Source organism: Methylomonas fluvii, assembly GCF_014850975.1.
GTDB classification, from domain to species: Bacteria; Pseudomonadota; Gammaproteobacteria; order Methylococcales; family Methylomonadaceae; genus Methylomonas; species Methylomonas fluvii.
In genome coordinates, this window is sequence record NZ_JACXST010000001.1 from 1,095,761 (window position 1) to 1,153,431 (window position 57,671).

Genomic DNA, 57,671 nt, shown 5'->3' on the forward strand with positions numbered 1-57,671 from the left:
TCGCTTCCCAGCAACATTGAGCACATCGTTTGCACTTTATATCCGTGCGCATGTGCCAATCGAATAATCCATGAACTAAGAAGCTCATCCTCTTTCGGCTGCAAATGTACAGGCCATAACTGGCCACTTAGCCCTAGTAATGTGTCATAACAACTCGACACGCACGTCGCCTTTACGGGACACATAGGTACATTTTGAAATGACATCTATTGAAATGCGCTCTTCATGACTTTGGATAGCGTACCTGGCAGCACTTCGCAATATTTTGGCAACCTCACCGATAACACCTTCGCTGAGGCCATATAATTTACTGGCAATTTCACCCTTATAGATCTCGGATGGTTGCTTCAGGGGCAATAGATACTCAAAGTTGTAAAGCAATCGCCTAAAGTCTTCGCCTTGCTGCCATCTCGGCAAGGCTCGCATTGGAAATCGACTCTGCAACTGGGCGTCGCTACGTATGGCGTGCTCAGCCTCCAGCGTACCTGCGGCCACAATACAAATCTGCAGCTCATTGCTAATGAATTTCAGCATATTAAGTAAAAAACGCTGCTTTGTTGCGCTGCCGGCAAGCAGTGCATTCAACTCATCCACCATAAGTACTTTAGTCTGCAATCTCGGCAAGATGGCTAGCAGTTGTAATAATTTTCGATCGGCTGAGTCGTTTGTTCGAACTGTGGCCCCCAAAAGCATCAATAAATTGTTGAGAAATATGTGCTCGCTCGGCCCAGGCGGTGACTGAATATAGATTACAGGTGCAAAAACTGAATCCAGACCAGCCCGATCTTCAGCGGGATGTCTGTGCAAAAACTCCCTAAGAATTTCAGTTTTTCCGTTATCTGATCGCCCCACAATCAGTAGATTAGGCATCCTGTTCGTCTTGGGATGCTCCAAAAGGTCTTCCATCTCCGCCAATAATTCAGACGCTTTTTGATAGGGAATAAAAAACGGCTTATCAATATGCGCCAGTCGCTCCGCATCTGACAATTCGAGCAATTCCAGTGTTCGCTTGGATAATTGCCTAGCGATTTCGCTCATTCTGCCTCCCTGATACCCTCAAAGGGCGCGAAGAATTCAGAATTCGTTATGTTCTCTGGCTTATCCGTCACCGGCTTAAAATCCTTTTTCGTATTTTCTGCCGCCCCTTCAGAAGCCGAATTCCACTGCTTTTGTTTTTGTCGCTTAACTCTAGCAGCCTTCGTTTTGCGCGCTTCGTCTGCGACAAGTTCCCGCATACGGTCAATCGTCTTGAAGATTAACTCTTCATTAGTCGTCGCCATGGATTCTTTTTTAAGTTGGCGCTTGGACTCTTTAATTTCCCACAAGCTAACAGGTGGGCGAGAAAGATCTCTATAGGGTACTTCAATATATTTTTCAGATTTAGGATCAAACATCCATATTTTGCTTAGATTGCGCGGATCGTATCGACAAATGTATTTCGGCCTGTTTTTTCCTGCATTGGGATCATGATCGCCCGCGAAATATCTAAGTGCGTCACACCAATAATGTACGCCTTGGATTTGAATACCATATCGCTGAACCGTAGCCATGATGACCGGCATAAAATCCAGCCTCAATCGTTCCTCATCAGAAACACGCATAGGCACACCTGTACCAATTTCACTATCGGTACCATATACACCCCGCTCCCACTTGACGATCGGCGGCAAACCATCGTTACCTGCATGCGGAGATTGGTGATACACCCCTAAAATAAAAAGCGTAAACCATTTCTCAAGCGCATCAATAGTCATTACAGCCCGACCTTCCGCGTCGTACTCCAGTTTCTCTCGAACATTTGAGAATGTAGTGCCCGGCAGTTCGTTATGTACTTCATGCATAAAAGTGCGAAATGCTCGCTCCACGTGACCGCCATAGTGAGGCCGACCCTTGGGGCGCCGTTCAGCAATAATGCCGTACTGCTTGGTCGCTAGCCCAAGAAGGTTCCCTCGAAATTCTTTAGCATTGTCGGTATGAATGCGCGTCATCACTCCGCAGCATGGCCATGACATATCATCCAGCCCTAGCGATGCCAGGATCGACTCTTTTCCCAATATCGCGCGCGATATACATAATCCGGTTGCTAGCGCTCCTGGGTGGTCGAGAGACAAATAGTAGCCAACACACATTTTGCTGTAAACGTCTGTTGCAATGGTTAGAAATGGTCTATTAATCGGCATTCTATTTATGTCATCGACCAAAATGACATCCATCGGGGTATGATCAATTTGCACAACGGCTAAAGGGTACTCTGCGCCCGGAAATGAGCCCTGTATATGATCAAAGTGTTCCGCTGCCGCTTTTGCTCCTCGGCGTCTGCGCATGCGGTATTCTTCACTTATATCTAAAATTCGCGTTCGTACGGTTTGCGGGTCGGGTTCAGGCAAACCGCTTTGCTTGCATCTTTTTCGCGCCTCCTTGGCTACCTTAGTTGGCGTTCGACGCTGCGAATCCAAATAGAGATCTTCAATAACCTGTTTGATAATTTCTTCAACTTGAGGATCAAGTCGCTTAGAGCCCATATCTTTCCTCGTCTTCCTGATGAGAGAAGAAAGCAAACCTGATGACTCATAATCATCAATCCATCGATAAACGGTCGCGATATGTTTATCCATCTCATCAGCAACTTTCTTAACATCTGCCCGAGTACGGCCAGCCCCCATAACAAGCAGAGGCTGTATCGCAAGGTAAATCTCCAGCGCGCGTTCCCATTTATCCTGTGGGATAACGCTTAGATCTGGCAAAGGTTCCGAAGGCAGCACCAAATCTGGAGTGACATCGCTAGCTTTAACCGTTTTGGTTTTACCATCATGATTTTTAATGACTAGATGAGTCGCGCTGACTAAGTCGATAACTTGATAACGTGTCGATTCGTGATAAACAACTGAGCCCGGCAGAATGCGTGTTTTTGCCAACATAATCATTCATCACCCCATATTGTTGACTGCATCGATAAAGGGATAGTCAAATCACATTTAACCCACAGCCGAGAAATCATGCACCAGAGCGTCCATAGCGCTTCTCCTTTCAATTCTTTCGACGAGTAACTCACTTCAAGCAACTTGGAAACCGTTGTTTCTTCCAGCTCATTCAAAACCATTTTCAGCTTTTTATAATGATGCTCGTGGAAATCAGCGTAGCGATAAGACCACAGAAACTGAATATTTTTTAGATAATCGGTTCTGATTTCTCGTTCTGTCAGCACGCGAAACTCATAGCCTTGGCTTTTCGCATAGGCACGAGCTGCCTTAAACTTCGGTTTGAGTTGATCTTTTTGCTTAATCAAATCACCGCGATATTTAACTTCGCACAATAAAGGCCGACGAGGATTCCGTTGCTGGGTATTCTGACCGGCGTCAAATCGGTAGGTCACAAGCAAGTCAGGAGTGTAACTGCGCTGCTTGCCTTGATCATCTAGGTAGTCAATTTTGACCGGTTGACTTTGGTACCAATCAACCTCGCAATCCCAATGTACAAGCAATAGAAGATCGCGTTCGAGTGACGACTCAAACTCCTGTCCATTTACGGTTCCGGTGAGGCTCCTTACATTCGTAGGGATTCTTCGGACGCCTCCGGAAGACTTTTCGATTTTTAACCATGAATTCACGAGTCGCATTTTACACCCCTATAAACCAAAATAGTCGCAAAAAGCGATCTTGTTTACACGGCGGCAGCAATCCCAAACCTGGCGAAATATCCCTGTCGCACAACGGTGCGCTATTTTTAGACGAACTGCCTGAATTTGATCGAAAGGTCCTGGAAGTGTTGCGCGAACCTTTGGAAACCGGCCACATCACCATTTCCCGCGCCAACCGCCAGGCCGATTTTCCGGCCAGCTTTCAACTAATCGCGGCGATGAATCCCTGTCCCTGCGGCTACTTGGGCGATGCTTCCGGCCGTTGCCGCTGCACCTCCGAACAAGTCGCCCGCTATCGGGCCAGAGTTTCCGGGCCCTTATTGGACCGGATAGATATGCATATGGAAGTGCCGCGCGTCGCGCTGGAAGTATTGCGCAAGGGGGCGGCGGCGGGTGAAGAAACCAGCGAAACGATTCGGCAACGTGTCGTCGCAGCCCGAGAAATTGCTTACCGCCGCCAAGGCAAAGCCAATGCAGGACTAAGCGCCGCCGAGGTGAAGGTTATCTGCACCTTGTCCGAAGCCGGCCATCAGTTGCTGGAACAAGCGCTGGAAAAATTCGGCCTGTCGCACCGGGCTTATCACCGGATTTTGAAATTGGCGCGCACGATTGCCGATCTGGCGAATTCAAAAAATATTGAAATCGCTCACCTCAGCGAGGCCATAGGCTATCGCAAGCTGGATAGAACCCGATAAGCATGCAAATCCGGCAGCGTCATGCCGGGTTTTCGAAATAAACCGCCAACAAGCCCGAGGCATTCATTACATCCAACTCCGCTTCGATTTCATTTTGAAGCAACTCCAAATGATTCAACTTGATTTCGGTACGGGTGCGAGATGAATCCAATAACTCAATCAGACCGGTTTGCCCCAAACGATAGGCATCTTCGGCCATTTGCTTTAAAGTGGGTAAAGGCGCTACCACTTCTTTTTCGGCCTTTGCCAACGTCGCCCGACGTCTTGCCAGCACATCGACAGCCCTTTCCAGTTCTTGACGAGTGGCCGCCATCAGCAATTCACGTTTTAATTGGCTGGCATGCACTTCGGCAGCCGCACGGGCGATGCCGCCTTGGCCGCGATCAAAAATCGGCAGATCGACCGATACGCCTGCAAACGTGGTGTTGCCATAAGGTTTATCGGTGAAAGCCGTACCGAACATCAACGACGGCACCGGCCAGCGTTCCCGCTCAGCTTTTTCCAATCCAGAATCCGCGGCGATCATTTCCCGGCGCGCCGTTTCCAGATCGGGATTACGCTGCTCGGCTTGTTGCCATAACTTATCCACGTCCGCCGACACGCCAATCGGCTCCAGCGTACCACTGGCTTGCGGCTTCCAGTGCGGGAAACCCAGCAAACTCGCCAACTCGCCTAGGGTACTGCTCAGATTGGTTTGCGCATTTTCCAAACGGGTATTCAGGCTCTGCACTTCCTGAGTGATGCGCAGCACATCGTATTGACTGGCGGTGCCGGCGTTTTGCTTGCCGGAGATGATGGTTTGCAAGCGTTCCAACTCCAACCGGGCCTCATCCAGCACCGACACCCGCTGCTGATTGGCTAGTAATTGCGCAAACAGCCGCCAGGATTCACGAATCAATTGGTTGTAATCCACCTCAACGCGAGCCGCCGCGACATCGACTTGCCGTTCGGCGTTGTCTTTACGCGCGCCGCGCTGTCCGGCCAGCAGCATCGGTACTTCGACGGTGATGTTTTGCTGTGATGGACCGTCGAATTGGGTATTGCGGCGCCCGCCGGCCTGATCGAAGCGGCCGTAACTGATTTTAGGATTGGGCAATACATCGGCCGCGACCACCTCCGCTTCGGCAGCTTCGATTTGGTTACGGGCTAATGCATATCTAGGGCTTTTCTCGCGGACGATTTGCAGCAAATCCCGAATCGTCACCGTTTCCGGCAAGTCTTGGCTTGCTGGTTCAGGCTCGGCAACACAAATGGGGCTGGCTAATAAAGAAATCAGCAAAATCAGGCTGGCTTTCGGGTTCATACTTGGCTATCCAATAGTTCGTCAGCCTCTTCGGGCGTGAGGATTTGTTTGCTGGTCACGAAGGAATAAATCACCGGCAAGATAAACATTGCCACCAAAAAGGTGGTCAGCATCCCGCCGACAATCACCACCGCGAACGGCCGCTGGGTTTCGCTACCGATGCTGGTGGACAATGCCATCGGCAGCAAGCCCAGCAGTGCCAACAGCGAGGCCATCAATACCGGGCGCAAGCGTTGCGTTGCCCCCTCCGTGATTGCCGCCAATAACTCCATGCCGCCGCGGCGCATTTCCTCGGTCGCGCTCAGCACCAACAAACCCATCAGACAGACTTGGCCCAACAGCGCAATAAAGCCAATCGCCGCACTCACCGACAGCGGAATATGGGTCAGTAGCAACGCAAACACGCCGCCGGTCATCGCAAACGGCGTGGCAATCAAAATTGCTGCCGCGCTACGCCCCGATTGCAAGGCGCTGTATAACAAGCCCAGTACGATCAATACCGCAATCGGCACCACCACGCCCAAACGCGCCATCGCCCGCTGCTGATTTTCGAACTCGCCGCCCCAGTTCAGGAAATGATCTTCCGGTACTTTGATGTTGGCAGCGACCAGTTCCATGGTTTCATGCACCACCGAGCCCAAATCGCGGCCTTCCACGTTAAATTTCAAGGCCATGTAACGGCTATTGGCTTCGCGTTCGATGGAGGTGCGGCCTTGGGCAATATCGATAGTGGTCAAATCCCGTAAGGGAATATAGGCTCCGGAGGGATTGACGACATTCATATTGCCGATTTTTTCGATGTCACCGCGCTCGTTCTCCGGCAAAATCAAGCGTATCGGTACCGGCCGCTCGCCTTGCCACAATTCGGAAACTATCCGGCCGGCCATGCCGATTTCGATGGTATCTTGCACTCTATCCACGTCAAAGCTGTTGCGGGCCAAGGCGGAACGATCCAGTTTGATCTGTAATTGCGGCACCCGCGATTCGCGGTAAAGATCCAAATCAATCACGCCATCGACCTTGGCCAGCAGGAGTTTGATGTCTTCCAGCGTGGTACGCATTTTGTCCAGATCGGGGCCGTAGATTTTCAATACCACTTTGCCGCGTACCCCGCTCACCGCTTCCTCGACGTTGTCCTTGATCGGTTGCGAAAAATTGAAACGCACGCCCGGTATTTCTTCCAGCGAGGTCCGCATCGCATCGACCAACTTTTCTTTATGCCAGCCCTGCCGCCATTGCTCATGGTGTTTGAGATGCACGAAAGTTTCGCTCATGTTGACACCTTCGTTGTCGGTACCGTCCTCGGAACGGCCTTGCTGGCTCAAAATACCCAACACTTCCGGAAATTTCATCAAGCGTTGGCGCATGTCCAATAGAATTTCCTGACCTTTATCCAGCGAAATACTCGGCGGCATTTCAACGAACACATGAATGTCGCCTTCATCCAGTTCCGGTAGAAATTCGGTGCCCAGCCCGGCCCCGGCCAAGCCGCCGGCAAACAACAAAATGCCGGCAAAGCTTAAAGCCAGCGTTCGTTTACCCAGTACCTGCGCCAATAAACGGGAATACCCATCCCGCAAGCGTTCCAAAAACTTGGGCTCGGCTACCAAGGCATGTTGGGGTTGAATGAAGGTGGCGCATAAGGCCGGCACCAATAGCAGCGCAAAGATCAAGCCGCCAGATAACGCAAAACTATAGGTCATCGCCAGCGGCCGAAATATCCGGCCTTCCACGCGCTCCAGTGTAAACACCGGAATCAACGCAGCGATGATAATCAACATTGCAAAAAACGCTGGCTTGGCTACATCTACCGCTGCATCGGCAATCAGGTACAGCATTTCCCGCCGCGACTTTGGCTTGCGGTGTTGAGCCTGGTGCATGACATTTTCCATCAGCACTACCGCGCCATCGAGAATGATGCCGAAATCAATCGCACCCATCGAAATCAAATTGGCCGGCATGCCCAGCTGGTACAAACCTAAGAACGCCACCAGCAGGGACAACGGAATCACCGTCGCAACGATTAATGAGCCGCGAATGCTGCGCAGAAATAACCAGACCACGCCCACTACCAGAGCAAAGCCGTGCAGCAAGTTGTCGAACACGGTATGCAAGGTGCTGCTGACCAATTCGGATCGATCCAGAAACGGCATGATCTTCATGCCCGCAGGCAAAATCCCAGCATTTAATTCCGCGACTTTCTCGTGTAAGGCATCCAATACCCGCGACGGATTTTGGCCGCGCCGTAGCAGCACGATACCTTCCACCACGTCTTTGTGTTCGTCCAAACCCACCGTGCCGCGGCGTGGGGTATAGGATTGCACCAGGCGGCCGACATCGCCGACGGTGACCGGTGTGCCTTCATGGTTTTTCAAAACGATTTTTTTAATGTCGTCTGCCGTAACCAGATTGCCGACACCACGCACCACCATTTCCTGATCGCCGTAACTCAAGAAGCCGGCACCGACATTTTTGTTGGACTTTTCTACGGCCAAGCCGATGTCTTCCAGCGTCAAGCCTACCGACTCGACGCGAGTCGGATCGATTTGGATATGAAACTCTTTGTAGTAACCGCCGAAAGTCAGCACATCCGCAACCCCCGGCACCTGGCGCAATTTGCGCGATACGTTCCATTCCATTTCCGAACGCAGCTCGTAGAGCGAATGCCGGTCGCTGGTCAGGGTAAATTTGTAGATTTCGCCCAACGGCGTGTAGTCCGGCGCCAATACCGGCGTGACGCTGCTGGGTAATTCCGCGCCGGAGATACGCTGAGATATTTCGGTACGGGAATGAAAACTGTCGATGTGGTCTTCAAAGGTAATCGTCACCAGCGACAAGCCGAACAGGCTTTGGCTGCGCATCTGCAGCATATTCGGCGTGCCATTCAATACTCTTTCCAACGGCACTGTTACTTGCCGCTCGACTTCTTCCGGGGCATAGCCGGGCATCAAGGTAATGACGGTCACCTGGGTGTTGGTCACATCGGGATAGGCTTCGATCGGCGTTTCCATAAACGCATGGATGCCAAAAATAGCAATGATCACCGCCACGGTAATCACGACAAGACGACGGTGAACGCAATGTTCAATCAAGGGGCGCAGCATTAGTCCCCCCGATTACAGCAGCATGGATGCGGAGGAATCCAGGAGCAACGCCCCCGAAACCACCACTTTTTCGCCATCTTTAAGTCCATCCAGCACCGGTACCTGACCATCGCGTGCCTGTCCGATGAGTACCTGACGAGGTTCGAAGCGGCCATCGCCGGTTTCTACGTAGACCATGGTGTGTTTTTTGTCTCGAATCACCACCGCTGTGGTGGGTAAAAGGATACGATGCGGGCCGGCGGCCTCAATCAGGCCTTTGGCAAACATACCCGGTTTTAACACCAGATTGGGATTGTCGAATTCGATATACACCGCGCCCCGACGTAAATCGGATTGCATCGCCGCGCTGACCGCCACTACCCGGCCGGTCACCGGTTCGGACAAGGCGCTGATCTGCAATGTCGCTTTGGCACCTTTTTCGATCAGCGGCAAATCGTTATCGAATACGTCCGCGACGATCCACAAGGACTGCGGCTCGCCGATTTCGATGATGGTTTCGCCGGCTGCCAACGCCGAACCCACTGAGGACTTAATTTGCAAAACCACGCCATCTTCAGAGGCACGAAGTATCACGGCCTGATCTGTGCCATCCCCTATCATCCGCAAGGCTTGCTGGCTGCGCTGATGGTCGGCACGCGCTTCGCGCAATTGCACATCGGCTTCCGCGCGCTCCATTGCTAGGCCCACACCGCTTTTTTGCATGATGTCCTGGCGACGCATACGGTCTTCGGCACGTTGCAGCTCGGCTTTCGATTCTGCAACCTCGGCTCGCATCTTGGCGGCGTCAGCGCTTTCCAGAATGGCAATCGGTGTGCCTGCTTTGACGCGGTCACCGACCTGTACATTGATTTTTTTCAGCCGTCCGGCCACCACCGCGCTGACTGCGGATAGGGCTTTGGTTCTAAATTCGACATGCGACGGTGCTTGAACCATCGCCGAGAAATTTTGCGGCGTGACTGTAGCCACGCTGATATAAGGCCTTGATTCGGCAGGAATTGAAATCAACCCAACATGTTGGTCAGTGTCTGTTGCCTTAATTTCTTCAGCAGATGTGTTGGAGACTTTTTGATTTGCCGGGTGTTTGTCGGGTGGGGCTGAACAGCTGATTAAAGAGCTTGCTAGCAGTATCGAAACTATGAAATTGATGTGCATGAATTATTATTTTTATGTGGATGCCATTTTTACGGTGAAGGCGGGAAGTTGCACAATGTTCAAAAAGAACGATTCCCTTAACTATGTGCAGGCTGAACTATCGTCGACATAATATCGTATCAATATTACCGTGTCTTGTGCTCTTCATTTTTGTAAAACCGTTCTTTTTGCGCTTTGCCAAGAGGAGCGCGAATGTCACATCAATACTTGTTTGATCAGTTTTAGAACAATTAGTGTGGCGCTTTATACCGGAAAAAACTTTCCAAACTATTTTGTCGTCAGCGAGAAACATGCCATATATACGTCCTTGCACTCGCTCAGTAACAATAGACTAGGGGGGAGGACTAAGACCAATGACTTGGTTCAAAAAACCCGTTTAGCGGGCTATTTAAACCATAGATGTAACGGGTATAAAAAATGCCGGGCGGCGATTAATGGAATTGGCGCCACACTGAATTTGCAGTCATTGGGGCGAGAAACAGAGAAAATTCAGGCAATAAAAAAGGCGCATTGTCTAGACAATGCGCCTTGTCTCAAAGTAAAGCTAATGCTTACAGTTTGTCAGCATTTTTGCTTAGGTATTCAGCCACGCCCGCTGGGTTGGCATTCATACCAGCATCACCTTTGTTCCAACCGGCTGGGCAAACTTCGCCATGTTCTTCGTGGAATTGCAGTGCGTCGACCATGCGCAGCATTTCGTCAAAGTTGCGGCCCAGTGGCAAGTCGTTGACAACTTGGTGACGGACGACACCGGCTTTGTCGATCAAGAAACTACCGCGGAAAGCCACGCCACCAGCGGATTCAACGTCATAGTCTTTGCAGATGCTATGCGTCATGTCGGCTGCCAGTGTGTACCGGACGGGGCCGATGCCGCCTTGGTTGACGGGAGTGTTACGCCAAGCGTTATGGGTAAAGTGCGAGTCGATAGAAACACCAATCACTTCAACGCCGCGGCTTTTGAATTCGTCAATGCGATGATCCAAAGCAATCAATTCGCTTGGGCAAACAAAGGTAAAGTCTAAGGGATAAAAGAAAAGCACTGCATATTTGCCGCTAGTCGCACCTGAAAAACTGAATGAATCAACAATTTGACCATCGCCTAATACCGCAGGAACTGTAAAGTCAGGGGCTTGCTTACCTACTAAAACGCTCATCAATTTTCTCCAAAATTAGTTATAAAACAAAAGGTTAAGAGGATATTTACGCCTCTGCGAGAAGGCCGAGACTTATTCTACACCAGTTTAGTTGGTATTTGCCTAATAATCCCCGTAAATTCCGCTTGCAAGACGGTCGATTTCGCGCTAATTTGTAATCCATAGCTTACACAATTAACAGGCGGTCTGCGTGCTTCGCGCTGCTTAAATTCACTATGCAGACCTTTGGTGAATTTTTTAGGGTACGACAAATGGCAAAAGTAAAACACATTACAGAACCCGATACTTTCGGTTTTCAAGTTCGTATTGTTCGGCGCGGCAAGGAGAGCAGCCGTTATTTCTCTCACAAGCTCTGGGGCAGCAAAACCAAGTCGCTGAAAGCCGCGATTACCTGGCGCGATCAGATGCTGGTGGTATTGAAAGGCAGCAAGACCCGCTTCCTGAAACCACCCAAAAACAAAACCACTACCGGCGTAACCGGCGTGTCCAGAACCATCAAGTTTGATCACCGCAAAGACAAAAGCTATCTTTGCTACACGGTGTTTTGGGTAAAAGATGGAAAATCCCGGAATAAAACCTTCCAAGTGGGCAATGTAGACACGGTAACCGCCGACGACGAATTGCACGCGTTTCGCACTGCGCGCCTATTTCGGAGCTGTTACGAGCATGCCATCGACCACGATGCGCCGTTCGACGACAGCAAATTCGCCAACTGGAAAAAACTACGCTTATACGAAAACGAGATGCTGAACGCTGTCAACTGAGCGCACCAGCATGAGCTTAATCGATGCGCATCTCAATGCGCATCGACAGATCGACCGCAGCAATATTCTTCGTTAACGCGCCTATCGAGATAAAGTCCACCCCGGTTTCGGCCACGCTTCGGATATTATCCAAAGTAATATTTCCCGACGCTTCCAGCTCGAGTAGCCCCTGGTTTTGCTCTACCGCTGTACGCATATCGGCCAGCGAAAAATTATCCAGCATGATGCGATCCGGTTGCGCGGCAAGTGCCTGGGCAAACTCGTCAAGAGTTTCCACCTCCACTTCGACCGGCACATTTCCATAGTCTCTAGCCAGCTTGACCGCGTTGGCAATTGAGCCGGCCGCGATAATATGGTTTTCCTTGATCAAGATGGCGTCGAATAAACCGATGCGATGATTGAAACAACCACCACATTTAACTGCGTATTTTTGCGCCAAACGTAAACCGGGCAGGGTTTTACGGGTATCCAACACCTTGCAGCCGGTACCCGCCACGGCATCCGCATAGCGGCGAGCAATAGTCGCCGTTGCGGATAAGGTTTGCAGCAGGTTCAGCGCTGTGCGCTCGCCCGTCAGCAAGGCCCGAGCCGGACCGCGCAACTTGCATAGTACGGCATTCGCTGCGACACGCTCTCCTTCATCACAGTGCCAATCGATCATCACCTGGGAGCTTAATTGTCGAAACACCTCATCGAACCAAGCTCTGCCGCACAACACCATGGATTCGCGAGTTACCACTACGGCATTGGCTTGAGTCTCGGCTGAGACGATGCTGGCGGTAATATCGCCGCTACCGATATCTTCAGCCAGATAAAGCGCGATTTCTGTGGAATTTGGTTGCATGGGCGTGTGATGGACGATGAACAAGGAGAGTAATTATAAACCGCATGCGGTGACAGTCGCGCCAAACTCTGGCCAATTAAAAGCATAGGGGATGGTTGGCAAAGCTTATAAAATACCGCATCACTTACAAAGCTTGAAAACCATGATAATTCGCGATCACTACTTGAGTAGCGCTTGCCAGGTCGCTTCGCCGAACTGCGACGACAGACCGGACCCCGAAGACGTTTCGTTATTGGTTATCCATTGCATCAGCCTGCCGCCTGAGCAATTTACGGGCGACTATATCGACCAATTGTTTTGCAACTGCTTGGACCCAAACGACCATCCTTACTTCCAAGATATACACGAACTTAAGGTGTCCGCGCATTTACTGATTCGCCGGGATGGCAGCATTCGGCAATATGTGTCGTTCCATCGCAGGGCTTGGCATGCAGGCGTGTCAAAATATCAAGACAGGGAGCGCTGTAACGATTTTTCTATTGGTATTGAGTTGGAGGGGGCCATCAGTGTGGCTTACACTGATGCTCAATATCGGTGCCTTGCCGATGTGTGTAGAACGCTACTGGCAAATTATCCGAAACTATCGAGCCAGCGTATTGCCGGTCATAGCGACATTGCCCCAGGCCGAAAAAACGACCCTGGGCCATTCTTTGACTGGTGCCGCTTTAACGAATTACTGAGTTCTGTCGCTGAAAGTCCTGCGGAGCCAGTAAAAAAGGGTTGCCGTAACCCACGACAACAAAGCAAAAAGCGGCACTAATCGGCTTTAATTTCCAGATGCACGGCTTTAAGGATCTCGAGCAACTCTTGATACTGGACTTGTAGTGGCCCCAATTCGCTCTCCAACTGTGCAATGCTTTCATTGACATTGCCTTTGGATTCATTGATTTTCCTGAGCATGATCAAGCGGCTTTCAATTTGCTTTTTGTGGTCTTTGATCTGGTGCATTAGCGGCGACAGTACGCTATTACTCCAGGTAACCGCATCCCGTTGGGCTTGCTGCAGAATATTTCTCGCTTTGGCTATCAACGTACCGTATAGCTTGTTGACGACGATGCTTTGCTCAGTCATCGTGGTTTTAGCGCTATTGCGAAACGCTTCGCCTTCTTCAAAAATCTGCTCCAGCTCGAACTGGTGTTGTTTTATCGAAAACAACTGTGGCTCGATTTCCTTAAAACCGTATTCATCCTGAAACTTCTTATGAATCGCTTTAATCAAGCGCCGAGTTTCTTCGGTCATGTCCACCGAGTCCTGTAATAAATCGCGCAACTCGTCAAACAACCTACGCATGTTCTGCTTCATGCCGTAAGTGGTCAGGCTTTTGCTCATATCCTCCTTGGTACGGCGGATGATGTCGTCGATTTTTTCTTTGGCAAACGAATCGATCAACATCTTGGCTTGTACCGCAAACACTTTACGGCTGGCCTGAAAGTTTTCGATATTAGCCATATAGGCATTCTGCCGGTCACGAGTTTCGGCCATCAATTTGCCGGTCAATTCCTGATTCTCGAAATCGACTTGTTTGAATTCATCGAGCTGCTTTTGGGCGTTAGCGATTTTTGAGTCCATCAACTTGACCGACTCGCTGACCAAAAATCCAATTTCTTTGTCGACAACACCCTTTAGAATATCGCGGCGCTGATCGAGAATGTCGTCCGACAGATAGCTTTCCAACAGATTGAGACGGCTTTTTTGTAGCAAAGCATCGTCGCCTTTCACCTTAGCCAATAGCGCCTGCTTTGCAGAGACCGGGAAAATAACTTCCTTCTCCAGATTCAGAATCATTGCGCAGGTGTCGATTTGCTTTTGGATTGAAGCTTCGTAGCCAGTTTCGCCGGCCAAATCGTCCCACATTGAGTCGATTTTATTCATCACCACGGCTAAGCCCTGGCGGCGGTTACCTCTGGAGCTACAAACGTGGCTTTTCCACATTTCCAGATCGCTTTTGGTTACGCCGGTATCGGCCGCCAACACGAAAATAATGGCTTGAGCGCTGGGCAACATGCTCAAGGTTAACTCCGGCTCTGTACCTAAGGCATTTAGGCCTGGCGTATCCAGAATGCACAAACCTTCTTTCAGCAAAGGATGCGGAAAGCTGATCATCGCATGCCGCCAGCATGGCACTTCCACGGTTTCCGGATTGATAATGCCTTGCTCGGCGGCTTCGCGTTCGTTCCACAAGCCCAGTTTATCGGCCATTTCCCGAGAAACCTTCTTGGTGGCGACCAACTCTCTAAACGCTTCCTGCATTTGCGTAGGCGACTCGCAATTCAGCTCGATTTGTGTCCAACGATCCGGATTGCGCTTGTAATCCATCAAGGATATATCTTCCAAGCGGCTCTCAATGTTGAGCAGCCGAATATAACTGCCGCCTTTTTCATCCCAGAATAGCTCGGTGGGCGACATCGTGGTCCGGCCTGGCGACGAAGGCAACAAGCGCACGCCGGTTTCCGCAAAAAACAGCGAGTTGATCAGTTCGGTTTTACCTCTGGAAAACTCCGCTACAAACGCCAAGGTGACACGATCATTTTGCAAACCTTGCAATATATTCAGCAAGGTATCTGTGCTTTGCGGGTCACTGAAGCGATAACGGTTACGCCAGTCCCGATACAATTCGATACCCTGAATCAGTTGTTCGCGCCACTGCGTGTATTCGTGCAACTGTTCTTTAAATTCCAGATTTCTCATGGCTCGCCTTTGTTCCGACTGTACTCAATATAAGGGGCAAATTGTAACGGCTAAGTGTAGACCAATAATCCATAAGCAAAAGCCTAGGGCACGCTTGGATACTCAAATTCCGTACTGTTGTCGATAGGCCTGAATAATAGCCAACTTATCCGCCGAACCGCTCTGCTGGGAAATAAACTCGATGATGTCTGCCAAGCAGATTATCGCCAGCACCGGAATGCCGAACTGTGCCGACACTTCCTGCACTGCCGATAATTCGTTCTGGCCTTTCTCCTGACGATCCAGCGCTATCACTACACCCGCAACCGTCGCGCCGGCGGCATTAATAATCTCCACCGATTCGCGCACCGACGTACCGGCGGTAATCACATCATCCAAAATCCAGACTTTGCCTTGCAAGGGCGCGCCAACCAATACGCCGCCCTCGCCATGATCCTTGGCTTCTTTGCGGTTAAACGCAAACGGGATGTCGCGTTGCAAGCGGGAATAGGCAATCGAGGTGGTGCTGACCAACGGGATGCCTTTATAGGCTGGTCCGTACAATACATCTACCTCGACACCGGCGCTAATCAGCGCCTGCGCATAAAATTGCCCCAATTTATCCAGCTGAGCGCCGCTGTTGAATAGGCCGGTATTAAAGAAATAAGGACTAACACGTCCGGACTTTAAATGAAATTCGCCAAACTTCAATACGCCGCAATCCAAAGCGTACTGAATAAACTGTTTTTGGTAATCGAGCATCGTGGAGTGTTACAAAGCTAAAATGAAAGTAATTATACCCGTGCGTATTTAATCGATGAACTTTTCTAGGACCACGTCCAGAAAATCCCAACCTTTTTCGCTACAGCTATACGCCAAGCCATCGCGGCACAGCATGCCTTCAGCCAGGCAGTGCGATAAATTTGGCTCCAAGTTGTCTGCCGCCAATCCGGTAGCCCGTTCAAAATCCTTCAGACTAAAGCCGGTTTTTAATCGCAACTGGTTCATCAGAAACTCTAACGGCAATTGTGCGACCTCAATCGCCTCGCATTGTGATCGACCGGGTTGCGATAAATACTGTTCCGGGCTTCTTGGCTTAACCGTACGCATAATCTTATCCGGCAAGGCAAGGCTAATCTTGCCGTGCGCGCCGGCGCCTATCCCCAGATAATCGCCAAATTGCCAGTAATTGCGATTATGCCGGGATTGCTTGCCGGGTTTTGCATACGCAGACACTTCGTACTGCTGAAAGCCGTTATCCGCCAACAGCTGCTGACAGCGCTTTTGGGCGGCGAATATCACGTCGTCTTCCGGCAATTTGGGCGGAAACTTATAAAAATACGTATTGGGTTCCAGCGTCAGTTGGTAAAAGGAAATATGGGTTGGGGCCAAGCTAATGGCTATTTCCACATCGCTCAAGGCTTCGCTTTCACTCTGATCCGGCAAACCGAACATCAAATCCAGATTGAAATTCTCAAACCCGGCCTTAACGGCAATTTCCACCGCAACTTTGGCCTCAGCGGCGGAATGCACCCGCCCTAATGTCCGCAAATGCCGGTCCTGAAAGCTTTGAATGCCTATCGATAGGCGATTAATCCCTAAAGTCCGAAACGCATGAAATTTTGCGCTTTCGAAGGTGCCGGGATTGGCTTCCAAAGTGATTTCGCACTGTTCGGTAACAGGCACTGACCGCCTGATACCGGCCAACAGACGGCCTAAGGCTTCCGGCGAAAACAAGCTGGGCGTGCCGCCCCCCATAAATATACTGTTGATGCTCCGCTGCCCGCCCAGCAATTCCAGATCAGCGTGCAGGTCGGTCAGCAGGGCATCGATGTAAGCCTGTTCGGGAATCGGTTTTTTAACGGCGTGGGAGTTGAAGTCGCAATACGGGCACTTCTGGATGCACCACGGAAAATGGATATAAAGGCTCAGCGGTAACAATTCGACAGACCTTACCACACGCCAATATTGGGCATGGAGGCCCACGGCTCTTGCGGCGGCAAAGCTTGGTCTTTTTGTAACAATTCGATAGAAATTTGGTCGGGCGAGCGCAGAAATGCCATACGACCATCACGAGGCGGCCGGTTAATCGTTACCCCTTTTGCCGTTAAGTCTTGGCAAACCGCATAAATATCGTCTACTTCGAAGGCTAAATGCCCAAAATTACGGCCACCGCCGTAATCCTCCGTATCCCAGTTGTAAGTCAGCTCCAGCAATGGCGCGTCAACCGCTGCAGCGCTTTGCCGGTCGCCAGGTGCGGCCAGATACACCAAGGTGAAACGTCCGGTTTCGCTTTCCATGCGCCGCACTTCAAGCAAACCTAACTTATTGCAATAAAAATCCAGCGATTCGGCGAGATCCTTTACCCGAACCATAGTGTGTAAATAACGCATATTGGCCGCCCCAGAAAATAAAAGCGCGATTATGAACGAGTCGGCGGTGGAGAATAAAGTTTCCTGATCAATAACAGGCCTCAGCTATACCAAAGAAAGCCCGTCATGCCCGCCATTCAGCGCTATGGGAGGCAAGCTTCGCTCTATCCATGCGACCTGGATTGCGATATTCGCTGCCGAAATGACGATTTTAAGTAAGAGGAAGACACACGCTTGAAGCAGTTTGTTAGACGCGAATGCCCGACTAGCTCGTTACAGTCCAATTAGTCCAATGCTTTGCGATACACCGACGGCATGATGGTTTGCAGCTCAGTTTTCATACCGCTCAAGGATTCAGAATGACTGATAAAAAAATAGCCGCCGGGCCGCAGGTATTTAACAATTTTGTCCAGCAGGCGTTGCTTGGTTTCAATATCAAAGTAAATCATTACGTTACGTAAAAAAATGACGTCGAAGGTACCCAAATCCGGCAACGTTCCTATCAAATTGGCATATTCGAACTTAACGTGGCTGCGTAGCTCAGGAGCAACCAGCAAAAAACCGTCATATTGACCTGTCCCTTTCAGGCAATACTTTTTCAGCAAGATTTGAGGGATTTTTTCGGCGGCATTACTGGGGTACAAACCACGCCGGGCTTTTTCTAGAATCCGCGTGGAAATATCGGTCCCGACAATATCCCATTGCCGGGATCTCAAATACTCCGCCAATAGCATTGCCAGCGTGTAAGCTTCCTCACCGCTGGAGCTGGCCGCGCTCCAAACTCGAAACGGTTTTGCCGCGGAGTGCTGCGGTAAAATTTTTTCAACTACAAAATCGAAATGCTTGGATTCGCGGAAAAAATAGGTTTCATTGGTGGTTAGCAAATCGATAGCCATCGTCGTTTCATTTTCGAACCCCGGCTTACCGAATTGCCGAAAATACTCGCCATAGCTATCGATGCCATGATGACGCAAACGCTTTTCCAAACGTCCCATCACCATAGCCTGCTTACTATCGTTTAGGACAATACCAGCGTGCTTGTAAAGATAGTCCCTGATCCAGGCAAACTCTTGCTTATGCAATATCGGCGCGCCGACACGATGGATTGACGACACTCTATACTCCTATTTGTGGGTTAGCCAACATGTCGATAAATTTAAACGCCTCAAGTCTTGGAACGATCAAGCGTTGTTTGTATCCGGCAACGCATGACGGTCTTGGCGAACTTTACTCAAAGCCGCCATCTCATCCACCGACAGTACCTTGCTGACGTTCAATAAAATAACAAATCTGCCATTTCGTTTGGCCATGCCGTTAATAAAATCAGGTCGAATCCCCACCCCAAAACTTGGCGGCGGCTCAATGTCCTGTTGACCGATTTCGACCACTTCGTTGACCGCATCCACGATGATCCCCAGATCCTGAGAGCCGCCATCGTCTGTTTCACTGGTGGTTTCGACGATAACGATACCGGTGCGCTTGGCAATAGGTGTCGAGCCCTTACCAAAGCGCGCCAGCAAATCCACCACCGGCACCACGCTACCGCGCAGATTAATCACGCCGCGCACAAACACCGGCATCATCGGTACTTCAGTAAGATTGCCGTAATCGATGATTTCCTTGCTACTCAAAATACCAAGTGCGTAAAGCTCTCCCCCAAGCGTAAAAGTCAGGTATTGACCGGCCAGTGCAGTCTGTTTGCTCTGCGCGGCCGGTAATTTTTCCTCAATTGTTGCAAGTTCTGTCATGGCCCGCTCCTAGAAACGTTCGAACTGGTTTAAATCGAAGTCATGATCGATATTCGCACTTGCCTGAGCGACGGGCTTTATCTTAGTAGCCTTTTTTGCCCCTTTGGCTTGATTAGAAGTCGTGGTTTTTCTAACGCCATTGTCGAGTCTGAAAAAGCTCATCAGGGATTGCAGTTGCTCAGCCTGACTGGTCATTTCTTCCGCAGTAGCCGCCAATTGTTCGCTGGCCGAAGCATTCTGCTGAGTAATCTGGTTCATCTGGTTCATGGCATTGTTGACTTGGCTGACACCGGCGGATTGCTCTTGGGAGGCGGCGGCAATCTCTTGCACCAAGTCGGAGGTTCTGGCTATGCTGGGCACGATTTCATCCAGCAGTTTGCCCGCACTTTCCGCGGTCTCCACGCTGTTTTCCGCCAATTCGCCGATTTCCTGCGCCGCCACTTGGCTGCGCTCGGCCAGTTTGCGGACTTCCGCCGCCACCACCGCGAAGCCTTTGCCGTGATCGCCGGCGCGGGCCGCTTCGATGGCGGCGTTTAGGGCCAACATGTTGGTCTGATAGGCAATGTCGTCGATGATGCCGATTTTTTTGGCAATCTCGCGCATGGCGTCAACGGTCTGTTTAACCGCTTCACCGCCTTGGCTGGCTTCGGTAGCGGCTTTACTGGCCATACCGTCGGTGACTTTGGCATTGTCGGCATTCTGGTTGATGCTGGCCGCCATTTCCTCGATGCTGGCGCTGGTGATCTCGACACTGCCTGCCTGCTCGCTGGCGGCTTGCGACAGCGATTGCGAGGTGGAACTGATCTGCTCGGAGGCATTACCCAGCTGATCCGCCGCCGAAATAACCTCGGAAATGGTTTGGGATAGTTTGGCGACGGTGTTATTCACGGTGTCTTTAAATTCACCCAACTGGCCTTTGTAATTACCGGTCACATTGCGGGTCAAGTCACCTTGTTCAACCAACGCCAGCACTTCGACCGCTTCATTGAGCGGCAAAATCACGCCATCCAGGGTGTCATTGACGCCTTCGACGATTTTGCGGAAATCGCCTTGGTGTTTAGTGGCGTCGGCACGGGTTTGCAGGCGGCCTTCAACGGCGGCGGTTGCCAGCATATTGGCGTCGGCCACCAGCGTATTGACGGCATCAATACAGGTGTTGAGGTTGTTTTTAATGGTATTGAAATCGCCGTTGTAGCTATCGGTGATTTTGGCCGGAATCTGGCCTTTGGAAATGTTATCAACATAATCCGCGGCCACATTCAGCGGACCTATCACCGCATTCAGGGTCAGGTTCACGCCTTCGACAATTTTGCGGAAATCGCCTTGGTGTTTCGTGGCATCCGCGCGGGTTGCCAAACGCCCTTCGACGGCAGCGGTAGACAACATATTGGCGTCGGCCACCAGGGCGTTCACCGCATCAATGCAAGTGTTGAGGTTGTTTTTGATGACATTGAAGTCGCCGTTGTAGGTGTCGGTGATTTTTGCGGGGATCGCGCCTTTGGCGATGTTGTCCACGTAGTCGGCAGCGACGTTGAGCGGCCCGATCACGGCGTCCAGGGTGTTGTTGACGCCTTCAACAATCTTGCGGTAATCGCCTTGATACTGGCTGGCGTCAGCGCGGGTGGCTAAGCGGCCTTCGATGGCGGCTTTTTCCAATGCAGCGGCTTCGGCCACCATGCTGCTGATCGCGTCGATACAGTTGTTCAGGTTGTTTTTGATGGTGTTGAAATCACCGTTGTAGTGGTCGGTGATTTTCGCCGGAATTGCCCCGCGAGAGATGTTGTCCACGTACTCGGCAGCCACGTTCAAGGGCCCGATTACCGCATCCAGAGTGTTGTTGACGCCTTGGACGATTTTCCGGTAGTCGCCTTGGTATTGGCTGGCGTCGGCGCGGGTGGCTAAACGACCTTCAATCGCCGCTTTTTCCAGATTCATGGCTTCAGCGACCATGTTGGAAATCGCCTCGATACAGTTGTTCAGATTGTTTTTTATGGTGTTGAAATCGCCGTTGTAGGTGTCGGTGATTTTGGCGGGGATCGCGCCTTTGGAAATATTGTCCACGTACTCGGCCGCGACGTTCAAGGGGCCGATCACGGCGTCCAGGGTGTTGTTGACGCCTTCCACTAACTTACGAAAATCGCCTTGGTGTTTAGACGCATCGGCGCGAGTAGACAAGCGGCCTTCGACAGCGGCTTTGACCAGCAGGTTGGCGTCGGCCACTACTGCTTTCAAATTACCGCGGACCAATTCAATTGTCTCGTTGATAAAGGCTTTTTTACCCGGTAATTTCTCCATCGGGGCATCGAAATCGCCTTCGCCAAATGCTTTGAATACGCCTACCGCCATTTTCTTAACCGCAATATGGCCATTAACCATATCGTTTACGCCTTTAGCGACGGATCTGAAGCTGCCATGAAATTTTTGCTGATCGACAACCACATCGATATCGCCTTTTTCATGTTCGCTCGCCATGTGATCCATCTCGGCCAATAGCGCCTTAATGTTATCGCTTAACTGCTTCATGTTAGCCATTACACTGGTTTTGTCGCCCGCTTGTACCAGTATTTGGCTGTTCAAATCGCCTTGGGAAATGTTGTAGGCCAAATCGGCTACCAAACTCGGTTCGCCGCCCAATTGCCGCTTCAAATTGCGCGTAATGAAAAAACCCAGGGCGCCAACCATGGCCGCCGCCAGTAATGAAATCAGGATGGAAATGGTAGTCGCTGTGGATTGAATGACCACTGCCTCATCCGAAGATTGCTTACCCAGGCGCTGGTTGTATTCACTGTGATTTTTGAAAGCAGACAGCAGTTTGTCGACCACGGCTTGATTGGACATCATTTGATCACGAGCTTCGCTATTCTTATTTTGCCGGGATAGATCACGAACTTTTAGCCTTAACTTGTCGTATTCCGCCAAAGCGTTTTTGTCATCGGCAAGAAGTCTTTTGTCGTCGTCGTCGGTCAAAAGCTTTTCGTAGTAGTTCAATAGCTTATCGATATTGGCGCGTTTGCTGTCTATTTCTTTCTCCACTTCGGCCATAGCGGCATCTTCGGTTTCGGTTAAATGCTGCCAGGTATGGGCGCGAACCCCGGATAGTTCACTGACGATGTCGTTCAGCAGCAAGACGCTGGGCAGGGTGTTAATGGTATTGAAATTAGTGGCGTTATAGACCCTATCGATCTGTACGTAATTGAAGCCGGCCAAACCAACCAAACCTAATAATGCCGATCCGATTAATAACAACATGCGTTGTGTGACTGTCATTGTTAAACCCTCTGTGTGATCTCAAATTTATAGTGTCGCTTGCGCGGTAAGCTAATAGAGCATCCCTTGGAGCGCCAATTTCGCGCCGTTAGGCAGTCGACTTCCTTTTTAGTCGCCAGTTGATCGAATAATTTTTTATCCGCTAATTCCTCTTACCCTCGCTCAGCAAACCCTCGTTTACAAATGAGCTTGTTTTTTTAATGTCACAATGGCGACACTGACTTGGCTGGAGGCCAATGCAAACGCGCTGCCCGCACCTAACAAGGACTCGGCTGTTTCATATTGGCCGCCATTAATCAGCTCGGCCACTTTCCCGGCTTCGCGATGAAACTGGGCATGTTTATGTAGACAGTCCTGAAAACCGGACAAATGTTTGTATTGTTTTTGGCCGCCACCGTGCAACCATTTTCCCAACTTGCAGCAATCGTCCCGGCCAATAGTGACGGCATCCATGTGTTCATGTTGGCTAATACCCCGGCGCAGCTTCAACTTCCACTCGCTGTGCGCTTGAATAGAGGCATCCAAATCAATGGGGTCATACTCGGCGGCTTTCGCACTTATCCGCCTTGCGCTTTCTGGCCGACGCGATGTTGCATGGGCTGCAGAGCCGCTAGCAGCATGTCCGGAAGAGGTGATTTTGAAAAAGCTCATCAAACTTTGTAGTTGTTCCGTTTGCCCCGTCATTTCTTCCGCAGTAGCCGCCAATTGTTCGCTGGCCGAAGCATTCTGCTGAGTAATCTGGTTCATCTGGTTCATGGCATTGTTGACTTGGCTGACACCGGCGGATTGCTCTTGGGAGGCGGCGGCAATCTCTTGCACCAAGTCGGAGGTTCTGGCTATGCTGGGCACGATTTCATCCAGCAGTTTGCCCGCACTTTCCGCGGTCTCCACGCTGTTTTCCGCCAATTCGCCGATTTCCTGCGCCGCCACTTGGCTGCGCTCGGCCAGTTTGCGGACTTCCGCCGCCACCACCGCGAAGCCTTTGCCGTGATCGCCGGCGCGGGCCGCTTCGATGGCGGCGTTTAGGGCCAACATGTTGGTCTGATAGGCAATGTCGTCGATGATGCCGATTTTTTTGGCAATCTCGCGCATGGCGTCAACGGTCTGTTTAACCGCTTCACCGCCTTGGCTGGCTTCGGTAGCGGCTTTACTGGCCATACCGTCGGTGACTTTGGCATTGTCGGCATTCTGGTTGATGCTGGCCGCCATTTCCTCGATGCTGGCGCTGGTGATCTCGACACTGCCTGCCTGCTCGCTGGCGGCTTGCGACAGCGATTGCGAGGTGGAACTGATCTGCTCGGAGGCATTACCCAGCTGATCCGCCGCCGAAATAACCTCGGAAATGGTTTGGGATAGTTTGGCGACGGTGTTATTCACGGTGTCTTTAAATTCACCCAACTGGCCTTTGTAATTACCGGTCACATTGCGGGTCAAGTCACCTTGTTCAACCAACGCCAGCACTTCGACCGCTTCATTGAGCGGCAAAATCACGCCATCCAGGGTGTCATTGACGCCTTCGACGATTTTGCGGAAATCGCCTTGGTGTTTAGTGGCGTCGGCACGGGTTTGCAGGCGGCCTTCAACGGCGGCGGTTGCCAGCATATTGGCGTCGGCCACCAGCGTATTGACGGCATCAATACAGGTGTTGAGGTTGTTTTTAATGGTATTGAAATCGCCGTTGTAGCTATCGGTGATTTTGGCCGGAATCTGGCCTTTGGAAATGTTATCAACATAATCCGCGGCCACATTCAGCGGACCTATCACCGCATTCAGGGTCAGGTTCACGCCTTCGACAATTTTGCGGAAATCGCCTTGGTGTTTCGTGGCATCCGCGCGGGTTGCCAAACGCCCTTCGACGGCAGCGGTAGACAACATATTGGCGTCGGCCACCAGGGCGTTCACCGCATCAATGCAAGTGTTGAGGTTGTTTTTGATGACATTGAAGTCGCCGTTGTAGGTGTCGGTGATTTTTGCGGGGATCGCGCCTTTGGCGATGTTGTCCACGTAGTCGGCAGCGACGTTGAGCGGCCCGATCACGGCGTCCAGGGTGTTGTTGACGCCTTCAACAATCTTGCGGTAATCGCCTTGATACTGGCTGGCGTCAGCGCGGGTGGCTAAGCGGCCTTCGATGGCGGCTTTTTCCAATGCAGCGGCTTCGGCCACCATGCTGCTGATCGCGTCGATACAGTTGTTCAGGTTGTTTTTGATGGTGTTGAAATCACCGTTGTAGTGGTCGGTGATTTTCGCCGGAATTGCCCCGCGAGAGATGTTGTCCACGTACTCGGCAGCCACGTTCAAGGGCCCGATTACCGCATCCAGAGTGTTGTTGACGCCTTGGACGATTTTCCGGTAGTCGCCTTGGTATTGGCTGGCGTCGGCGCGGGTGGCTAAACGACCTTCAATCGCCGCTTTTTCCAGATTCATGGCTTCAGCGACCATGTTGGAAATCGCCTCGATACAGTTGTTCAGATTGTTTTTTATGGTGTTGAAATCGCCGTTGTAGGTGTCGGTGATTTTGGCGGGGATCGCGCCTTTGGAAATATTGTCCACGTACTCGGCCGCGACGTTCAAGGGGCCGATCACGGCGTCCAGGGTGTTGTTGACGCCTTCCACAATCTTGCGGTAATCGCCTTGATACTGGCTGGCGTCGGCGCGGGTGGCTAAGCGGCCTTCGATGGCGGCTTTTTCCAAGGCAGCGGCTTCGGCCACCATGCTGCTGATCGCGTCGATGCAGTTGTTCAGGTTGTTTTTGATGGTGTTGAAATCGCCGTTGTAGTGGTCGGTGATTTTCGCCGGAATTGCCCCGCGAGAGATGTTGTCCACGTACTCGGCGGCCACGTTCAAAGGGCCGATCACGGCCTCCAGCGTGTCGTTAACGCCTACGACGATTTTTCGATAATCACCCTGGTGTTTAGTTGCATCTGCTCGGGTAGACAGCTGTCCTTCTACTGCGGAGTGTGACAGCATGACGGCATCGGCGATCAAAGATTGCACGGAAAATACCGCGGCTTTGACACCCTCATTGAGTTGATTGAATTCCAAACCGTAGTTATGGCTATCGTTTTGCGGCATTTGGCCGCGGCCGAACAAGGTCATGGCATGAATCATTGCATTTACAGGGCGGAGTACCCCCATGACGATGTACCAACTCATCGCCAGGAAACCCAACAAGAACAATGACACGACTATCAGCGTGGTGTTGATAGTGCCGCCTAATCGTGCCAAACGTGCATCCAAACCGGCATATAGCAACTTGCTAAATCCGCCTGATAACGAGAAGTTTTGTTGGATAGCCTGAGTCAAGCTGTTGAAATAATCGCTAGCGGCAAGCTCGAGTTGCCCGCGTTGTAAAATTTCTGATTCTGTCAAGGTCAGTGCTTGCTTGGCCAAGGCGGTGGCTTTTTGCAAATCCGTGCGGAGTGCGGGATCCATACTGCCAATTTTGGGGATATTCTCGTCAATCATCGCCAGGGTTTCTTCGGCATTCGCGATTAACGCCCGCAGATAAGCGGCTTCCGCAACAGTCACGGTTTTTCGTTGCAAAATCGGAGAACCCACGCCTCTGAGCATACCCAATTGTTCGGACAGCTCAGGAAATAAGCTAATTGCCAACACTTGGGCGTAATAGGTATCGGTTTCCGGATCCAACCCTAGTCCTGAGGCATCAGCCACTTTGCGGTTAAACGCATGCAATTGACTAATGAACTCGCCATGCTTTACAAGATTGGTTTGCGCATCAAATCGGTTAGCCGAAGCGGACAGCTCTTGCCATTTTTCCCTGAGTGCCTGCCAGGCCAAAGTCAGCTTTAATTCCGCCAACCGCCCATCTAATGCGGAGATAGCGGCGATTTGCTGATTGACTTCGTTGCGTTTCGCCTCCCGGCGACTCGCTTCCTGTGTGTTGCCGGCGATTACCATCGCGTTCAAGCCACGGTGCTCTACCACGAGTTGCATCAGTTTGATGGTCTCTGTGGTGTAATCGACACCTTGTTTTTCCTTTAATGCGAAATCCTTGTCTGCGATATTGTCATTTATCAAAAAGTAGGTCGGCACTGCGAACATAGCTATAGCCAGAACCACTAAAGCAGCGAATTTTTGCCAAAGCTTGATCTTGCTAAATACACTAGAAATCTTTCCTTCTTTAAAGGGATTTTTAACACGACCGGCTTTGATATCAGCATATAGCGCGGCCGCCGTATCAACTTCGCTGCGTGCTGGTTTGAAGCGGATGGACCGGTAGCCAATCAGCTGACCTTCGTTATAAATCGGCGCGACATTGGCTTCCACCCAATAAAAATCGCCATTTTTGGAACGGTTTTTGACCAAACCTCGCCAAGTACAACCAGACTCTATGGTTCGCCACATCCATTCATAGGCCTCTTCCGGCATATCCGGGTGACGCACAATGTTATGCGGTTGCCCCAGTAACTCCTCTTCAGTGAAGCCACTCAGCTTGATGAAAGCCGGGCTGACACTGGTGATATAGCCACGCAAATCGGTGGTAGAGGTGAGAATGTCTTCTTCGGAAAAATGTAATTCGACGTCGGTAACGGGTTGATTATTTCTCATGGCTATTTTCCTTAGTGTGTAATTGGCTTTTTCCAATTTGGCTCAAGCCTGTGCCAAGTGCATATTGCCCTGAAGCTTGTGCTCAAAGGTGCTCACCAATACGGGTACATCCAAAATTAACGCGACTTCGCCACTGCCCAAGATTGTGGAACCACCCAGACCCTCCACATGGCCGAATAATTTGCCAAGCGGCTTGATAACCGTCTGAAACTCGCCGATTAAGCGATCAACGACCAGCCCCGTTTTGACACCCGCTGCATGCACCACGACGACATTCGGTCTCCGCGGTTGATCTCCGCTAATGTTGAACAGATCACGCAAGCGAATAAAAGGCAGCACTTCGCCGCGCAAATCCATGTAATCCCTATCATTCAAATCGCCGGACAACTCCAGACACTCGACAACCCGGTCAAGAGGAATCACGTATGACGATTTACCTACCCCAACCAAAAATCCATCGATTATGGCTAATGTCAGTGGTAAACGAATTCGGATGGTGGAGCCTTGGCCCGGCCTGCTTTCAACTTCGATATCGCCGCGTAAATCGGTAACGTTCCGCTTGACCACATCCATGCCGACACCGCGCCCGGACAGATTGGAAATTTGGCTAGCGGTTGAAAAACCAGGCTCGAAAATCAAGCTGTAAATTTCTTGGTCACTCAGCTTGGCGTCGGGTTGCACCAAGCCTTTTTCGATGGCTTTTGCCAAAATTCGATCACGGTCAAGGCCACCGCCATCATCGCTAACTTCTATGGCGATGCTGCCCGACTCATGGTAAGCGTTTAATCTGAGCTCGCCGCGACTGGACTTGCCGCGCGCGGCGCGGACTTCGGCAGACTCGATACCGTGGTCCATGGCGTTGCGGACCAAGTGCATCAGCGGATCGCCGATTTTTTCGACAACCGATTTGTCCACTTCGGTATCGCCGCCGGTAATGACCAAGGAAATATCTTTGCCCAGTTCTTTACCGACATCCCGCACCACTCTCTGGAAGCGGCTGAATGTGGCGCCTATCGCCACCATGCGCAGTTGCAAGGCACCGTCGCGCACTTCTTCGACCAAGCGCATCATTTCGCTGGTGGCTTCCAATAGCGCGGAATCACTGGTCTGTAAGGCGCGCAGATTAACGCCCGCCCCCGAAATAACCAGTTCGCCTATCACATCGATTAGTTTGTCTAAGCGCTCGGCGTCGACGCGTATGGTTTGGTTTTCTCGGGCCTTGTTGTCTTTAATCTGCTGCTGCTTTTCCAGCGCCGCATTCACCAGCGGCTGTTGCACGACTTGTTGATCGACCAAGATTTCGCCGAGGCGGGTATTTGGTTGCGGGACCTGCGCTTGCTGCGCATTGAGGCCTTCTTGTAGTTCGCGTTGGGTAATGACCCCGCTTTTCAGCAATAGCTCGCCGAGTTGGGCATTGTCTTCACCCAGCGAATTGATCAGCTCGACGTAGTAGGGGATTTTGTCTTCTAGCGGCAAAATGTGGATGTAACTGCCTTCGCGAACAAAATCGAACACGCTTTCGATAGCAGCTTTGTCTGCGTCGCTTTTTAGAACAATTTCAAAACCCAGATAACTGCTCTCGGGGTCCATGCTTTCGGCGTCCGGCATCGCGTGACTGAAAGTAGTCAGCGACATAATCTCGCCCAGCGTTGCCAAATAACGGATGAAAGACAAGGGATCCATACCGTCGCGCAGACAGTTTTCGCCGAATTGAATAAACAAATGCCAATTGCCGCTGTCGATTACGCCGCCACCGCTGGCTTCGAACTGCTCACCGGTAGTCTGCGCGGCAGTCATCGCCTGCTTCGGCTCTGGCTTCAAAAAAGACTCCAAGCCATCCAGCAACTGTCGCTCGGCGGTGGTCATCGCGGGTTTAGTGTTTACCTCACCGTCGGCCACCGCTTGAATCAGCTCAATCATATGGTCACAGCAAGGTAGCAGAATGGCGACCAGTTCCGGGGAAACGCTCAACTTTCCGTCGCGTAAGGTATCAAGCACGCTTTCCACCACGTGGGTGAAGGCAACGATATGATCCAGACCGAACAATCCAGCCGAGCCCTTAATGGTATGTGCGGCTCGGAAGATAGCGTTAATCCGTTCGGATGGTTCTTGATCTTCTTCCAGCCCGAGTAAGCCGTCTTCCATGTCTTGCAACAACTCCAGACTTTCAATCACAAAAGTCTTTAGAGCATCCCGCATTTGGTCATCAAAACTCATTTCGCATACTCCTTAGTTTTGGGTCAGCACAACCTGATCGCCAAAAGTACCCGTCAGATTCGCTAGTTCCAACACATCCAACACGGCTTTGCTGTGCATCACGAAACGCAAGCTTTTACCCAAATGCGCGGCTTCACGTTTAATTAGAATTAATAACTGTAGGCCGGCAGTATCGATTTCGGTGACGTTGGCAAGATTGATCTCCAAATCGTCCCCAGCCGTTAGAAACATCAGCAGATTGGATTTCTGATCCGCCGCGGTATAGATGGTTAACTCGTCTTTAATGGTTAGGCTGGGCATGGACGATCTCGGTAGACATAGGCTGAGGTATTTATATGAATCGGCGGAAACGGGATGAACAGCCGCTATTCATACTCCGATCAAGGCAAAATTAACTTGGAAACTGCCGCTAACATTTGCGCCGGCTGAAACGGTTTGACCACCCAGGCTTTGGCACCCGCAGCCTGGCCCTCCTGCTTTTTGCCTTCCTGGGATTCGGTGGTCAGCATAATGACCGGGGTAAATTTATAGGCCGGTAACTGTTTAAGTTCCTTCACGAAGGTAATGCCGTCCATATTCGGCATATTGACATCGGATATGATGAGGTGAATTTTCTGGCCGTTGAGCTTACTTAGCCCATCCTTGCCGTCGCACGCTTCTATCACCTCATAACCGGCGCCTTTCAGCGCAATACCGACTACCTGACGGACCGACGCCGCATCGTCTACTACCAATATTGTTTTTGCCATATGCTTAATATCCTAGAAAAAAGTAATGTCTTGTGATTGAGCTTCAACGGCTCGACTGCCATGACCATGGGCGTGGTGTTCGGATTCCATGGTGTAGGTGCTGGTCAAGCCGCTTAAAATGTGATCCGCATCTATCGGCCGCAACGAAAATACACCGCCGGCATGACTGCGATTGAGCTGTTTGGGGAAATCGGCAATGCTGTCTTTGACGTGTTCCAGAATTTGGCCGATCCGGTCTTGAAATTGAAAATGCACCAAGGATTCGTCTATCTCACCTTTTATGGCCAGCGCCGAATGGCTTAAGTTGCTTGAATAGCCCTGCAATTTGGCGAACACGTCATGCAGGTTATCCATTACCGATTGAATATTGCCGTTACAGGCGGAGACCGCCTCGGCCTCGTTTTGCGCACTTTTTTCCACCGCTAGCAACGCGGTTTGAATAGCGGAGCTAACTTGTTCCACTTTGGAGCCGATCTGCTTGCCGGTTTCGCCGGACAAGTTGGATAGCTTTCTAACCTCATCCGCCACCACGGCAAAACCGCGGCCGGCTTCGCCGGCTCGAGCCGCTTCGATAGCGGCATTCAAAGCAATCAGATTGGTTTGTTCGGCAATCCTCGCCACTTCCTTGGCCATCTGCTTAAGTTCATCTATAAACCCCGCCAAGGAACGAATTTTCTGCAGGACCGCCAAGTTTTCTTGTAATGCCGCATCCATGGAGCTCACCACTTTTTGCAAATTGGTGTTGCTGTTTACGAATACTTCTTCGCCATTGCCACCGAGAGTGGAATGGGAAGATCTCAAAGCCGTATCCAGATTACTGGTAATCCCGGCAAAGCGTTGAGTCAACAACGTAATCGCCTGCTCGATTTGTTGCCGGGTCGAATCGATTTGTGCTGCCCATACCGGCGTGACTTGCTCGGCAAACCGATCCAGACCGGAAATATATTTTTCTACTTCGGCTACCGATAGGGTGGGGGGCTTGTCCGTCAAGGTATTTTGCGTGGCGGCAATACAGCGTTTTTTGGTCACCCAAGCGGCTATTCCTGCCGACATCAATGCCACGCAAATCATTACCGCGAATTGGAATATAGACATTTTGGCGTAATCTCCCTGGTTTTTTTATGATTTCGCAGCATTCTGACCACCGATCATTTCGGTTCAGTGGCCTTGAAATTCAATGTGGAAAAAAGTATAGGCAGGAAATGTCGGTTTATCTATGAAGCTGCCGATAAACTGTAGGCTTAGTCCCACAACAAATGTCTAATTTGCGAACCTGCTAACGGATGTCGCTTGCAATGCGTGTTTAAGGCTTTTAAAGTGCCAAGCTGTTTTATCCCGTATTACAAGGACATCCACTTTCATGACCGAATATCCCGAAAAATCTTGCAGCATCGACCGCTTGGTCCGACACCCCAAATTAGTGGCGGCAACGCTGGCCGGCGACAAAACCCAGCAACGCCGGGACGGTTTGTATGCGTATCCTGGCGAAACCTTTGTACTGGAAGACGTCGTATTTGAAGTAACTAGCGTGGAGCGCCAAAGAATAGGCGACATGAGTGACGCTGACGCCCGGGCGGAGGGTTATCCGAATCTGGCGATGTATAAGGATTTAATATTGAAAATGCACAGCGGCATGGAGTGGAACGAGGATGGACTTGTCTGGGTGCACAGTTTTAAGCGGCAACAGCCGGAATAAGAATACCTTTCTCGGCCAGTTCCCGCAGCATCGGCGGGCCGTTGACCATTAAGGCTTGACTATCGAGTTGCGGGAATTCCGTGGCAACCGTTTGTAAACAGCTCTCGCCTGTCATCGGTCCTCTATCCTGCAAAATTTGCAGCAAGCGTATGGTCAAACCGGTGGTTTTAAGAAAATGCACACTGTCGAAATTGTCGCGGTAAACGATCAAACAAGTGGCTTGCTCCGGCGGCTCTAACGGTAAAAAGCCTGGGCCTATCGCCTGCACGGGATAGCGGTAAAGTAGCGGCCAGGCCAAAGGCGATAAGGCCATGCTGCGTGGCAACAACTCATCCAAAAAATCGCTGTCGCCCAGTATCGGTGTGCCCTTGGCGATAGACAAAGCCATTTCCACCCATTCGTAATGCGCCAATTCCAGCAGAAACGGATAATCGTCCGGGTTGTGGCGTTCATTTTGCAGATAGGCTAAAAATTCTTCGGCAATTTCCGAGAAATAGGGCGTTTCGCAGCTGTGCCGGGTAAAGAAATCCTGGGTGATTTCCAACCATTGCGCATCATTCAGGATGGCCCGCAAAACCGGAAAATTACTGGCAATAAAACTGTCGATATTGTTGAAAAACAACTCCCGATACATCGCCATACGCCGCGGCTCGACATCTGCCGGCGGCGGGTTATTTTGCGGATCGCGGATATAAGCGGCAAATTGGCCTTGGGTAGCCTGAAAATCGGCAGCCATCAGGCCACCTGTTTTTGCCGGCCAGCCGCATAGTGCTGCTGAATGGCTTGGATGGTATCAACTTCTTTGCTTAATTCAAGCAAGGACGGAATGTTGAAATCCCGCTCCAGCAGGGTAGGGAACACGCCGAACAGCTCGTAAGCCTTACCCAATAAAGTCCAGACCGGATCGATGACCGGCGCGCCGTGGGTATCGACCAGAAAATCCTCTGCTTCCACATAATGACCGGCGATGTGCGCGTAAGCGATGCGTTCCGCAGGCATGGCTCGCAGAAAGGTTTCGGCATCGTAGCCGTGATTGATGCTATTCACGTAGATATTGTTGATGTCGATCAGCACATCGCAGTCGGCTTCACGGACTACCGCGTTGAAAAAATCGATTTCGGCCATTTCCTGACCCGGCGCGGCGTAGTAAGAAATGTTTTCGATGGCCATACGCTGCTCCAGAATGTCTTGCACTCTGCGGATGCGCCCAGCAACATGCTTGACAGCATCTTCGGTGAACGGCATCGGCATCAAGTCGTATAAATGCCCGCCGTGGCTGCAATAGCTGAGATGTTCGCTGTAGAACTTGATACCCTGTTCGCGCATAAATGTTTTTAAATCGCGCACGAATTGCTCGTCGAGCGGATCGCTGCTGCCTATCGACAAAGACAAGCCATGACAGACAAAATCAAAACGCTCGGTCATGGCGCGAAACTGTTTGCCGAACTTGCCACCGATGGTCATCCAGTTTTCCGGCGCCACTTCGTAAAAGCCGACATGGCTCGGCGGCTGTTCGACAATCTCGCTCAAAAACGAACGCCGCAAGCCTAAGCCGGCACCGTGAACGAGATTGCGAACACTGTCCATGACTTATTCTTCCGGCGTTTCTGGGGTTTCCGGTTTATGCGTAGATCGCCAGAACAAGGCTAAACCAATCGCCACCAATGTACCCAGGATATACATCTCGTATTTTTTAACCTGGCCCATGATGGACTCGGCAAATTGACCGAAGGTGTAGCCCAGATAACCGACCGCTATCGCCCAAATGCCGGCGCCGAGAAAATTCAGCAAGAAAAACTTCAAGGGATGAATCTTGCTGGCCCCGATCACAAACGGCGTGACGTTACGTACGCCGTAGAGAAAGCGAAACCCTAGTATTACCGGGATCTGGTGCTTATGAAGCAAATCGAAGACCTTGTCGGTTTTGCTGTGCCAAAGCGGACGTTTTTCCAGAAAGGCGATACCTTTCCAACGGCCCAGATAGAAAAAAGTCTGGTCGCCGGCAAAGGTACCCAAAAACGCCGTCAGCATCACCCATTCCAACTGCAAATAGCCGCCATGCGCCAAAAAGCCGGCGATGACCAGAATGGTTTCGCCTTCCAGATACGTACCGATAAACAAGGCTAGATAGCCGTAATCGATAACCAGCTGCTGTAAGTCATTAAAATCCATAGTGTCGGTCTATTGGCGATAAGTCGGAATTAATGGCTGGCCGATTTGTCGGCGCCCATTTTGCTTCCGCAACTGCCTTCTTCGTTTTTCATCATGGCGCCGCAGCTATGTTCGCCGGCTTTTTTGTCACCACCCATCATGGCGCCGCAACTGCCTTCTTCGGCTTTTTTAGGTTTGTCGGCACCGTGATCCATGCCGCCCATGCTCATCATGCCGCCACCGGTCATCATGCCCATGCCGCAAGCGCCCTCTTTACCCTTCATCATCGCGCCGCAAGCGCTCTCCATGCCTTTCTTCATTTTGCCGCCGCTCATCATGCCGCCACACATGCCTTCGCCGCATGAACCTTCTGTTTTCTTGGCTTCGGCTTTTTTAGCTTCGCCTTTTTTAACGCCGTTGCCGTCCATCGCGTTGGAACCGCAAGCGCCTTGGCTAATTTTGCCGTTGGAATGATTGTCGGCAACTTGCATATAGCCGCTGGACAACTCGGAAACGGCGAACGGGTTGGCATCGGCCTGCACGTTGACAGCCATACCGGACAAAAGCGCACCGCCCATAGCAGCGGCCAGCGGAGATTTATTAAATTTTTTCATGCGTTTATCCTCTCGTGTGATTTTTTAATTATGTTGCTCCAGCATGCAGCTGCCGGGGCTTACGACTGACGCGTAATCTTTATGGCTCTACTCTGATTATTGCATATTCAGTCTAAATTCTTTGCCTTAAATTCACAGACATCGGCGATACAGCAAGCGCCGCAACGCGGCTTCCTGGCCACGCAAATATAACGGCCGTGCAGAATCAATAGATGGTGCGCATCTTTCTTGTATTGCTTGGGCACGGTTTTATCCAGCTTCCGCTCCACTTCCAGGACATTTTTGCCCGGCGCCAGGCCGATGCGGTTGGCAACCCGAAAAATATGCGTATCTACGGCGATGGTCGGCTCGCCGAATGCGGTGTTTAAAATCACATTGGCCGTTTTGCGGCCCACCCCGGCCAGCGCTTCCAGCGCTTCCCGCTGGCGCGGCACTTCGCCGCCATGCTTTTCCAGCAGAGTTTTGCAAAGTTTTATGACATTTGCCGCCTTGCTGTTGAATAAACCGATGGTTTTAATGTGCTCCTTCAAACCGTCTTCACCCAAGTCGAGGATAGCCTGCGGGGTGTTCGCGACCGGAAACAATTTGGCAGTCGCCTTGTTGACACCCTTGTCAGTCGCTTGTGCCGATAGCACGACAGCCACCAATAATTCGAACGGTGTGGTGAAATTCAGTTCGGTGGTCGGATTCGGCGTGGCTTCGGCCAAGCGCTGGAATATCAATAGGCGTTTTTCGTTATTCATGCTCAAAAATGGATTCAAAGCCAAGCTTTCCAGGATTCTCCTGGCTTGCAAGGCAAACATTGGTGGCGTCGTTATTTGCCTGCTGAAGCGATCAAGTAACGAGCCAACTAAATTGTCGCATTTAATGTGGAACCAAATTCCCGCGCATCAAGTCACTAGCTGGCACTCAGAAACGGGTGCGGAAAACCACAACAATTCAATTCGGGGGAATTATGAAAACATTTACAGCCATTACCATTAGTACATTACTGTTCGCTAGCGCCGGCGTATTCGCCGAAGAACACGCTGCTGCTGCGCTGGAGCACGCGAACCAGGCGGTCACTCACGGCAAAGCCGGCCATAGCCCGATTTTGGTGGAACATGCCGAAGCGGCCTTAACCCATGCCAAGAAAGGTGCCGAAGTTGCCAAGGGCGAATCTAAAACGCATCTTGATGCCGGAGTAAAATCCTTGGAAAGCGCGATTGAGCACGGCAAAATGGGCCATGCCGACGTAGCCACCAAAGCGGCAGAAGAAGCCGTCGGTCATATCCAGGCCGGCAACAAATAGATCTTTAACCGCAACCAAGATCCGTTAGCGATCAAACAGGTAGAGACGCAAAATTCAGCGTCCCTACCTGTATAGCTAAACGGATACAGCCCCGGGTATATGTCGATGCGCCTGGTAATTCAGTAATTCGAAGTCGGCAAATTCATAGGAAAATAGCGATTCGGGCCGGCGCTTGAATTGCAATTGCGGCGGTGCCAACGGTTGTCGGCTGAGTTGCAATGCTACTTGCTCAAAATGGTTGCGATAGATATGCACGTCACCAAACGACATGATCAGCTCACCCACCTCTAAGTCGCATTGTTGTGCCAGCATATGCGTCAACAAGGCCACACTCGCTTGATTGTAGGGCACCCCTAAGAAGCAATCAGCACTGCGCTGCGTCATCATGCAGGACAATTTGCCGTTAGCGACATAAAATTGATACAACACATGGCAGGGCGGCAGCGCCATTCGCCCGGCCGCGGCATTCTCCCGCGGGCCAACGGTTTCATCCGGCAAAAATGCCACATTCCAACCACTGACGATGTGTCGGCGCGAATCCGGTTTGTTTTTTAAACCGTCCAGCAGAATTTGCATCTGATCGTAGCTCTCGCCATCCGGCCCCAGCCAATTGCGCCATTGCGCGCCATACACCGGCCCCAACTCGCCGTCTGGCGTGGTCCACTCATCCCAAATCGTTACACCGTGATCGTTCAAATATTGGATATTGGTATCGCCGCGTAAAAACCACAACAATTCATAAGCAATGGATTTGAAATGTAGCTTCTTGGTCGTCAGCAACGGAAAGCCGTCCGCCAGGTTGTACCGCATCTGCCGGCCAAACAACGAGCGAGTGCCGGTGCCGGTGCGGTCGCTTTTGTCGATGCCGTTATTCATGATGTCGGCGAGAAGATCCAGATAGGGTTGCATAGCGCTCTTAGGTCGAAAATTGGCGGGCAGTATAACTTGCCGGCTTGACGAATACGACTGTCGTGGAGGTGTTTCAAGAGCTGTGATGGCGGCTGCCCAGAACCTTGACGGTACTGCAAAATGGCTGGTCGGTCACAATTAGAGGGGCGTGGCTACCACCCTGCCCGCTACAAGGGGTTGTACATGCCAGATAAACTCTCGGCGCTCTATGACTTTAGCCGCGTGCGTGCTCATGTTGATATAAGGGGTGGCTTTATCGCCCAAGGATTTAGAGAAAAAGCAGCTGGCATTCCGCTCAAGCACTTTCGCGGCGAACATGGCGGCATCTGTGTTTTAAGCGGCTGGATATTGCTGAAAAGACTGATACACTTCGCCGGCGAGCTCAGTTCCGGAAATTAGTAGCCGGCAAAAACCACCGGTTTTTTGCGCGATACAAGGCTGGCGCCGGGCAATAGAAAAAATTTATTTACACTGATCGCGAGCTGAGTAATAGTTTTGCTCCGGCGTTTATTAAACAGGAATCCAATGAAAAATCTGTTCTTCGTTTTTGCCCTGTGTCTGTCCGCGGATAGTTGGGCCGGGGTTTTTAAGTGTACTGATGCCACCGGCCACACGAATTACCAATCCTCACCCTGCACGGTGGAACACAAAGCGGTGCAGATGAATACTAAAACCGGTAGCAGCGTTGATCTGAATGCGCTGGAAAGACAGCAAGCCGCAGAAGCCGAATTGAAAAAGCAGCAGTCTGCGCAGGAACAAGCCGAGCAACAGGCCAAACTCGACGCCATCGCTAAAAATAAACAAGATGCCCGAGTTCAGAGTGAAATAACGCAGACTCTGATCAAGCAAAACCCCATGCAATTTTCCGCATTTGCCATCCCACCTTACGACCCGGAAAAACTACCCTCGCAAGTTAAACCCTTCGAAACGCGCCTGCCGGATGTCGAAAAATTCCGGAGGCTGGCCGCACAAAAAGCCTTAGCCAGCGGCGAATGTCAACGCATCGAAGCCGATGAGCTCACCGGGAAAAGTAAGCCGGACCAGCTAAATTTTCTGATTAATTGCAGCAGCGGCAAAACCTTTTTGTTCAACGAGGCGGATCTCGTTCAACCATGATTACCGGCAAAACGCTGTTCATCACCGGCTGCTCGTCCGGCATTGGATATCACACTGCGCTGTTTTTGAAACGGCGCGGCCATCGGGTGATTTGCTCAGCGCGCAAGCCCGAGGACGTAGAACGCTTGCGCGGTGAAGGCTTCGAATGCCTGCAACTTGATTTGGCTGATTCACCCAGCATTCGCCAAGCGGTGAGCGAGCTAATCGCGCTGACCGACGGCAAGGTCGATGCGCTGTTTAACAACGGCGCCTTTGGCCAGCCTGGTGCCGTGGAAGATTTGAGCCGGGATGTGCTGCGGCACCAATTCGAAACCAATCTATTTGGCACCCACGAATTGACCAACCTGCTCTTACCACTGATGCGCAAACAAGGCCACGGCAGGGTGATCTATAACAGCTCGGTACTGGGTTTTGTGGCGATGAAATTTCGCGGCGCTTATAACGCCAGTAAATTCGCCCTGGAAGGTTTGGCGGATACTTTGCGCCTGGAATTGCGCGGCACCGGAATTCATATCGTGTTGATCGAACCGGGGCCTATATCAAGCCGTTTCCGGGAAAATGCCTTTGCTTTGTATCAAAAACATATCGATGCTGAGCGTAGTTTTCACAAAGAAACTTATAAAGCCATGGAAGCACGGCTGCAAAAACCTGGCCCGGCGGCACCTTTCACTTTACCGGCTAATGCAGTCGCTGAAAAAGTGGCGCATGCATTGGAGTCGAATCGGCCGAAAATTCGCTACCGGGTGACGGCACCCACGCATTTTTTTGCCTGGTTGAAACGGCTGCTGCCCAGCGCATGGCTGGACAAGCTGCTAGTCAGCGTCGAATAAGGCCGCAACGGCATTTTTTCGCCACCGAAAAAACCATAAAAACCGCTATAAACAGACTAGCAAACAGAATGAACTGTGCTATCATCCCGGCCCAACATGTAGTGGTTAAAGCGGTTGGGTTAGCAGCTATATGTTCTTATAAAAATAACTGTGAGGTTCAATACATGAAAATTTTAAAAAGTGCTGTTATCGCGTTCTCTTTAGCTGCTGCCATGGGTTCTTTTTCAACTGCTGCTGTTGCTGAATCCGATCCAGGCAGAACTGCTTACAAACCTACCGATGTAATCAATGAAGTTGTAGCGCGTATTACAGCTGCCGAGACAGCAATCAACAATGGTGCTGAAGATGCTGCCGTTGTCGATTTGATCCAAAAAGCGGCTGGTTTTATCAAGGAACTGAACGCAAACGACAAAGTTGCCAGATATGCCGATAAAGCTAGAGGCCATTTGAAAGCAGCCATTACTTCAGCTAAAGCCGCTAACTTGCAAGAAGCCAAACAACATTTAGCTGCCGGCAAAGAAGGCGTTGAAGCTTTGAAAAAACTGCTGTAATGCTGTCCCGGGGTGTCTTTCGGGACACCCCGTATTTTTCTATTCCTCTCCGTTCGTCGCCATCTCCGGCAATATTTACAAATAATACTGATGCTTCTCTAGCTGGGTTTCCAGCCAAGCTAATAACGCCCTCGCATTTTCAACTTTTGTCCCAGCTAAATTGAGTGTGGTCGCGTGGTTTAATGCTTGCCAACGATTCACCAGTGTGTGCAATTTCGCGGCGTTGGTCGCCGTGAAATGAAACTGTTCAAGCAGCTGTTTGTATAACTCACTTCCCGATGTTGGTAACGATCCTCTGAGCGTAGTTAGCACGGCGATCATATCTTCGACGTCAGCAACACGCGCCTGCACCCAAGTCACCACCGACTCATCATTGATTTTCTCCAGTGCCGATTCGGCGTTATCCGAAACCACTTTTAAACATTGAATCAATTCGCTGGAACTGAATTTAACGGCTATCTCGTAAAACGCCGCAGCCTCCATATCGCGCAGATTCTCGTCGCTATAATCGGCATCGGCTCTGGATAAGGTGACTAGCGGCAGGGTGGGGCAAGGGGCATCGAAAGCCAGTTGCGGATAAAAACGGCGTTGGGTTTCGGCGTCGGTGATTTTATCGGCCAAAAAGCAACTGCCTAGCGCCTGTTGGCGATGCCCGGCGATGCCGAAATTGAGCAGGATAGGTTGGGTAGCCTCGGGAAATTGCGCCAGCGTATAAGCCACCGCGCCAGCCATGGCTATTTTGCCCACACCACTAATCACCAAAATGATGTCGGCGTTTCTGTAAGTCGCAAAGGGCTGCTTTTGCGGTAGTTTTTTTAGCCGCCATGCCTGAATTAACGGTTTGGCCTCACAGGGCAATGCGACAAAGATAAAAGTTGATGGTGCAAAGTCAATCACAGTTTTTAAGAAAAATTCCCTTATATTTTAATCAATTGTTGAATGTTCATGATAATTCACATAAATTTAAGGTTCGTCAATTTTCAAAGGGAGACGCGCCGTGACTGAAATGAATTTCGTAGCTAACAACACCAGTTCAAATAACTTGCATCTGGTCACAGCATTGCAGGAAGAACGCTCCGCCGTCTGGGCTTTGTATTGCCAACTTGCCGAAATGAAACCATTCTCCAGCGAGAACGCGATCAGGCCAATGCTGTCTGAGTTTTCACAATTGCTGATAGATTACATATCGTTTGGCCACTTTAGCATCTACGAACATCTAATAGCCGAAAAGCAGCATCAAACTTCAGCGCTGTCTCACGCGGAAAAGATATATCCTGCATTCTCCAGCATTACCGCGTCGGCCGTTACTTTCAGCGACACTTACGACGATGGCCGGCGCAAATTTAATACCGAAAATCTGGCTCAGGATTTATCCATGCTTGGCGAGCGGCTAGCAGAACGCATGGAGCTGGAAGACCGGCTGTGCTCCATGCTGCTGCATTGATTCGCAGATATTGCCCCTGAAAAGGTCTCCGAATAGCCTATTTGCTTTCGGCTGCCGAAACGCCTGAAACAGGCCCGGCTGCGCCCTTGATAAACAAATCCTTCAATCGACTGAAGGCCGCCTGCAGGGTTTTGTCCATCACCACCTGATTGCCTATCGAAACAATTACCCGTGCCAGCTCAGGTATCTTGGTTTTGGTCGCCAGCATATAAATAGGCTGCACATATAAAATCGAGTTGCCCATCGTCAATATCACCATTCGGCCTTTTTTAACTTCCGAGCCTTGTTGATTCCATAGGGTAAACTGCGAGGCAATTTCCGGGTTCTGATCGATCAGCGCATTGACCTGCGACGGTCCGTTAACCTGCACAGCCTTCGGGAATTTGAAAATAGTGATGCCCGGCTTGTAAGTGTGGTCGCAGCTTTTATCGTCAACTGTACCGGCAATGCCAACCATACTTAAATTATCTCTGTGTATTGGGGTCATCGGATTAATCATCACAAACTCTTCCAAATCGTTGCAACGATCAAAGTCCATCGTAATGAAATAGGGCAATACAGGCTGGCCATCCACAGAGGCGAATTGCCAGGTTTCCGCCTGCTCATAAAACAACTCCGGGCTGTTTTGATGATATTTAGCGTAAATTTTCATCTGCATATAGTACAAGTCGCGCGGATAACGCAGATGCTGCATTAGCTCGTCGGGCATTTCCCGTAAATTTTTGAAAACGCCGGGATACGCGCGGTTATAAGCGTTGATGATCGGATCTTTTGGGTCGGAGATATAGTAATCGACGCTGCCGTCATAGGCATCGACTACAATTTTCACCGAGTTGCGGATGTAGTTGAACTTGTGCTGGCCGTCCAGATAGTCGTCGGCTGCCGGTTTGGAGACCGGGTAATAATTGGATAAGGTATAGGCGTCCTGTATCCAGTAGAAGCGATCCTTGTCAACAACCAAATACGGATCTTTATCCAGGTGTAAAAACGGCGTCAGCGCGGTAATTCGCTCGTCGATATTACGACGCAGCAATAACTTGCTTTGCGCGGATATGTTTGGCGAGAAGAAGATTTTTTCGTCTTTCAGGTAAAACGAGAACAACATCTTTCTGAACAGCGACGGGATCGGTATGCCGGAGATACCCTGATAATCCACGGATTCGCCTGGCGCGGAGCCGGAAATATCGGTCACAGCCAAGTTGTTCGGTACGATCGCGTAGCGATATTTCTCCAAGCCATAATAAATGTCGGGATATTTCACGGAAAATCCGACATCGGAGCTCATGTTTAAATCGCGCAAGTACCAAACGATAGGAATGCCGGCATCCTGAGCCGCCGGAGAGATGACCGCACCGTATCCATGGGTGTAGCGCAAATGGGTGTTTTCCCAGTTTTGCGCCTCCTTGGGTAATTTATCGATATTGACTTCACGGGCTGCCAGATTGACCTGTTGATGATGGCCGTTAATAAAATAACGGTCTTCATCGACAGTCGGAAAGCCATAATATGGCCGAATGCCTTGTAACTGCATATAGCTGTCGATAAGAAATTCGCGATCCCAAACCGGAATATTTTCGAAATGTTTTTTGGTCGACCAGGCTTCTATATCTTTGGTGGCGTCCAGATTGACCTGAAAATCGACGGTTTTAATATTGTTTAAATCGAACGCCGCCATGGTGGCATCAATGTTATGCCGAATCGAATCACCTTCGGTGCGCGTAAAATTAGGCTTGACGATAAATTTTTCAATCAACTCAGGTAGGGTATGAGAGCCTTGTAGGCCCCAAACGGCCAAAAACCCCAAGGAGGCAACGATAATCGGCGTTTTACTGCGATGTCTCTCCGACAGTGCGTAAAAAATTACTGATATGGCAATGGCCAAAAAAAACAAGACCTCAAGCCAAATCATCGGCAACTTGTAACGCAATTCGACAAAACCGGGGCCAAAAAACACCGGTTCGTTACCCCCGGAATATAACAAGGCGAAGCGTTCCAGTAAAAATCCCCAGACCACAAACAACACCACGAATGCAAACAGCACCGTCAAATGGATCTTCGCACCCAGTGGAAATTCCTTGCTTTGATTGGGGACAAACACATGTTCCATCCAATACAGCACGCCGGTCGCCAAGAGCACAATAACCGCCGTGGTTAGCAACTCCTTCTGAATCAGCATGTAAATCGGATAGGAAAACATGTAGAAGCTGACGTCGTTGCCATATACCGGATCGACGATACCCGATGCGCTACCGAAGAAAAACAGCAGTGCCTGTTCCCATTGCAAATAGAACGGCACGGCAATGACTACGGCGAGTAGCAGTGAAATGGGAGTGTAGATACGAGCCGAACCACTCATGAACACATCGGCAAAGCGTTGAAAACGCCGACGCTTGGAGTCGTCCATCAATATTTCATCGGGCGGGTTCAGGCCCAGGTAGCGAGAGGCAATCCAGAAGTGAAACAGAAAAACAGCAAAGAAAAATGCAGTAACCGCACCGGAGAAAATAAATCGGTAGAGTAATTTCAACCAAAAGTAGGCTTCGAACTCCAGCGAACGGAACCACCATAGATCCACGAAAAAATCGAGAAACACGAAGTAGAACGCGATATATAGCACAATAGCAGTCGCGAGGGTCGCTAAAGTGATCGCCGGCAACAGTTTCCAGTTACGCATAATTTCCTCTTTACTTAGATATCCGAGCGCCTACTTGCGGAACACGGCGCCAAACAATGGCCGACAATGTCCCCTTAACATCAATGGCTGAGCATTCTAACACCCAAATCCGGATTGTGATTGTCCGGCATATTGTCCGGTTGTTGGCTGGATTGCCGAGTTGTTTGTCGTGGGGAAAAGAGGCGAGTTCAATCCGATACTAAATAGCTGATTGTCTCGGTCAAGAAAGCAAGGGGGACGCGCGCCAACGGGCATCAAAGGCAGTAGGGCGCAAATTTTTGCCGGATTTTAGATGGCGCAGGATGGTGAACAATTCGCTCTGATCATAGCAATACAGGCTTGCTTTGCATCGCTGTCACAACTCGAGACACAATGCGGCAGTTTCACGCCCGCCTATAGTAAAACGCCGCTGACGAGACTCTAGCTCGACAGCGGCGCTGGTGTGACGCCAAGCAGTGACAGGCTATTTTTTAAACATCGCCATGATCCGCTGGCGATTGGCAAAGCCGACATAACTTAAGCCGCCCAATATCAAGCCATACAGCAATTGTCCGATAAAAGACTGCTGATTTCCGGCTGCTTCTGCTTTCGCTGCGGCGTCTCCCGTATTCAGCGGGGGAGGCGGTGGCGGTACAAAAGCCACTTGCTTTTTGTTAGTAATTTCCGGCAAGCCTAAGCTTTTCCAGGCGTCGTAATCCTGCCAAGCGGGATATTTACCTTGCCAGAATTCTCTGGTGAAGTAAGGTGCCAGGCTCATGCCATGGACTTTGGGGATGCCTTTCTCATCTGAAAAACCTTTGTACACCACCAAACTGATGTCGCCGCCCTCGCCGATACCGTTAGTAGTGAAGGATTTCTCGACGTGGTCGTGAAACATCCAAACGCCTTGCCCAAAACTGTTCAAACCATCGTCAACGCCGCTTAATTCCAAATCGATACGTTGGGCTGGCACCATGCCATGTACGTCGCGCTTGATATAAGAATTAGGACCATTATCGACACCATCGTAATGCGTTACCATGGGCTTGTGGCCGTGAATATGCATCGCAAAGGCTTCCTCGTGGCCGTTCAATATCCGCAGCTTCACCTTTTTATTTTCTTCCATCAGGATCAGCGATTCCCGCAGCGTGTAAGGGAACGAGCGACCATTGAGCATGAAATAATCGGGCGTGGCGTCTGTGATGTCATATTCCTGATTCATCCGCCGGGCAATGATCCGCGGATCATTAGCGGAACGCACCATCTCATGCAATTCCTTATCAACCGATTGATAGTGCAGATCGAACTCTGCCGCATACTTTTCTTTGACAGCTACCGATGGATGGCGAACCTGTCCATTACCGACGTTGAAAACCTGTACCCAGTTGTTGGGGCGATTTTCCTCGACCACAAACATACCTTGCAAACCCATTGGAATATGGGTGTGTGGCTGTACGTGGCAGTGGTAATACATGGTGCCGGGTTGGCGCGGCTTGATCACATAAGTTTTGCTCTGGCCGGGCAAAACATCCATCTGGCCGGTTTGACCGACACCATCGTTGCCTTCACCACTATGATCCATGTAAGGGTGATCAACACCATGCAAGTGGATTGAGTGCGGAAAGTAATGGCTGTTTTCCAGCACCAACCAAACAATATCGCCTTGTTCCACCCGAATAGTCGGTGATGGCGCGCGCAGCAAAGGGTTGGCCACCGGCTCGTACAAGCTCAAGGTAGACATATCGCGAGTTTTGGGCGCGTAGACCCAGAAAGTCGGTTGGATGCCAGGTGCAATATCAAAGGTGGTGGTGGGGTCTTTCATGTCCGGAGAATGGCCGTTCAGTTCGGCAATTTCCAGCTTGATAATATAGTGGTCGGGGTCGCCGTCGCCGTCCATATCTTCGCCGAGCGTGATGGCATCAGCCGCGAGCTGTGTCTCCATTAAGGTAGACATTGAAATATTATTGGTGCCTTTAACAAAAGCAGCGATTTCAGCAGGATTATCGGGGTTACACATCCGTGATTCTTGTATTTCGACTCCGTCGATCACTTGCGCATCACGCCACTTGGCATCGGTAAATTCGGAACAAACTTCCTCTGCCGCACCCATTTTGACGCTACTGGTCGCCGGTAGTTTGTCTACCGCTGCCATAGCCCATTGCGACGCCGGAAGCAGGATGGCGCCACACAGAATGGGGATAACCTTTTTATGCATACAAAACCTCATAAAACAGACGAATTGACGGAAGCCTTATCAAGGCTCCCGAATATCAGAAAAGCCAGATACTGTAACCAGAACCCATGGGTAAAGTACAGTAATTATTTGATGAACTTCTGACAATCCCGACCGGTATTGCGTAGCCGCCAAACGATCTAATTCTACTCAGCGGCTAATGCCTTATAATTCCACGACTAGCGATTATTGCCAGTCAATCCGCGACATTTTTGCAACGGACCACTCAGCTAAATTATGCCCAGTATCAGAGTATTGCTTTGTTTGATTTTTATTTTTTTAGTTCACGGCAGTTTCGCCTGGCTGAGCAACCAGCCGCAAGACGCCGGCACAGACGTACCCTCCGGCAAGTTGATGAGCCTGTCCTTTGCGCCATTTCGGGAGGGCTTTAGTCCGCTGGAAGAAAAATTCCCGTTGCCGGAGCATATTGACGAAGATTTGCGCCTGCTGGCCGACAAAACGGAAAGCATCCGTACTTACTCCAGTCTTGGTGGGCAGCAACCCACTCCGGCGTTAGCCCGCAAACACGGATTGAAAATGATCCAGGGCGCTTGGCTTGGTTATGGGTACAAAGACAACAGCAATGAAGTCAATGCCTTAATCAAATCGGCCAATGAAAACCCCGACGTGGTGAAGCGAGTGATTGTCGGCAACGAAGTGCTATTGCGTGGCGACATGGATGTCGACAGGCTGATCGGCTACATCCGCGAGGTGAAGAAAGCGGTCAAGCAACCCGTGTCTTATGCGGACGTCTGGTCGATGTACATGAAGTACCCCAAACTGATCAACGAAGTGGACTTCATCACCATTCACATCCTGCCGTATTGGGAGGATGAACCCATTTCGGTGGAAAATGCCTCGCAGCATTTGGAAAAAATTGTCAAACAGGTGGAAGACGAAGCTCGCGGCATTGCACCCGGTAAACCTATATTGATAGGTGAATCCGGCTGGCCCAGTGCCGGCAGACAGCGCGGCATGGCCATTCCCGGCGTCGTCAATGAAGCCAAATTCATTCGCGGCATGATCCAGGTCGCCAATCGCCACGGCTTTGATTACAACATCGTTGAAGCTTTTAACCAACCCTGGAAAAGTGAACTGGAAGGCGTGGTTGGGGCCAACTGGGGCTTGTTCTCGGCGGACCGCGAACCGGTATTTCCATTGACCGGCCTGGTCAACGAAACGCCGAATTGGCCGATCCGCTTTGCCGTCGCCACGCTGATCTGGCTGTTGGCAATCGTGAGGTATTCCAAAAAGCTGGCACAAGTATCGCTGATCCGCATGTTGGCGTTTTTCACCCTGGCACAAGTCTTCGGCGTTTGCCTGGTGACATTGGCCGATTTTCTCTGGTACACCAGTTACAGCACTTGGCAAAGGCTTTATACCGTAGCGCTGGTGATCGCGAATACGGTTCTCGGCGCGCTGCTGCTCGAACGTGGTGGCGATATTTTGAGTGATAAGCCAGGCAGCATTAAGTTGGCCAGTAGCTTGAGAGCCGGTTATCTAGTCTTTATATTGCTGGCGCTTTATAAAACCTACGGACTGGCCATGAATGGACGCTATTTGAGCTTTCCTATCGAGCAGTTCGCCATTCCGGCTTTTGGGGTAATCGGTTTGATTGCTTGTCTATGGCTAAAGGAGAATAAATTCAATGGCCGAACTTTGGCGTTTAACAGCCTAATTGGCGGGAATTTGCAAAGCCGCCGTGATCGGTTCTTTGCGTATTTACTGAGTTTTGGCGCTATAGCGCTGATACTGGGGGAAGCCAAAGCCTTTATGGATGGTCGGGATTTCATTCAAGCTCACCCAGGCTTTTCGGAAGGCCTGCCCTTTGCGCTGAGCTATACCTTATATAACCAACAGTTGCTTGCCTGGCTGGTTTGTTTGCTTACGCTGTCCTTGCCGTTCTGGACTAAGCATCGCAGTAAACAGGACGCTTAAGTTTTACGTTAACGGGTATGACGTCGTGATACCCGTTTTTCATCCCAGAAAGGCGTTGTTATATCGAGTGACAGTTTGCCGCGCGTCAATTTGTCACATTTTCAAAACATGCTTCCAGCATTAAACTGTATGCAACTCTTATGTATGCGCTCCCTCTCCTAAAGGGTAAAGAGTTTTAATATCCTTCCTCAATGCGGCCCTTGGGCCGCATCTTTTTTCTGGATGAGGTTGCTGTCTATGGAACGAAACTACTATTCAACTACGTCAACTTTCGTGCACCCTAACGAACTCAATTGGCGCACAGCTTTTCATGAAGCCGGACATGCCGCGGCTATCCATCTTGGCAATCGCCAAAAACAATTACCTCCGGTTTTTTTTGAAATACATGTCAAACGGCCTGTTAACGCTTACGACGATTTTTTTGCGAAAGTCGTAGACGGCAACTTAATCCAGAACTTGCCGATTGCTGTCGTGGAAAGCTTTAACGACTTATCCGACGATAATCAGCAGCACGCCTGCCAACGCGCTTACGAAGCGGATGTCGTCAACTTATTGGTTGGGCCTTTGGCGGAAGCCAAATATGTTTCTATTCGCGATGACGAAGTTTTTAATATCAATCTAATAAGTTTTAATGCCTTACATAACTACGGCGGCTATAGCGATCTGGAAAAGGCACTCAGTTACCTGGATCACTTCATCGCGTCAAAAAGTCAGCGGGAAGAGAAAATGCAGGAATTGTTGCTTCAGGCTTTTCGCTTTATCGACAATCGCCGCCACTGGAAATGTATCCTTAATTTAGCCCACTATATCCTGGACAGTCAGCAGGAAATCATCTCCTGCGATGAGGCAATCGGCATATTCGACCGTTGCCTGACAGCCAATACACCGTTCAGATCGGTCAGCTACCCATTTCTGTTTGGCTGAAAGTAAGCGAACAAATCGCTCAGTTGTGGGGAGTGATTTTGTAGGGGTGGCGCTAAAAAAACTAACTTTTCGTATTAGATAGCCAGCGATCTAAAAGAACCGCCAAAAAGGTGGGAACCGTTAAAAATTATCGTTCGAACACCGTACAGCGATTGCGTCCACCTTGTTTGGACTGATAGAGGGCCTGATCGGCTCGCACGAACACATCGTCATGCATGTCACCCTCTATAAACTCACTGATACCGCAACTCAGGGTTAGATTCACATTTTCGCCGTTAGAATTAAATCCACAGCTCTTAATCATCTTGCGGGTATTTTCCGCCATTTCCAGCGCCTGAAACGCGCTAGTGTTGGGCATCAGCATGACAAATTCCTCGCCGCCGTAGCGGGCCACGAAGTCAGTTTCCCGGCAGTTGTTCAGCAATAGCTGAGCAACCAAGGCCAGGGTTTTATCGCCGGACTTGTGGCCGTAGGTGTCATTGATTTGCTTGAAAAAATCAATATCCCAAATGATCAGCGCTAGCGGCGCTTTATAACGCTTCCAACGCTTCAATTCCATTTCCGCACGATTGTTATACGCCAGACGATTCGGCAATCCGGTCAAGGAATCGCTTAGGGCTTTGTCGTGCTCTATCTTAAGTTTTACGCGCAGGGTCTCGGTCTCGGTTTCCAATTCCTGCAATTTTTGCGTCATTGACTCAATTTTTTCTTGCGCATCCCGCTGTCTTTCATCTTCTATTTGTTTATGCTCAAGTAAACGCTCCAGCAAGCGATCAAGATGCTCGGCGGTCTGGTTCTTTAACAGGTCGAGTTCTTCAGCCGCCTGCGTCGAGTCCTTTAGATTGCCCACGTGCCTGTGAATTTCGGTATTCATGATCTCGCGATCATCAATCAATGCTCGATTAGCTTGTCCAGCCGTTTCCACGTCTTGGCCGAGCTCGTCCAGCCTCTCGCTCAAATCGCCTAGAAACACATCGATACCTTTCTGTTCGGAGGCGCTGTAATCCTTGATGTTCAGCAGCAAGGTAATCGCCGAGTCGATCACTTTCTTGTACGAATCCTCACTTAGATTAGCTCTGACCCGTTGCTTTAACAGCGACGTCTGCTGCTGAAAACGTAAAGGCACCTCAGTGTCGCCAAGCAGTTCATCCAAACGCTCCAGCAAATAGTTGTGTTGTGATTCAGTAGCATCGTCTTCCCCGATGCTCACATTCTGCTTGGCTTGCTTGGAAATGTGTAACAAAGTTTTGGAAACCGCTTGCAACTCAGACAGTAATTCCTGCGAATTCGCACCGCTGCGCAACTTTGCACCTATTGCCAAAAGGTGGGGCTCCAACAACTTGTGGCTGCCTTGGCAAAAAATCAACAGCTGAATAACGAGCTTATATAAAAACTTTTCGTTATCGAGTGGTGCGGAATAGGGAGTAACCGTTACCATGTGTCAGACTTGCTTACACGACAACACAACGGTTACGGCCGGTTTGTTTGGCGCGGTACAAGCCTGTGTCGGCTCTATTGAAAATCGATTCGTTAGTATCGCCATCGATAAATTGGCTAATTCCACAGGATAAGGTAATCGACACTTTGTTGCCATTGGCATTGAAGCTACTGTTTTCCAAGGTTTTCCGAAGTTTTTCCGCGATCACCAAGGCGGATTTGGCATCGGCGCCAGGCAATATCATCACAAACTCCTCGCCGCCGAAACGCGCCACGAAATCGGTTTCCCGGCAGTGTTTGAATAATAATTCGGCAATAACAATCAGGGCCTTATCCCCGCATTTATGGCCGTAAGTGTCGTTGATAGTCTTAAACAGATCTACGTCCCAAACCATTAGTGTCATCGGCGATTTATGCCGCCGGCAACGCGCCATCTCATCCGCCAATCGATCCTCGAACGCCAACCGATTCGGCAGATTAGTCAACGGATCGCGGGTTGCTCGATGTTGGGCAAGATCCAGTTTCGAGCGCAAATCAGAGGACTCGGACTCCATTTCCCGCAACCTTTGCGATAGGATCTGCATGTCCCGTTGGGCTTTATCGCGTTCCTGCCGTTCCTGGAGATTGTGTGCTTGAATCTGTTGCGTGATAGTGGTTAATCGACTGCTGACAATTTGCTTCAGCGGCTCAAGCTGCGTTGCGTTTTCCGACTTTTCGCGTAGCTCCATAATTTGCTCGGATACGGCCTGATCCAGCAGATTGCGCTTTTTAACCCTTATTTCGTTGGCGGCGTTAACGCCGGTCGCTTTTACACCTAATTCGGTTAATTGCTCGGTCAATTTCGACAGAAATGCCGCCATCTCCTGCTGTTCCGATTCCAAATGTTTTTTTATCGCCAACAGCAATGCAACCGTATCGTCAAAAATAGGCCCTAAGGCTTGATCTGCATGCAGCCGGTTTTTGATTTTTTCGGCGTCTTCGGCAAAAACCAACGGAATTTCCGCATTGTCCAACAAACGAACCAGTTGAATATTGATGGCTTTAGCATCCGCTCCGGTCAGTTCCAAGGCCAAGTCGATGTTGGCAAGCGGCTTGTTATCTTCTATAAGCTCCAACAGGGCCAGATAAAAGCCCTGATTGTTACTGAAGAGGCGGTTTTCGTATTTTGCGCGAATTTCATCGAGCTGATCCAAGTGTTGGGGATATTGCTTACCAAGAAACTCGAACAGCAATGAAGCGTCCATGAGGGTAGGCTCAGGCGATTCTTCCAACATTATCAGCGCATTAGAAAATGCCGATAGCTCTTTCTGCAATTGCTGGCTTTGCAGGCCGCTTTTTAATAAATTGCGAATACGGTTTAAGTGAGGATCGAGTTGCCGGTTCAGGCCTTTAACGGCCAGCGCAAAACGGACGATGGTTTTGCATAGCAACTCTTCGTTGACTTTGTATTGTTTTTCAGTTTGTTCCTGGTCGTCCAACAGCTTGAGGTATTTTTCCTTCCACCTGTCCGGACCCTCATCCTTGTTTTTAAAAAAAACCATGAAACGTGCCCTAATTCTTAAATTCTTAGTCGCTTGATTATAGACTATCGTTGAATTTGTGAAGAATATCCTACAACCAGCATTCGCCCCTCACGTCCTTGTGCGGCAATTCGTTAGTTGGCCGTTTATTTTTTCTGACTCTCTTGCGTGATCAATTGATTGACTACGGTCAACATGTTGGCCTGAGATTTTGCCGACTGGGCGGTGACTTTGTATTTACCGTTGACAATCAACGCAGGTACGCCACTGATACCGTAGCGAGGACCGGTAGACTCGGCTTGACGCAGCTTGGCGTCGACCAAAAACGAGTTAAAAGCACTGCGAAAATCCTCGTCCTTAACGCCATGATCGGCAAAAAACTTAGCCAGTTCGTCTTCGCTGACTAATTTTTGCTTCTTGTTCTGAATCGCATCGAACAGATCGGCGTGGACTTTATCCAAAACGCCTAAAGCTTCGGCCGTAAAATAAGCCTTGGCATGCTTGCCCCACAGATCGCTGAATACCGCCGGCTGACGGATAAACTCAACATTGGCGGGCTTGGTTTTCAGCCATTCCACCATGGACGGTTCCAGGCTATAGCAATGCGGACAGCCGTACCAAAAAAACTCGATCACTTCGATCTTGTCCGGATTTTGTACCGGCTGCGCCGGCGTGATGGCTTCGTAACCACCTTCTGCATTTACCAGCGCAGAAAATCCCAACAGTCCCAACAATGCGATTATTTTTAACATCAACGTTCTCCGTAATAATGTATATCCCGATAAAAAAACATGTTCACACGCAAATGCGTAAACGCTTTGACAAAATCTAACGCATTAACCAAGCCAATGACTGGTCAGCGCCTCGTCAAGCCCTCACTCCGTAACATTCAAGCAAACGCAATTCTGTAATCTAATCCAAGCTGCTGCGAAGCTGACCTTGCCAAATTGAAGCCAAGGCTTCCGCGTCGGCCTTCAGGAAGAGAGGTTTCAGAGCGAGGAAGGCAGGTTGTGACATACGCGATGAAGAGAATTTAACCCTTGTGAGTCAAGGACTGGATCAAATCCGGCAGAGCAGCAACTCCGCCGGATAACGAAGGCTTATTTCATCGTAGAGATGTAGTAAGCGACTGCTTTAATATCCTCGTCTGTCATTTTGGTGGCGATCATGTGCATCATGTTCTCCCGGTTGTTACTACGCGCGCCGGTTTTGAAATCAGTCAGGCTTTTAATCAGATAATCGGCGTGCTGCGAATGCAAGGACGGGAATGAGGCCGGTTTATTACCTTCGGCATAAGGGCCGTGGCATGCCACGCACGCCGAGACTTCACGACTGATATTGCCGTTACGGTATAAATCGCTACCTTTCGTAATTAAAGCATCCAACTCTGCTTTTTCTTGCTCAGGGGTTTTAGCCGGCGCATCGTCGTCGTCATTCGCCGGCAATTTGGGTGCCGGATTGGTGGAAATTTTGTTGCCGGCATAATAATTGGCAAGTTCCTGAATCGTTTGCTCGTCAAGGCCCGCCGCCAATGGCGCCATCATCGGGGCCAAGCGTGCGCCACTCTTGAAGGCTTGTAACTGTTTGACCAAATAAGTTTGGTGCTGTCCTGCCAATTTTGGAAACGCCGGCATCGTGCTGTTACCGTCTTCGCCGTGGCAGCCCGCGCAACTGGCGGCTTTGGTTTTTCCGGCGCTGGCGCTGGCATTACCTTGCGCGTTTACATGGCCGGCAGCAGTTGCCAACAACAAAGAGATGGAAACAGTCAGCAATTTTTTTATCATTATGGGCCCCTGCTCAGGAAGGTTGATCGACATTAAGCAAGCTGATGTCAGCCGCCGGACGTTATAATGCCCGGATTCTAACCGATTTATAAACACTAAGCGAGACTGTGATGAATCCCATCTACCACCAGGCCAAGTTCATCAACAGCGCCCCCAAACTGAAGGATGCGCCGCCCGACCAAGGCATGGAAATCGCTTTCGCCGGCCGTTCCAATGCCGGTAAATCCAGCGCGATCAATACGCTGGTGCAACAAAATGCCCTGGCCCGCGTCAGTAAAACCCCCGGCCGGACCCAATTGCTGAATTTTTTTGAAATAGACGCCAAACGCAAGCTGGTCGATCTGCCGGGTTACGGCTACGCCAAAGTCCCTGAGGCTATCAAAAAAGATTGGCGGCAAATGATGGAAAGCTACTTGCACGACCGCCAAGCCCTGTGCGGCATCGTTCAGGTCATGGACATCCGCCACCCGCTCACCGACTTCGATTGGCAAATGGTCGAGTGGTGTGAGCATCGCAAACTGCCCTTGCACATTCTGTTGACCAAATCCGACAAACTGAAGTTCGGCGCGGCTAAGACTACTTTATTGCAGGTGCAGCGGGATTTGAACCAGGCCGATATTGTGGTGACTTTGCAATTGTTTTCCGCTTTGAACAAAGTCGGCATTGACGATGTACACCAGGTTTTGGATGAGTGGTTTGGATTCCGGAAGATGGTGGTTGCGGAGGATTAGACTTTGCTGTTCTAACCAGAAACCCAAAGGTACGTTCGGCAGACTTTCAACTTCAAACGTAAGCTGAAACGCTCCAAAAACAACTCTAAGTATTTTACAACCCACCGCGAATGCATGCAGTTATGGCCCGTTCTGTTTATGACGAATCAGGGCCATCAAGGGCGGCCAAGAATATGTCCAGATAATTGCTGATTTCGTTGCTTAATGGGCTAATCGGCGCGGCGAGATTCTTAATCCGATCATAATCTGCCCTTAATTCTGTTTTAAGCCAGTCTCCCTAGAATTTGCCGCAACTGAATAATTTCCCAACAAGGAGTCGTATATGTTCAGAGTGACAAAAATCATGTTGATCGGTTTGTTGTTTTCGTCAGTTGCTTTGGCCGATGACGATTGGGGCGAGCATCGTCATCATCGGCACCACCATCACGGTCACGGTTATGGACGCGAGTATTACCCCGCTTACCCTGTGGAGCGCGTGTATGTGCCCGAGCGAGTAGTGGAATATGTGCCCATACAACAACGCTATTACGCGCCGCCGCCGCCCCCGCCAGTTAGATATGGCGGGTACGACCAACGTTCTCCGCAAGGTTTAGTCGGTGGTTTGGTTGGTAGTGCGATGGGTTATGAGATGGGCCGCGGTGACCCATTGGCGGCCGGTATCGGTGCTGCGGCCGGTTCGTGGATTGGCAATGGGATGAATAGATAATGACGAAGCTAACAGTCTGTTCAGTCACTGCCGCTTGTCTGTTGGTATCGGCTTGCGCTTCGCAAACCGGCTGGACGCCAACCGTAGACACTTACAATAACCAAAACTCTTTCCGCTTGAATCAGGATATGCATGACTGCCAGCAATTGGCATCGCAAGCGTCCGGAGGTACTGCGAAAGAAGCCGCGATAGGCGCCGGTGTTGGTGGCCTGATTGGTGCGGCCGGTGGCGCCGCTTTGGGCGCAGTGCTCGGCAGCCCTGGAAAAGGTGCAGCTATCGGTGCGGCTGCCGGCGGTATCGGCGGTGCATCCAAACAAGGTATTCAATCCGAAGACCGCTATAAAAATGCCTACAACAACTGCTTACGCCAACGCGGCCATCGGGTAGTTAACTGAGCAATCCGTCAGGACAAATCGGCTCGGCAATCTCTTCTGAATTTTTCAACTCTATCCATTGAAGACTGCTTGTTTAAGCAGTCTTCCACGCGGAGAAACAGTTATGTTTTTAGATACGGTATCGGTTTTTTCAAGCCGATTTAGCCTCAACGTGCGGCGATGGCATGCGGTTATGCCGCTGATGTTTATGAGTCTACTCAGTGCCTGTTCCAGTGTGCCGACGCTGCAACGCACTGACGATCAAGCCATGCTGCCCGGTACGACTAAGACCACTTACACCAAATCTTATAAAGTCAAAGGTAAAACTTATTCCCCGCTGCACAGTGCGCTAGGGTACAAAGCACAGGGATTGGCTTCCTGGTATGGCGCAGAATCCGGTAATTTTACTGCCAACGGCGACCGCTTCGATCCGCGCGGCATGACGGCGGCGCATAAAACGCTGCCAATTCCCTCTAAAGTTCGGGTTACCAATCTGCGTAACGGCCGTTTTGTGGATGTGGTGATCAACGACAGGGGGCCTTTCAAAGCTAATCGACTTATCGATCTGTCCCAGGGCGCGGCGGAGCAGATTGGTATGCGCGGATTGGCGGAAGTGACGGTGGAATATTTGGGAAGTTAGGCGGGTTCAGGCTGGTTGCTGCACTTGACCGTCTTCTTTATGCCTTGCGGGTACGCCCGGATCGGGGGGGATGTGAGGTCCCTGTTTAGAATACCGCAACGCAGCCGGCGCTTGCCGCCGAAGCGACTTGCATTGCGACAATTCTGTAAAGCGGTGGACTACATGTTTTTATGCCTTTCTTCCACCATCGCGTCGATATATTGCATCACATCGGCGCTGGCGGCCTCGGCCAGTTGCATTTGCCGAATGATCTCATCAAGCATGCCTGGATCATCCACCCATTTGGATCGAGAGACTTCATAAGCCTTTTGTGTCGTCCTATGCACCTCGGCATGCGGCTGATTCAATTTGGCGTAAGCGCTGGTTGAGCGGAATTTTTCATAGCCCAGCCCTTCGTAATACCATTTTCCTAGCCGGCAATTATGGTTGTCTACCATGATGGCTTGGTGATGCGGACACTCGCTGAAGGTTTCTATCGCCACATAGCCGTTTTGTTTGTAGACCACATGATCGAGTTTGGCCAGGACGCCGAAGGATTTGTCTTTTGCATAAGAAATGTAATCGACCGAAATTTTTGCCGACTGCGACAGATTGGAAAACTGCTGGCGGAAGGCATTGACCTGCGCCAGTATCTCTTGCGACAGCGATGACGAACTTTCAGCTTCGACTTGCATTTGTTCGACGCGTTTATTAAACGATTTCAGTGTTCTGGAGACTTCCAATGCGGCGTTCTTGGTATGCTCGGAGAGATTTTTGACTTCGTCAGCGACTACCGCAAAGCCGCGTCCATGCTCGCCGGCGCGAGCCGCTTCTATGGAGGCATTTAAGGCCAGCAGGTTGGTTTGATCGGCAATTCCGGTAATCATCGATAAGGATTCCGTGATTTTTTTGCTGTCGTTAATCAGCGCGCCGATCACATCCGACACCGAATGAACATTGGCATTGATGTCGGACAGGGAGTTACTGATGGTTTCCACTGCCGATAGGCTGGCGTTGGCGTTCTCTCCGGTTTCTATCGCAATATTTTCCACCTTTTGCATTTGCTCGGTGATATTGAGCAAGTCGCTCTGATTGCCTTTCAGATTGACGAGCAGATTCGTGGTGTTCAGAGCATGCAGACCCGCCGACAATCGCCGTTTGATGGTTAATTTGTCGTTTTCATCCATGATTTTGATGGCGTGATTCATATTCTTCGCCGACTTTTTCAGTATGCCCGGAAAGCCGTCAACCAAGGCATAACGGTCATAATTGCCTTCCGCCGCGTGCTGGAAACAGGAGTTCATTTCTTTGAAGTAAGACTCCATGATGTCCAAGGTCTCATTGAGCTCCCAGGCTATTTTGCCGACTTCGCCCATGCCTCGCGTTTTGGTGACGCGATGATAGAGTTGGCCTTGATTCGTGTGTCTCAGCACTTCTTCTATACGCTCTAATACCAGCAGGCATTGTTTGCCGGCGTACCAGGCGAATAACGACACCAATGGTAATGGCAGCAACAGACCAAGCATGAACCAGGAAAAGCCATGCATGATAAGCGTGTAGACGAATGCCGCAACGGTAAAAAATATAATCGCTGCCACCGCATAAGTCAGCTTGGTTCTTAAAAACGGAATATTGGCGTTTGAATTCATGGCTTACACTCCGTTGGGCTTATACAGGCTTAACACCAGGCTATTGTAATTTTTAGCGCCGGCTTGCTGAACCACGTCGAATAGGTATTCCAGCGATTTATCCGGGGCATCTTTGACTGAATGGCGTTTCTCGATGGCCAACATTTCCTGATAAATCGGTATGATGACCCCCAGTGCGCTGCGGGGCGGATTACGGCGCACCGAATAGTAACCCTGCAATTTACCGTCTTTGTCATAGTCCGGCGTAATGTTGGCAAAT

The 57,671-nt window shown here is 50.4% G+C and carries 52 protein-coding genes (2 of these 52 running past the window's edge); 16 read left to right on the top strand and 36 right to left on the bottom strand.

The genetic code is table 11. From position 1 onward, the window contains the following. The 4 genes in view from EBB_RS05225 to EBB_RS05240 are tightly spaced (at most 40 nt apart) and all read right to left on the bottom strand, a layout consistent with a single transcriptional unit that may run on beyond the window. On the bottom strand, positions 1-104 hold the beginning of the coding sequence (locus tag EBB_RS05225) for a TniQ family protein (RefSeq protein WP_192392757.1). Its footprint begins 1,429 nt before the window's first position; 104 of the gene's 1,533 nt are visible here — the first part of the coding sequence; its start codon is at positions 102-104; its stop codon lies off the left edge, out of view. A gap of 40 nt (positions 105-144) precedes the next feature. After that, complete coding sequence (locus EBB_RS05230) at positions 145-1,038, bottom strand: TniB family NTP-binding protein (RefSeq protein WP_192392758.1); 894 nt, start codon at positions 1,036-1,038, stop codon at positions 145-147. Further along, positions 1,035-2,924: a TnsB C-terminal domain-containing protein gene (locus EBB_RS05235; RefSeq protein ID WP_192392759.1), complete on the bottom strand. Its 1,890-nt coding sequence runs from the start codon at positions 2,922-2,924 to the stop codon at positions 1,035-1,037. Before EBB_RS05235 ends, EBB_RS05230 begins: the two co-directional genes overlap by 4 nt. After that, positions 2,921-3,616 (bottom strand): TnsA endonuclease N-terminal domain-containing protein, encoded by a 696-nt coding sequence (locus EBB_RS05240; protein ID WP_192392760.1) that lies wholly within the window; start codon positions 3,614-3,616, stop codon positions 2,921-2,923. The genes EBB_RS05235 and EBB_RS05240 overlap by 4 nt, the downstream gene beginning before the upstream one ends. Between EBB_RS05240 and EBB_RS05245 the strand changes: the two genes are divergently transcribed. Beyond that, entirely contained in the window at positions 3,598-4,332 is a 735-nt protein-coding gene (locus EBB_RS05245; RefSeq protein WP_306789985.1) for an ATP-binding protein, read from the top strand. The two genes, EBB_RS05240 and EBB_RS05245, sit on opposite strands and share 19 nt — an antisense overlap. A 19-nt stretch (positions 4,333-4,351) precedes the next feature. Here the strand turns inward: EBB_RS05245 and EBB_RS05250 are convergent, their stop codons facing one another. From EBB_RS05250 to EBB_RS05265, 4 genes are all read right to left on the bottom strand, one after another. Then, complete coding sequence (locus EBB_RS05250; RefSeq protein ID WP_192392761.1) at positions 4,352-5,635, bottom strand: TolC family protein; 1,284 nt, start codon at positions 5,633-5,635, stop codon at positions 4,352-4,354. Beyond that, positions 5,632-8,739, bottom strand: a complete 3,108-nt coding sequence (locus EBB_RS05255; protein ID WP_192392762.1) for an efflux RND transporter permease subunit — start codon at positions 8,737-8,739, stop codon at positions 5,632-5,634. Before EBB_RS05255 ends, EBB_RS05250 begins: the two co-directional genes overlap by 4 nt. Positions 8,740-8,751: 12 nt before the next feature. Next, positions 8,752-9,705 carry an efflux RND transporter periplasmic adaptor subunit gene (locus tag EBB_RS05260; protein ID WP_371741538.1) on the bottom strand — a complete coding sequence of 318 codons (954 nt, stop codon included), beginning with the start codon at positions 9,703-9,705 and terminating at the stop codon, positions 8,752-8,754. A 737-nt stretch (positions 9,706-10,442) separates the two neighbouring features. Further along, positions 10,443-11,045 (bottom strand): peroxiredoxin, encoded by a 603-nt coding sequence (locus EBB_RS05265; protein ID WP_192392764.1) that lies wholly within the window; start codon positions 11,043-11,045, stop codon positions 10,443-10,445. Between the two features lie 251 nt (positions 11,046-11,296). Between EBB_RS05265 and EBB_RS05270 the strand changes: the two genes are divergently transcribed. Further along, positions 11,297-11,809, top strand: coding sequence for a hypothetical protein (locus EBB_RS05270; protein WP_020484362.1), 513 nt, complete (start codon positions 11,297-11,299; stop codon positions 11,807-11,809). A 16-nt stretch (positions 11,810-11,825) separates the two neighbouring features. On the opposite strand, the gene nadC is transcribed toward EBB_RS05270, so the two are convergent. Continuing rightward, positions 11,826-12,653 (bottom strand): carboxylating nicotinate-nucleotide diphosphorylase, encoded by an 828-nt coding sequence (gene nadC / locus EBB_RS05275; protein WP_192392765.1) that lies wholly within the window; start codon positions 12,651-12,653, stop codon positions 11,826-11,828. A gap of 142 nt (positions 12,654-12,795) precedes the next feature. Between nadC and ampD the strand changes: the two genes are divergently transcribed. Then, a complete protein-coding gene (ampD, locus tag EBB_RS05280; protein ID WP_192392766.1) occupies positions 12,796-13,413 on the top strand; it encodes a 1,6-anhydro-N-acetylmuramyl-L-alanine amidase AmpD in 618 nt (205 codons plus the stop codon). Here ampD and EBB_RS05285 read toward each other — a convergent pair. From EBB_RS05285 to EBB_RS26410, 12 genes are all read right to left on the bottom strand, one after another. Further along, positions 13,410-15,341: a dynamin family protein gene (locus tag EBB_RS05285; RefSeq protein WP_192392767.1), complete on the bottom strand. Its 1,932-nt coding sequence runs from the start codon at positions 15,339-15,341 to the stop codon at positions 13,410-13,412. The genes ampD and EBB_RS05285 overlap by 4 nt on opposite strands. Before the next feature lie 102 nt (positions 15,342-15,443). After that, on the bottom strand, positions 15,444-16,082 hold the full coding sequence (gene pyrE / locus EBB_RS05290) for an orotate phosphoribosyltransferase (protein ID WP_064009163.1): 639 nt from the start codon (positions 16,080-16,082) through the stop codon (positions 15,444-15,446). Between the two features lie 48 nt (positions 16,083-16,130). After that, on the bottom strand, positions 16,131-17,261 hold the full coding sequence (gene hemW, locus EBB_RS05295; protein WP_225587248.1) for a radical SAM family heme chaperone HemW: 1,131 nt from the start codon (positions 17,259-17,261) through the stop codon (positions 16,131-16,133). An 11-nt stretch (positions 17,262-17,272) separates the two neighbouring features. Then, a complete protein-coding gene (locus EBB_RS05300; RefSeq protein WP_192392768.1) occupies positions 17,273-17,713 on the bottom strand; it encodes a VOC family protein in 441 nt (146 codons plus the stop codon). 263 nt (positions 17,714-17,976) lie between these two features. After that, a complete protein-coding gene (locus EBB_RS05305; protein ID WP_192392769.1) occupies positions 17,977-18,807 on the bottom strand; it encodes a CheR family methyltransferase in 831 nt (276 codons plus the stop codon). A 66-nt stretch (positions 18,808-18,873) separates the two neighbouring features. Continuing rightward, on the bottom strand, positions 18,874-19,440 hold the full coding sequence (locus EBB_RS05310; RefSeq protein ID WP_223146801.1) for a chemotaxis protein CheW: 567 nt from the start codon (positions 19,438-19,440) through the stop codon (positions 18,874-18,876). Between the two features lie 9 nt (positions 19,441-19,449). Beyond that, positions 19,450-22,707 carry a methyl-accepting chemotaxis protein gene (locus tag EBB_RS05315; protein WP_192392770.1) on the bottom strand — a complete coding sequence of 1,086 codons (3,258 nt, stop codon included), beginning with the start codon at positions 22,705-22,707 and terminating at the stop codon, positions 19,450-19,452. Between the two features lie 177 nt (positions 22,708-22,884). Further along, on the bottom strand, positions 22,885-27,276 hold the full coding sequence (locus EBB_RS05320) for a methyl-accepting chemotaxis protein (RefSeq protein ID WP_192392771.1): 4,392 nt from the start codon (positions 27,274-27,276) through the stop codon (positions 22,885-22,887). Positions 27,277-27,318: 42 nt separating this feature from the next. Then, positions 27,319-29,493 carry a chemotaxis protein CheA gene (locus EBB_RS05325; protein WP_192392772.1) on the bottom strand — a complete coding sequence of 725 codons (2,175 nt, stop codon included), beginning with the start codon at positions 29,491-29,493 and terminating at the stop codon, positions 27,319-27,321. Positions 29,494-29,505: 12 nt separating this feature from the next. Beyond that, the gene (locus tag EBB_RS05330) at positions 29,506-29,793 is read right to left on the bottom strand and encodes an STAS domain-containing protein (RefSeq protein ID WP_192392773.1); all 288 of its coding nucleotides are present in this window, start codon (positions 29,791-29,793) and stop codon (positions 29,506-29,508) included. An 80-nt stretch (positions 29,794-29,873) separates the two neighbouring features. Further along, complete coding sequence (locus EBB_RS05335) at positions 29,874-30,242, bottom strand: response regulator (protein ID WP_020484376.1); 369 nt, start codon at positions 30,240-30,242, stop codon at positions 29,874-29,876. A 12-nt stretch (positions 30,243-30,254) separates the two neighbouring features. Further along, on the bottom strand, positions 30,255-31,337 hold the full coding sequence (locus EBB_RS26410) for a methyl-accepting chemotaxis protein (protein ID WP_306789986.1): 1,083 nt from the start codon (positions 31,335-31,337) through the stop codon (positions 30,255-30,257). 265 nt (positions 31,338-31,602) lie between these two features. On the opposite strand from EBB_RS26410, the gene EBB_RS05345 reads away from it, so the two are divergent. Further along, entirely contained in the window at positions 31,603-31,938 is a 336-nt protein-coding gene (locus EBB_RS05345) for an ASCH domain-containing protein (protein WP_033158484.1), read from the top strand. Here the strand turns inward: EBB_RS05345 and EBB_RS05350 are convergent. The 5 genes from EBB_RS05350 to nth form a co-directional block, all read right to left on the bottom strand. Then, positions 31,916-32,674, bottom strand: a complete 759-nt coding sequence (locus EBB_RS05350; RefSeq protein ID WP_192392774.1) for an HvfC family RiPP maturation protein — start codon at positions 32,672-32,674, stop codon at positions 31,916-31,918. The two genes, EBB_RS05345 and EBB_RS05350, sit on opposite strands and share 23 nt — an antisense overlap. Further along, positions 32,674-33,525: an HvfB family MNIO-type RiPP peptide maturase gene (locus EBB_RS05355; RefSeq protein WP_192392775.1), complete on the bottom strand. Its 852-nt coding sequence runs from the start codon at positions 33,523-33,525 to the stop codon at positions 32,674-32,676. The genes EBB_RS05350 and EBB_RS05355 overlap by 1 nt, the downstream gene beginning before the upstream one ends. A 3-nt stretch (positions 33,526-33,528) precedes the next feature. Beyond that, complete coding sequence (locus EBB_RS05360; RefSeq protein WP_192392776.1) at positions 33,529-34,110, bottom strand: DedA family protein; 582 nt, start codon at positions 34,108-34,110, stop codon at positions 33,529-33,531. Between the two features lie 29 nt (positions 34,111-34,139). Next, the gene (locus EBB_RS05365) at positions 34,140-34,703 is read right to left on the bottom strand and encodes a hypothetical protein (protein WP_192392777.1); all 564 of its coding nucleotides are present in this window, start codon (positions 34,701-34,703) and stop codon (positions 34,140-34,142) included. Positions 34,704-34,810: 107 nt separating this feature from the next. Further along, the gene (gene nth, locus EBB_RS05370) at positions 34,811-35,446 is read right to left on the bottom strand and encodes an endonuclease III (RefSeq protein ID WP_192393549.1); all 636 of its coding nucleotides are present in this window, start codon (positions 35,444-35,446) and stop codon (positions 34,811-34,813) included. 212 nt (positions 35,447-35,658) lie between these two features. Between nth and smbP the strand changes: the two genes are divergently transcribed. Continuing rightward, positions 35,659-35,994 (top strand): small metal-binding protein SmbP, encoded by a 336-nt coding sequence (gene smbP / locus EBB_RS05375; protein WP_192392778.1) that lies wholly within the window; start codon positions 35,659-35,661, stop codon positions 35,992-35,994. Positions 35,995-36,069: 75 nt separating this feature from the next. Here the strand turns inward: smbP and EBB_RS05380 are convergent, their stop codons facing one another. Beyond that, complete coding sequence (locus EBB_RS05380) at positions 36,070-36,903, bottom strand: thymidylate synthase (protein ID WP_192392779.1); 834 nt, start codon at positions 36,901-36,903, stop codon at positions 36,070-36,072. Positions 36,904-37,086: 183 nt separating this feature from the next. Here EBB_RS05380 and EBB_RS05385 point away from each other — a divergent pair, with 183 nt between their 5' ends. The 4 genes from EBB_RS05385 to EBB_RS05400 all read left to right on the top strand — a co-directional run bounded on the left by EBB_RS05385 (position 37,087) and on the right by EBB_RS05400 (position 39,400). Then, the gene (locus EBB_RS05385; protein ID WP_192392780.1) at positions 37,087-37,302 is read left to right on the top strand and encodes a hypothetical protein; all 216 of its coding nucleotides are present in this window, start codon (positions 37,087-37,089) and stop codon (positions 37,300-37,302) included. Between the two features lie 126 nt (positions 37,303-37,428). Further along, complete coding sequence (locus EBB_RS05390) at positions 37,429-38,019, top strand: DUF4124 domain-containing protein (RefSeq protein ID WP_192392781.1); 591 nt, start codon at positions 37,429-37,431, stop codon at positions 38,017-38,019. Further along, a complete protein-coding gene (locus EBB_RS05395; protein WP_192392782.1) occupies positions 38,016-38,849 on the top strand; it encodes an SDR family oxidoreductase in 834 nt (277 codons plus the stop codon). Before EBB_RS05390 ends, EBB_RS05395 begins: the two co-directional genes overlap by 4 nt. 164 nt (positions 38,850-39,013) lie before the next feature. Continuing rightward, positions 39,014-39,400 carry a hypothetical protein gene (locus EBB_RS05400; RefSeq protein WP_192392783.1) on the top strand — a complete coding sequence of 129 codons (387 nt, stop codon included), beginning with the start codon at positions 39,014-39,016 and terminating at the stop codon, positions 39,398-39,400. A 75-nt stretch (positions 39,401-39,475) separates the two neighbouring features. Here the strand turns inward: EBB_RS05400 and EBB_RS05405 are convergent, their stop codons facing one another. Next, the gene (locus EBB_RS05405) at positions 39,476-40,297 is read right to left on the bottom strand and encodes a 5'-methylthioadenosine/S-adenosylhomocysteine nucleosidase family protein (protein ID WP_192392784.1); all 822 of its coding nucleotides are present in this window, start codon (positions 40,295-40,297) and stop codon (positions 39,476-39,478) included. A 109-nt stretch (positions 40,298-40,406) separates the two neighbouring features. Here EBB_RS05405 and EBB_RS05410 point away from each other — a divergent pair, with 109 nt between their 5' ends. Then, complete coding sequence (locus EBB_RS05410) at positions 40,407-40,844, top strand: Rsd/AlgQ family anti-sigma factor (RefSeq protein WP_192393550.1); 438 nt, start codon at positions 40,407-40,409, stop codon at positions 40,842-40,844. 37 nt (positions 40,845-40,881) lie between these two features. Here EBB_RS05410 and EBB_RS05415 read toward each other — a convergent pair whose 3' ends face one another. Both EBB_RS05415 and EBB_RS05420 read right to left on the bottom strand, forming a co-directional pair. After that, positions 40,882-43,518 carry a UPF0182 family protein gene (locus EBB_RS05415; RefSeq protein WP_192392785.1) on the bottom strand — a complete coding sequence of 879 codons (2,637 nt, stop codon included), beginning with the start codon at positions 43,516-43,518 and terminating at the stop codon, positions 40,882-40,884. A gap of 463 nt (positions 43,519-43,981) precedes the next feature. Beyond that, positions 43,982-45,712: a multicopper oxidase domain-containing protein gene (locus EBB_RS05420; protein WP_192392786.1), complete on the bottom strand. Its 1,731-nt coding sequence runs from the start codon at positions 45,710-45,712 to the stop codon at positions 43,982-43,984. A 255-nt stretch (positions 45,713-45,967) separates the two neighbouring features. Between EBB_RS05420 and EBB_RS05425 the strand changes: the two genes are divergently transcribed. Beyond that, complete coding sequence (locus EBB_RS05425; RefSeq protein ID WP_192392787.1) at positions 45,968-47,668, top strand: glycoside hydrolase family 17 protein; 1,701 nt, start codon at positions 45,968-45,970, stop codon at positions 47,666-47,668. Positions 47,669-47,905: 237 nt separating this feature from the next. Then, positions 47,906-48,592, top strand: coding sequence for a hypothetical protein (locus EBB_RS05430; protein ID WP_192392788.1), 687 nt, complete (start codon positions 47,906-47,908; stop codon positions 48,590-48,592). A gap of 127 nt (positions 48,593-48,719) precedes the next feature. On the opposite strand, the gene EBB_RS05435 is transcribed toward EBB_RS05430, so the two are convergent. From EBB_RS05435 to EBB_RS05450, 4 genes are all read right to left on the bottom strand, one after another. Further along, positions 48,720-49,913, bottom strand: coding sequence for a GGDEF domain-containing protein (locus tag EBB_RS05435; protein WP_225587249.1), 1,194 nt, complete (start codon positions 49,911-49,913; stop codon positions 48,720-48,722). A gap of 130 nt (positions 49,914-50,043) precedes the next feature. Then, positions 50,044-51,570 carry a GGDEF domain-containing protein gene (locus EBB_RS05440; RefSeq protein ID WP_192392790.1) on the bottom strand — a complete coding sequence of 509 codons (1,527 nt, stop codon included), beginning with the start codon at positions 51,568-51,570 and terminating at the stop codon, positions 50,044-50,046. 125 nt (positions 51,571-51,695) lie between these two features. Next, the gene (locus EBB_RS05445) at positions 51,696-52,301 is read right to left on the bottom strand and encodes a thiol:disulfide interchange protein DsbA/DsbL (RefSeq protein ID WP_192392791.1); all 606 of its coding nucleotides are present in this window, start codon (positions 52,299-52,301) and stop codon (positions 51,696-51,698) included. A 348-nt stretch (positions 52,302-52,649) separates the two neighbouring features. After that, positions 52,650-53,333 (bottom strand): c-type cytochrome, encoded by a 684-nt coding sequence (locus EBB_RS05450; protein ID WP_192392792.1) that lies wholly within the window; start codon positions 53,331-53,333, stop codon positions 52,650-52,652. Between the two features lie 110 nt (positions 53,334-53,443). Here EBB_RS05450 and yihA point away from each other — a divergent pair, with 110 nt between their 5' ends. The 4 genes from yihA to EBB_RS05470 all read left to right on the top strand — a co-directional run bounded on the left by yihA (position 53,444) and on the right by EBB_RS05470 (position 55,784). Further along, complete coding sequence (gene yihA, locus EBB_RS05455) at positions 53,444-54,064, top strand: ribosome biogenesis GTP-binding protein YihA/YsxC (RefSeq protein WP_192392793.1); 621 nt, start codon at positions 53,444-53,446, stop codon at positions 54,062-54,064. 322 nt (positions 54,065-54,386) lie between these two features. Continuing rightward, positions 54,387-54,770 (top strand): hypothetical protein, encoded by a 384-nt coding sequence (locus tag EBB_RS05460; protein ID WP_192392794.1) that lies wholly within the window; start codon positions 54,387-54,389, stop codon positions 54,768-54,770. Continuing rightward, positions 54,770-55,165 carry a glycine zipper family protein gene (locus tag EBB_RS05465; RefSeq protein WP_192392795.1) on the top strand — a complete coding sequence of 132 codons (396 nt, stop codon included), beginning with the start codon at positions 54,770-54,772 and terminating at the stop codon, positions 55,163-55,165. Before EBB_RS05460 ends, EBB_RS05465 begins: the two co-directional genes overlap by 1 nt. A 187-nt stretch (positions 55,166-55,352) precedes the next feature. After that, complete coding sequence (locus tag EBB_RS05470) at positions 55,353-55,784, top strand: septal ring lytic transglycosylase RlpA family protein (RefSeq protein WP_306789987.1); 432 nt, start codon at positions 55,353-55,355, stop codon at positions 55,782-55,784. Positions 55,785-55,942: 158 nt separating this feature from the next. On the opposite strand, the gene EBB_RS05475 is transcribed toward EBB_RS05470, so the two are convergent. Next, entirely contained in the window at positions 55,943-57,412 is a 1,470-nt protein-coding gene (locus tag EBB_RS05475; protein ID WP_192392797.1) for a methyl-accepting chemotaxis protein, read from the bottom strand. 3 nt (positions 57,413-57,415) lie between these two features. Beyond that, positions 57,416-57,671, bottom strand: partial view of a PAS domain-containing protein gene (locus EBB_RS05480; protein ID WP_192392798.1) — the 3' end only. The gene runs 284 nt beyond the window's last position; only the last 256 of its 540 coding nucleotides appear in the window; its start codon lies beyond the right edge, outside the window — the gene reads right to left on this strand; its stop codon occupies positions 57,416-57,418.

Coding starts and splice junctions, on each gene's coding strand:
- EBB_RS05230 (WP_192392758.1), bottom strand. CDS start 1,038: ATGAGCGAAATCGCTAGGCAATTATCCAAGCGAACACTGGAATTGCTC.
- EBB_RS05235 (WP_192392759.1), bottom strand. CDS start 2,924: ATGATTATGTTGGCAAAAACACGCATTCTGCCGGGCTCAGTTGTTTAT.
- EBB_RS05245 (WP_306789985.1), top strand. CDS start 3,598: ATGAATTCACGAGTCGCATTTTACACCCCTATAAACCAAAATAGTCGC.
- EBB_RS05240 (WP_192392760.1), bottom strand. CDS start 3,616: ATGCGACTCGTGAATTCATGGTTAAAAATCGAAAAGTCTTCCGGAGGC.
- EBB_RS05250 (WP_192392761.1), bottom strand. CDS start 5,635: ATGAACCCGAAAGCCAGCCTGATTTTGCTGATTTCTTTATTAGCCAGC.
- EBB_RS05255 (WP_192392762.1), bottom strand. CDS start 8,739: ATGCTGCGCCCCTTGATTGAACATTGCGTTCACCGTCGTCTTGTCGTG.
- EBB_RS05265 (WP_192392764.1), bottom strand. CDS start 11,045: ATGAGCGTTTTAGTAGGTAAGCAAGCCCCTGACTTTACAGTTCCTGCG.
- EBB_RS05270 (WP_020484362.1), top strand. CDS start 11,297: ATGGCAAAAGTAAAACACATTACAGAACCCGATACTTTCGGTTTTCAA.
- nadC (WP_192392765.1), bottom strand. CDS start 12,653: ATGCAACCAAATTCCACAGAAATCGCGCTTTATCTGGCTGAAGATATC.
- ampD (WP_192392766.1), top strand. CDS start 12,796: ATGATAATTCGCGATCACTACTTGAGTAGCGCTTGCCAGGTCGCTTCG.
- EBB_RS05285 (WP_192392767.1), bottom strand. CDS start 15,341: ATGAGAAATCTGGAATTTAAAGAACAGTTGCACGAATACACGCAGTGG.
- pyrE (WP_064009163.1), bottom strand. CDS start 16,082: ATGCTCGATTACCAAAAACAGTTTATTCAGTACGCTTTGGATTGCGGC.
- EBB_RS05300 (WP_192392768.1), bottom strand. CDS start 17,713: ATGCGTTATTTACACACTATGGTTCGGGTAAAGGATCTCGCCGAATCG.
- EBB_RS05310 (WP_223146801.1), bottom strand. CDS start 19,440: ATGACAGAACTTGCAACAATTGAGGAAAAATTACCGGCCGCGCAGAGC.
- EBB_RS05315 (WP_192392770.1), bottom strand. CDS start 22,707: ATGACAGTCACACAACGCATGTTGTTATTAATCGGATCGGCATTATTA.
- EBB_RS05320 (WP_192392771.1), bottom strand. CDS start 27,276: ATGAGAAATAATCAACCCGTTACCGACGTCGAATTACATTTTTCCGAA.
- EBB_RS05325 (WP_192392772.1), bottom strand. CDS start 29,493: ATGAGTTTTGATGACCAAATGCGGGATGCTCTAAAGACTTTTGTGATT.
- EBB_RS05330 (WP_192392773.1), bottom strand. CDS start 29,793: ATGCCCAGCCTAACCATTAAAGACGAGTTAACCATCTATACCGCGGCG.
- EBB_RS05335 (WP_020484376.1), bottom strand. CDS start 30,242: ATGGCAAAAACAATATTGGTAGTAGACGATGCGGCGTCGGTCCGTCAG.
- EBB_RS26410 (WP_306789986.1), bottom strand. CDS start 31,337: ATGTCTATATTCCAATTCGCGGTAATGATTTGCGTGGCATTGATGTCG.
- EBB_RS05345 (WP_033158484.1), top strand. CDS start 31,603: ATGACCGAATATCCCGAAAAATCTTGCAGCATCGACCGCTTGGTCCGA.
- EBB_RS05350 (WP_192392774.1), bottom strand. CDS start 32,674: ATGGCTGCCGATTTTCAGGCTACCCAAGGCCAATTTGCCGCTTATATC.
- EBB_RS05355 (WP_192392775.1), bottom strand. CDS start 33,525: ATGGACAGTGTTCGCAATCTCGTTCACGGTGCCGGCTTAGGCTTGCGG.
- EBB_RS05360 (WP_192392776.1), bottom strand. CDS start 34,110: ATGGATTTTAATGACTTACAGCAGCTGGTTATCGATTACGGCTATCTA.
- EBB_RS05365 (WP_192392777.1), bottom strand. CDS start 34,703: ATGAAAAAATTTAATAAATCTCCGCTGGCCGCTGCTATGGGCGGTGCG.
- nth (WP_192393549.1), bottom strand. CDS start 35,446: ATGAATAACGAAAAACGCCTATTGATATTCCAGCGCTTGGCCGAAGCC.
- smbP (WP_192392778.1), top strand. CDS start 35,659: ATGAAAACATTTACAGCCATTACCATTAGTACATTACTGTTCGCTAGC.
- EBB_RS05380 (WP_192392779.1), bottom strand. CDS start 36,903: ATGCAACCCTATCTGGATCTTCTCGCCGACATCATGAATAACGGCATC.
- EBB_RS05385 (WP_192392780.1), top strand. CDS start 37,087: ATGCCAGATAAACTCTCGGCGCTCTATGACTTTAGCCGCGTGCGTGCT.
- EBB_RS05390 (WP_192392781.1), top strand. CDS start 37,429: ATGAAAAATCTGTTCTTCGTTTTTGCCCTGTGTCTGTCCGCGGATAGT.
- EBB_RS05395 (WP_192392782.1), top strand. CDS start 38,016: ATGATTACCGGCAAAACGCTGTTCATCACCGGCTGCTCGTCCGGCATT.
- EBB_RS05400 (WP_192392783.1), top strand. CDS start 39,014: ATGAAAATTTTAAAAAGTGCTGTTATCGCGTTCTCTTTAGCTGCTGCC.
- EBB_RS05410 (WP_192393550.1), top strand. CDS start 40,407: ATGAATTTCGTAGCTAACAACACCAGTTCAAATAACTTGCATCTGGTC.
- EBB_RS05415 (WP_192392785.1), bottom strand. CDS start 43,518: ATGCGTAACTGGAAACTGTTGCCGGCGATCACTTTAGCGACCCTCGCG.
- EBB_RS05420 (WP_192392786.1), bottom strand. CDS start 45,712: ATGCATAAAAAGGTTATCCCCATTCTGTGTGGCGCCATCCTGCTTCCG.
- EBB_RS05425 (WP_192392787.1), top strand. CDS start 45,968: ATGCCCAGTATCAGAGTATTGCTTTGTTTGATTTTTATTTTTTTAGTT.
- EBB_RS05430 (WP_192392788.1), top strand. CDS start 47,906: ATGGAACGAAACTACTATTCAACTACGTCAACTTTCGTGCACCCTAAC.
- EBB_RS05440 (WP_192392790.1), bottom strand. CDS start 51,570: ATGGTTTTTTTTAAAAACAAGGATGAGGGTCCGGACAGGTGGAAGGAA.
- EBB_RS05445 (WP_192392791.1), bottom strand. CDS start 52,301: ATGTTAAAAATAATCGCATTGTTGGGACTGTTGGGATTTTCTGCGCTG.
- EBB_RS05450 (WP_192392792.1), bottom strand. CDS start 53,333: ATGATAAAAAAATTGCTGACTGTTTCCATCTCTTTGTTGTTGGCAACT.
- yihA (WP_192392793.1), top strand. CDS start 53,444: ATGAATCCCATCTACCACCAGGCCAAGTTCATCAACAGCGCCCCCAAA.
- EBB_RS05460 (WP_192392794.1), top strand. CDS start 54,387: ATGTTCAGAGTGACAAAAATCATGTTGATCGGTTTGTTGTTTTCGTCA.
- EBB_RS05465 (WP_192392795.1), top strand. CDS start 54,770: ATGACGAAGCTAACAGTCTGTTCAGTCACTGCCGCTTGTCTGTTGGTA.
- EBB_RS05470 (WP_306789987.1), top strand. CDS start 55,353: ATGAGTCTACTCAGTGCCTGTTCCAGTGTGCCGACGCTGCAACGCACT.
- EBB_RS05475 (WP_192392797.1), bottom strand. CDS start 57,412: ATGAATTCAAACGCCAATATTCCGTTTTTAAGAACCAAGCTGACTTAT.